Source organism: Bifidobacterium [indicum] DSM 20214 = LMG 11587 (genome assembly GCF_000706765.1).
Taxonomy (GTDB): Bacteria; Actinomycetota; Actinomycetes; order Actinomycetales; family Bifidobacteriaceae; genus Bombiscardovia; species Bombiscardovia coryneformis.
This window is the reverse complement of record NZ_CP006018.1, coordinates 173,015-230,685: the sequence shown is the minus strand read 5'-3', so window position 1 is coordinate 230,685 and position 57,671 is coordinate 173,015. Positions and strand designations below refer to the sequence as shown.

Genomic DNA, 57,671 nt, shown 5'->3' with positions numbered 1-57,671 from the left:
ATATCGAGAACGCCACCATCTACTTCGCTCCCAACAAGCCCAGCATCACTTTTAGTGAGCTCTTCGGCGAAACCGATGTCGCCGGACAGAAGCTGGACCATATCGATATCAATCCCAACAACGTGTGGTCTTCCACCGGGGTCTCATACTCCCCGACGGACGGGAAGTTCACCGTTCCACATGGCACAAGCAGCTTCCGCTTCGCCTGGGACATGGAGATGAACGGGCGGTCCGTCTTCAATGGCTACTACCAGGTATATCTGAACGCGGACAGAATCAGGGTCCGTGACTCCTACAGCTCCTATGGAGCCAGGTGGACGCCCTATGAGAACCTCATGTCGGCCACGGATGGGAACGGAAACCACCTGACCCTCGACGACCTCGACATCATCCTGACCAACCCCCAAGGCGTGGTGCAGTCCAATAGCAGCCCGGATCACAGCAACATGTCGCAGACGCTGAACGGGGAGGGTGCCTGGCACGTCCAGTTCAGATACCCCAGGGGGAGCACCAGTGCTCTTCTAATCGGCGATGCCAATATCAACGTCACGCACCATCTCACGGCGAAGCTCACCGGAAGCTCGTCCGTAGCAAGGACCGGGGAGATGCTGAAACCCGAAACCGGGAAGTACTCCGTGACCATCTACGATACCGATGGGACCACCGTTTACCCGGCCAACCTCTCCCTGACCTCAGGCGATCTGCAGGTACAGAAGGATGACGGTACCGTTCTGGGCGAGGGGGCCACCGCGGTGGGGACCTACCAGGTCAGACTGAGTGCACGGGGAAAGGCCCACATCGTCAGCCAGCTGGATGTGAACCACGTGGGCACCAAGTGGTTCGATGTCGATTACAGCATGAACGACGCCACCTTCACCATCGTAGCGTCCTCCTACCAACTGCCGCTGGCAGGAGGAGATCCAACCAAGGCCATCATCGGATCGCTGCTGGCGGGAGCCTCCCTTCTTGGAACCTCCATCTTCCTGACGAATCTCTTCCTGAAGCGCCATGGAGGGTGGAGGAATTACCTGGCCGGATAGGAACCCGTCAGAGGTCACGGAGTTCCTCCGTTCGGCGGCGATGTGATTCAGCGCCCTGCCCACGCGTTCTCAGGAAAAGCCCGGGGCTTCAATAGACATGCCGACTTACGAAAAGTCGTTTCACTCCCTAATATGACAACCTGTTTGCTTTGAGAAGGAGAGGAACATTGGAAGAACCGTCCAAGCCTGCAGCCCCGACACAATCGAGGGTCCAGGTCGACCACCCCTGGCCCGCCATCGCCGCCTTGATGATAGGCGCATTCGTGGGCATGTTGAGTGAGACCTCGCTCAACATCGCCCTGCCCAACCTGATGGAGAGCCTGCACATACCCGGTGCCACGGTCCAGTGGCTGGTCACCGGCTACATGCTGGTGATCGGCATCGTCCTGCCCTTCTCCAGCCTGATTTCCAAGTGGTTCACGACCCGGCAGACCGTAATCTTCGGGCTGGCCGCCTTCCTGGTGGGCTCTGTTATCTCCGCTTTGGCACCCAACTTCGGCATCCTCCTTGCCGGCAGGCTGATTCAGGGTATCGGCACGGGTCTGATATTGCCGCTCATGTTCACGGTGGCCATGCTGATCTTCCCCCCGGCCAAGCTGGGCACGGTCATGGGCATGTGCGCCCTGGTCATCATGTTCGCTCCGGCCATTGGCCCCACCCTGACCGGCCTGGTCCTGGGCAGCTTCTCCTGGCGCTGGGTCTTCTGGCTCTTCACCCCCTTCCTGGTCGTTGCCCTGATCTTCGCCATCTTCTTCCTGAAGAATGTGGGAACCATCACCAGGCAGAAGCCCGACTTCCTCTCCATTCTGGAATCGATCATCGGCTTCGGCGGCCTCGTGGCGGGTGTCAGCCTGGCCAGCAAGTACGGCTGGGACTCCCTTGTCACCCTGACTGTGCTGGTTGTGGCCATCATCGCCCTGGTGCTCTATGTGCGCCGCCAGCTGGGCATGGAGAACCCCGTGCTGAACCTGCGCATCTTCTCCATCCCGGCCTTCCGCTATGGCGCAACCCTGGTCATGCTGGACTTCGCGGTCATCCTCTCGTCCATGTACATCCTGCCCCAGTTCCTCCAGCGCGGACTCCTCCTGCCGGTGGCCATGACCGGTATCCTGATGCTCCCCGGAGGGGTCATCAACGCCCTGGTCTCGGCGTTCGCAGGCAGGCTCTATGACGGATTCGGCGCCCGTATCCCCGTCAGGGTCGGTTTCATCGTGGCTCTGATCGGCGGCGTCATGCTGCTCTTCGCCACCCCGAACAGCCCGGCCCTCTTCGTGGTGGCGGCCCACGTCATCCTGATGATCGGCTGCCCCCTGGCCATGTCACCGGCTCAGACCTATGCCTTGAATTCCCTGACCGGTGCCCAGTCCGGCGACGGCAGCACCATCATCAACACCATGCAGCAGATCGTCGGTGCAGTGGCGACGGCTGTGGCGACTTCGCTCCTGGCCATTGGCGAATCCCACGCAAGTACCACCGACAAGGCCGCGGCCTTCACCAACGGGACCCACTATGGCATCTGGTTCACCATCGTCCTGATTGTCATCGCCCTGGTCATCTCGCTGAAGGTGCGTAGATTCTCTCACGCGGACGATCAGGAGGCCTGACCCAGGTCCGGCCTTCGTCCATCTTCCGGGCGTCCGGCCCCTGCGGGAAGCGATTCCCAGCCAGGGGCGGGCGCCCGACTTTGTTCAGCAGACATTCAGCTTTCTCCATGATTGACTCCCTACTCTTGGCACCGTCTTTCGCTAGACTGGAATTCGGCGAATCGGTACCCCTGGCCGCCCTGACCTGAGGGACCGACCCGAACCCCGGGCGGTCGGCCCCGACCGCATCCGGGTGCTAATCAGGAAGGGTGCAATGTTCGTTCTCAAGAACGCCTGGCTCACCATCAGGCGGCATCTGGCCCGCAGCCTCGTCTTTTTCCTGGCCTGCTTGGCTGTGGCCGCCCTGACCCTGGTCGGAGCCACCGTGGTCAAGATCGACCGCACGGCCAGGACCAGCGGCTATGAGGCCCAGACGGCCGATGCGGTCATCACCCCCAAAAAAGGTTCCAAGGCCAAGCCCCTGGGCTGGGAGGAGTACTCCAAGTACGCACAGCAACTCCAGCCCACCCTGCAGTACAAGGCCTACTTCACCGAAACCTCGCGGGTGGACGTCGAGGGACTCACCACCAAGGGGACCTTCTCGGTCCTGGGAATTTCGAGCAAGGATGCCGAACCCAGCCTGCCCTACGGGACCTTCCGGATAATCGAAGGCAAGGGAATCGACTACACCTCCCAGGACAACTCCGGTGTGCAATCAATCCTGATATCCGAAAAGACCGCCAGGGCCAACAAGGCCAAGGTGGGCGACAAGGTGTCGCTGACCAACCCCTTCAAGACCGACCTGACCACCCAGGTGAAGGTGGGTGGAATCTACACCTACGGCAAGCGGTCCGTACCCGAGTCCGCATACGACACCATCTACACCGGTTACCCGGTCTTCGCCAATCTTGAGCTGGATACGGCCAGCGAACCCGGATCCGAAGGGCATGACCTGCATGTGGCCTTTGTGCTCTCCTCCCCCTCGGACTACCGAGAGTTCATCAAGGCCATGCGTAAAAACGGGCTCAAGGAGTCCAAATACGACATATCCTCACCCAGCCTGGACCGGTACGAGAAGCAGCTCCAGCCCGTGCACCAGGCCGCCGACCAGGCCAGGACCGGCATCATCCTTGTCTCGATACTGGGCGGGCTGATTCTTCTGGTCTCGCTGTTCCTGATGCTGAAATCACGTAGGAACGAAATCGGAATGGCCGTGACCATCGGCATCCACAAGGCACGCCTGGGATGGCAGTTCGCCCTGGAGACCCTCCTCCTCTCCATCCCCGGTCTGGGACTGGGCCTGGGGCTGGGAGCACTGGTCAGCAAGCCGCTGATCCAGGCAAGGTTCGACCTGGGCAAGCTGGCCGTCGCGGCCGACATCAGCCTGGTCTGGCGGGTGGCACTGATCGGCATGGCCGTCTGTGCGGTCATGGCCCTGGTGGCCTCCCTACGGGTGGCTGCATTCAAGACCTCACAGCTGTACACCAACGACCTGGAGGAGCGCGCATGAGCGACCAGAAGCAGGACCGTGACGACCAGGACGAGATGGACGAGGACATGCTCCGCGAAGAGTCGGATGCCGCTGAGGCTGCTGGGGCGCCCGAAGAGGACGTGGAGGAGATGACCTTTGATGTGGTCATCGAGCAGAAGGCCCCTGACGGGGACGAGGATACGGACACGGCCGAAGACCCCCTCCTCGGGCAGATGGACGGGACCGTCCTGGTACCCGGCGGATACCCCGTACTCTCCCTGAGGCATGTGGAGTTCACCAGAAAGGTCAAGGGGCAGACCGAGCTGATCCTTGATGACGTGAACCTCGACTTCCAGATGCGCCGCCTCTACTCGGTCGTGACCAGGTCACCCGCCAAGCAGGCCGCCCTGATGGCCCTGATGACCGGGCTCCGCGCACCCACCGAGGGCAACGTGCTCTTCCGAGGCACCGACCTGCGGCAGCTGGAGGCCTCGGACTACCGCGGACACCAGATCGGGGTCATATTCGGCACCGACGCCCTAAGGGACGACCTGACCGCTGTGGAGAACCTGGTCTACACCATGGACGCCAGCGGAAGGACCTTCCTGGGCCCCAAGGACAACCTGGCCCGGCACATGCTCGACAGGGTCGGGTTCCCCGACAACCTTCAATCCAAGCCCGCCAAGGACCTCGACGGCCTGAACTACCGTCTGGCCTCCGTGGCCCGCGCCCTGTGCTGCGAGTGCGATGTGCTGATTGCCGACGAACCTACCGAAGGCCTGGAACCCGGAGACTGGGACACCATCCTGGCAACTTTGAAGAAGGTCTCGCGCCGAAACGACTGCTCTGTGGTCATCGTCACCTCCGACAGCACCGATACGGCCGAGGAGTGGACCTACGACGATCGCTTCATCGTCGACTGAGCCGAACAGGCTCCCACCCGGGCCCGGTACCGCCGTGCGGTCAACCTGCCACGTCGTTTCGCATGACGGGTGGATTGCCCGGACCATCCGCCAGGCCCTCCCCTCGGATACCGCCTGGGACCTGGTCCGGCATGATGGCCTGGCGCCGACGCGGGACCTGGGCGACAATGACGCCCTTTGGATAGACCCCGGGCTGCTGATTGCGCAAAACGCCTGGTTGGAATCCCTGGGGCGGCCTCCCATGACCCTGATGGCCCCGCCAGCCGACTGTCTGGGCGGACTGGGCGAGGGTCTGCTGGGGCGCAGGGTCATGGTGGCCTGCGCCGGAGAGGTTCGGCAGTGGCGGCACCCTCCCGCAGGCTTGGGGGACCGACCCTGGTCCCAGATTGCCGGCGGCAGGGTACCGGCATTCCGTGCCGCACGCCGGACTCTGTCTCAACTGCGCCAGGACCTGGCCGAGGCTCCCGATGATGCACGGATTCAAATCAGCCGGCATATTGATGACATCGACCAGGAGTGGCGGGTGGTGGTCCTGGGTGGTCGCGCCGTGGCCTCCAGTGGATATTGCCGCCATATCGGATCGGATGACCACGACATCATCACGGTCTTCGATGAGGCCTCCTTCGATCCGAACCTGCGTGCGCCGGCCGAGGAGACAGCCGTTCACGCGGCAGCACTCGGGGGCATGGACGCGGTCTGCATCGACCTGGCCTTCCCTGCGAGTTCCTCTCCGAACCGGGCGCCCGAGCTGATGCACCCGTTCGTGCTGGAGGTCAATCCCGCCTGGTGCTGCTCCCCCTATGACTACGGACAGGCGGGCATGGCCGGATTTCTGGCCGCCATCGCAGCCGGACGCAGACCCGAAGGCACGCACCTTGCGGGCGCAGTCCCCTACAATCCGGATCCCTGGATGGCCGACCAATTCCGCAATCGGTATCGGTCCTACTGGGGCAAGGCCTAAGTCTCAGACAATCTCCATGCCGTAGTGATCGGCGAGGGGTTTCAGGTCCGGCACCCCGTACTTGGCGACCAGGTCCTGCCAACGCTTCAGGTTGTCCGGTCCGTACTTGGCGGTGCGCCTGGCGGCCGTGGCCTCCGAGACGAATATGGGAGGCTGGCGTTTGCTGTGGAACTTGTCCGCGTACATGACCACCTCCTGCTCCAGGTTGACGGGTACGTAATCGTCAGGAGGAAGGTTCAGATGTTCCTCCTCGACCTGCCGACGGGTCAGCCCGACCCCGGTATGGTTCCGGGCGAACTGGGCCACGGACTCGTCGACCCCCTCGTCGATGAGGAGCCTGTATCCCTCCAGGCCGTGCTGGATGTAGCGCTCACCCTGGAAGGTCAGGGGGCGGCCCTCGGCACCATCATCCTTGAGTATCAGGTAGGTGCCGATGTCATGCAGCAGGGCACCGACCTGCACCAGGTCGCGGTTGAGGAGACGGGGCGGGATGCTTCCCCCGCCATGTGCCGGGTCACGCTCGGGCGCATCCTGTGGCAGGGTGCACTGTTTGAGGAAAAGGGCATTGACCCGATCGGTGATTCCCACGGCGATGGTGGAGATTATCGAGCAGTGGGTGTGTATCAGATCGTAGGCGGCCTGCGAGGGGGCCACCTTGCGGTGCAGCGCCTCGGCCATTTCAACATTCGGAACCATAAGGACCATTCTAGGGAGGTCGGCCGGGAAATGTGACTTTACCGACTGTTGCCCTACATTCACGAACATATCCTTTCCCTTGGGGGAGCAAATACTAGACTGGTGAGCACATATTCATGAGGAGCACTATGGCCACTACACCCAACCGGCGCCCCATGGAGGATTCCGCCCACAGCGGCGGCAGTCCATCCATGCAGGAACCCTGGCATAATCCACTGCTGGATCCGCGCGATCTGCGCATGCCCCGTATCGCCGGTCCCAGCTCGCTGGTCATCTTCGGTGTTACGGGCGACCTGGCCAAGAAGAAGCTGCTACCGGCCGTCTACGACCTGGCCAACAGGGGCCTCCTGCCCGCCAGTTTCGGGCTGATCGGATTCGGTCGACGCGACTGGGACGATCAGGCCTTTGCCTCCTTCGCCGAGGAGAACGTACGAGCATACTGCCGGACCCCCTTCAATGAGTCCACATGGCGGCACCTGAGCCAGGGCATGCGGTTCGTCAAGGGGACCTTCGACGATTCGGAGGCCTTCCGGCACCTCTCGGCCACGGTTTCCGAACTCGACAGGGTGCGCGGTACACGCGGCAACCACGCCTTCTACATGTCGGTACCACCCAAGGCTTTCCCCATCGTGGCCCGCCAGCTGGCCGAATCCGGCCTCTCCCACTCCAAGGAGGGCGCCTGGCGCAGGGTCATCATAGAGAAACCCTTCGGCCGCGACCTGGCCTCGGCCAAGGAACTCGACCGGGTGGTCTCCGAGGTGTTCGAGCCCGATTCCGTATTCAGGATCGACCATTACCTGGGCAAGGAGACCGTGCAGAACCTGCTCGCCCTACGCTTCGCCAACATGATGTTCGAGCCGGTCTGGAACTCCAACTACGTATCCCATGTACAGATCACCATGGCCGAAGACATGGGCATCGGCGGCAGGGCCGGTTACTACGACGGTATCGGCGCCGCCCGTGACGTGATCCAGAACCACCTCCTGCAGCTCATGGCCCTGACCGCCATGGAGGAGCCGGTGTCATTCGCGGCAGAAGACCTGACCGCCGAGAAGACCAAGGTGCTTTCGGCCATCCGCCTGCCCAAGGATCTGGCCGCCCATACCGCCCGAGGGCAGTACGCCGCCGGCTGGCAGGGGTCACAGCATGTGGCCGGCTACCTGGATGAGGAGGGAATCAGCCCCGATTCCACCACCGAGACCTATGCCGCCATCCGCCTGGATGTTGACACCCGACGCTGGGCGGGGGTCCCCTTCTACCTGCGTACGGGCAAGCGGCTGGGCAAGCGGGTGAGCGAAATCGCGGTGGTCTTCAAACGCGCCCCCCACCTCCCCTTCGAGGCCACGGCGACCAGGGAGCTCGGCGCCAACGCCGTGGTGATACGCGTCCAGCCCGACGAGGGCGTCACCATGCGGTTCGGTGCCAAGACCCCCGGATCGGCCATGGAGGTCAGGGATGTGAACATGGACTTTTCCTACGGTCGGTCCTTCACCGAGGCCTCCCCGGAGGCATACGAGCGACTGATTCTGGATGTACTCCTGGGAGACCCGCCCCTCTTCCCCACCACAGAGGAGGTCAACCTCTCCTGGAAGATCCTCGATCCGATTGAGGAATTCTGGTCCGGGCAGGGTCAACCGCAGCCATACCGGGCCGGTACCTGGGGTCCTGAAGAGGCCGACCGGATGCTCGCCCGAGATGGATACCATTGGAGGATGCCATGATTGTCAGGCTGAACAACACCACAACCTCCGCAATAGCGCGCGAGATTGATGAACTCCATGTGGAACGAGGCGAGGCCGCCCAAGGCAGAGTGCTGACCCTGGTCATCATCACCGATGGCCCCCATCTGGAAACCGCCCTGGAGACCATCAACTCAGCCAGTCGGGAACACCCCTGCCGGGTGATTGCCATGGTGACCGATGCCGAGGGGCACACGACCGCAGAGCCGGGCCCCGAGGAATCCGCGCCTGCCCGTCAGATCGACCCGGATGACGAGTGCATCTCCTACAAGGCCACCGAGCACGGGGGTGAGCACACCCTGGATGCCGAAATACGGTTCGGCTCGGACGCCGGGGCGGGCGAAGTGGTGGTGCTGAAGCCGGTCACAGCGCTCCTGGACCACTCCGATGCCCTGGTCATCCCCCTCCTGGTTCCTGATGCACCCCTGGTGGTCTGGTGGCCCGGAAACCCGCCACAGGACCCATCCAAGGACCCCATCGGGGCCATGGCAACCAGCCGCATCACCGATGTGATGGGATCCGATGACCGCCAGGCCGCCTTCGCCTCGCTTCTGGAGCACTCCGGCGCGGAGGACGTGGACCTTTCCTGGACAAGAACCACCATCTGGCGGGCTCTGCTCGCCTCCATGGTCGACCAGCCGCCCCACCTGCCCATCACCTCCGCACGGGTGACCGGCCAGTCCCACTACCTGCCCTTGGAGCTCCTGGCCTCATGGCTGGCCCTGAAACTCCATGTGCCGGTAAGCGTGGAACGGGACCCTGAAGCCCGTGCCATCACAGGCGTGTACTTCGAGCGCAGCGACGGGACCATGAGCATGGAACGACACAAGACGGACCAGGCCAGGATCAACCAGCCAGGCCAGGCCAGCCAGGCCATCTCCATGCCTCTGCGCACGGCCGTGGACTGCATGAGCGAGGAACTTGGCCGTCTCGACCCCGACGAGGTCTATCAGGACGTGATTCGGCAGGGCTGGCCCATGGTCGACCACAACAGCCAGGACCAACCCTGATTCATTCAGGCAGCCGGAACCCGCGCACGGTCGGTAATGACCATAAGGAGAATCGTATGAACGAGCGTCAAGTCATCGTCTATAAGGACACCTATGCGATGAACAGTGCCGTGGCCTACCGGGCGGTGCTGGAAATGGGCGATGTCATCGCCAGGAGGGGACGGGTCGACGTGGCCCTGACCGGCGGGCGAGACTCCGTGGACATATACCTCAAGATGGCCTCATTCCCCCAGAAGGACCTGCTGGATTGGAGCAAGGTCCACTTATGGTGGAGCGATGAGCGGTTCATCAGCGCAGAGGATGGCGAACGCAATTCCCTGCAGGCCCGACAGTGCTTCGACAAGGACGTCTTCAGTGAGGGCAATGCACTGGCCGAGGGGCATATTCACGAGATGCCCGCCGACCCCCGCACCCCCGAGCAGGTTGCCTCCGCGACCGACGAGGAAAACGAGGAGTACCTGATTCGGGCCGCCCAGTCCTACCAGGACGAGATCATCAAGGAAATCGGCCCTGACGGACACATGGACCTTGCCGTCTTCGGGGTAGGCCCCGATGGACACTACGCTTCGCTCTTCCCTGACCGACCCGAGGTCCTGATTACCGACGAGAGCAAGCTGGTGGTCGGAGTGAGCCACTCCCCCAAGCTCCCCCCGCTCCGGCTGACCATGACCAACCCGTTCATCCGCCGGACACCCAAGGTCTGGCTCTTCACTTCCACCAAGGAAAAAGCCCGGGCGGTGAGCCAGGCCCTGGCAGGCGTGGATAATCCGCACGTCCCCTCTTCCTTCGCACGGGGCACCGAACAAACGCTCTGGCTTCTGGATAAGGACGCCGCTGGCGAACTGCAGCACGTGTAGGCCTACCGATTCCAGCCGATACGGGTATACCGGCCAGACCGGGGCCATCCGCCCCTCATTCGGCATTACGACTTGGCTCCGGCTACAACCACTCGTTCTGGCGGCATCACTCAGCCCTACTCACCGTCGACAGGGCTGGTGCACCTACAATTCACTACCAGCGTGAAACAATTTGTTTCATCCTGCGGGTCGACTGCAGGGTGCAATGGTACGGTATACCTCTAATCTGATGTTGGGATAGCCCTTGATCCGGTCCTGATTCGCCACGGGGGAGGCGAATCTGTCACCGTTGATCGGACGAGGGTGTGAGTTGATGAGGAATCAACGCGTATGCGTATGTGGAACGTGTTCCAGAGCCGTCGTCGTTTGGCTCGCCCGGTGGTTGCCGTCGTGTCGGTGATGGCGGTCTTGGGTGCCGGCCTGGTGTCCATTGCGCAGGCGGTCGATTCCCCGGTGTCCGCTGGGGCGGCACCCGGGGTCCTGGCCCCTGCCGACAGCGGCCAGGCTCGCCCCGTCCCGGTGGATGGTCCGGATCGGGTCCCTTCCCCGTCGTCCGACGCCTCGTCGTCCTCTTCTTCCGATGCCTCGTCGTCTTCGTCCGGTGGCTCCCTGTCTTCCGGCGTGTCCTCGTCGGGTGGCCCCACTGTTTCGGGTGTGTCCTCTTTGTCGGCTGCCGGCCGGTCCCGTGTGGTGTTGCCTTCGGGTCCGGCAGGGTTGGCGACGTCGAGCCCCTTGTCGTCCCACGCCGCGGACGCCCCTTCCGTGCAGACGGCGGTGGGTGTGCGCGCGGGTGTGGTGCATACGGTGTCGTTCTCGTCGGAGGCGGACAGCACGGGCGTGCCGGGGGCGCAGTCGGTGCCGGACGGGGGCACGGCGTCCTGGCCGCGTGAGGATCCGTCCCGGCCGGGGTGGACGTTCAACGGGTGGTTCCTGGACGACGCCGCGTACGACTTCTCCGCGCCCGTGACCGGCGACGTGACGCTGACCGCCCGGTGGGGCCGCCGGTCCGTGACCCCCGACCGGGGCCCCTGGCAGGGCGGCACCGACGTCAGGATCTCCGACGCGGCCGACGGGGTGAGGTTCACCCAGGTCGCCGCCGGGGCCGGGTTCTCCGTCGCGCTCGGCAGCGACGGCAACGCCTACACCTGGGGCGACAACACCACCGGCCAGCTTGGCGCCGGCGAGGGCGCGCCCTCCCACCGCGCCGCCCCCGCCATGGCCGCCATGCCCGACAGGGTCGGGTTCACCGCCATCGCTGCCGGCGACTCCCACGCCATCGCCCTCGACCGCGACGGCAGGGCATGGACCTGGGGCGACGACACCGACGGCTCCCTCGGCCGCGGCACCACCGGAGGCCAGGCCTCCAGGCCCGGACCCGCCGCCACGCCCGCGGGTGTAAGGTTCACCGCCGTCAGCGCCGCCCCCCACCACTCCATGGCCCTCGACACCGACGGCGGGGTATGGACCTGGGGCCGCAACAGCCTCGGCCGCACCGGCAACGGCGCCACCCCCGCCAGGGTCCCCATGCCCACAGGCACCGCCTTCACCGCCGTCAGCTCCTCCGCCGGCTCCGCCATGGCCCTCGACACCGACGGCAGGATCTGGTCCTGGGCCGACACCGACACCGGCGCCGTCGGCCACGACGGCCCCCGGGACACCCCCGCCCCCGTCGACACCACCCAACGCTTCACCGCCGTCAGCAGCGGCGACGACCACGCCATCGCCATCGCCCGCGACGGCACCGTCTGGACCTGGGGCCGCAACAGCCACGGCCAGCTCGGCCGCACCCCCGACAGCGCCAACCCCGCCGACCGGCCCGGACAGGCTCCCGGACCCACCGAAGCCACCCGCGTCAACGCCGGCACTGGTGTCAGCACCGCCATCACCCCCGACACCGCATGGGCATGGGGCCTCAACGACCACGGCCAGCTCGGCGGCAGCACCGACGACGTCACCACGCCCGCACCCATCCCCGCACCCGACAGGGCAGCACCCGGCTTCCACTACACCGCCGCCGCACCCGCCACCACCGGCACCGGCACCCCGGCCCACACCCTCCTCCTCGGTAACGACGGCCACACCTACGCCACCGGCAACAACACCACCGGCCAGCTCGGCGACAACACTCAAAACCCCACCACACGGCCCACCACCACCTGGCAGCCCACCCACTGGCAACCCACTGACATCCTCTTCGGCCAGTCACACAACCTTGCCACACCCCACCGCGAACCCGACGGATGGCACACCACCTCGCCCAGACACCCCATCGGCACCGTCACCCTCACCATCACACACACCGACCACGGCACACCCCAACCCGACGACACCAGCTGCCGGTTCACCTACACCGGCGACACCGCCACCATCACCTACCACACCGACCACGGCACACCCCCACCACCCCAGACCATCCCCAAAGGCGACACCGCCCCACGACCCGACGACCCACCCACCCACGACGGATGGACCTTCAACGGCTGGTTCCAAGGAGACACTCCATACGACTTCTCCCAACCCGTCACCCACGACCTCACCCTCACCGCCAAATGGGCACAATGGACCACCACACCCACACAAGGACCATGGCAAGGCGGCACCGAAGTGCACCTTAGCCGAAGCACCTCCGAGGTACGATACGCCCAAATAACTGCAGGCAGGAACTGCTCTCTGGCCGTCGGCAGCGACGGCAACGTATACGGATGGGGTTACAACCACTACTCGCAAGTAGCCGAATATGAAAAAAACGACCTGCCTGCCCCGATACCGGTCTTCACGCCCGAGGGTGCGAAAATCATTCAGGTATCCGCCGGTTTTTATCACGTCATGGCTCTCGACAGCGAAGGCAGAATCTGGACTTGGGGATTCGACTCGGACGGACAGCTGGGCCGCACTCCCACCGCGGCAACCCCTGCAAGACGACCAGGCCTGGTCGCCGCACCCAAGGACGTAGGTTTCATCGCCGTCAGCGCCGGGCGGACACACTCTGCAGCCTTGGACCAGGATGGCAACATCTGGACCTGGGGAAATAACACCTACAAACAGCTGGGGCGCGACACCAGCGGTACCAACGATGCAACACCTGAGAAAATAAGGCCATCGAGGGGAACCGCATTCACTATGGTCAGTGCCGGCCTCACGCACTCCATAGGCCTATCTGCCGACGGAACCGCATGGTCCTGGGGTGGCGGCATCGACAACAGCCACATCCGCACCGAAACCGTACTCGGTCACGCCGGCGGCACCGATCTTGCCCCGGTAGATACCGACCTACGATTCACAGCCGTCAGCGCCGGCTACTACCACTCCCTGGCAATCGCTCAGGACGGCACCGTCCAGTCTTGGGGAAACTGGTCGACCAGGCAGCTGGGCCGATCCCCAACCACCACCGCACCCGCCAACCGGCCCGGACGGGTCCCCGGCCTCACCGGAGCAACCGGCATCAGCGCCGGCCGCAGGTACTCTATCGCCATCACCGGCACCGACGTTTGGGGATGGGGCCTCAACGCCCAGGGCCAGCTGGGCACCGGTACCAACAACGGATCCAGCAGCGGTGTCGACACCCCCGAACGCATACCGGCACCAGAGGGGACACCCGCGGGGTTCGTGTATACCAACGCCGTCGCCAGCATGTCGGGCGAGCACACACTGACCATCGGTTCCAACGGCGAAGCATATGCGTTCGGAAGTAACGCCAGCGGGCAGCTCGGAGACAACACCATCAATGAAGCGACTGTTGGCCTGGCAGGGGCAAATAAACCGACGATGGTCTGGCATCCAGTGGGCGCCTCAATCACGAGTGTTCTGTTCGGCACCAAACCGAATATTGGCAAAGTGCAGCGCACAGCGGGCGGGTGGCTTACCGTCTCGCCCCGGCACAGGCCTGAGACCGTCTCCCTGACCGTCAAGTCCTCCACCGGCATTCGCTCAGCCCCAGTCAGAACCGAGGACACTGGTCTGACGTTCACTTTCACGGGCAACATCGTTACTCTGAGCTTCGTGTCCGATCACGGCGCCCCCACACCCGCGCAGCAGGTTGCCGCGGGAGAGCCCACCCAGCGCCCCGCGGACCCGTCCGAGGAGGGGTGGACCTTCGACGGGTGGTTCGACGGGGACGTGGCCTACGATTTCGCCGCGCCCCTGGAGCACGACCTGACCGTGACCGGACGCTGGCACCGCACCGGCCGATGGGTCCTGAGCCCGGACCACGGCAGTGAACACGGTGGTGACACGCTTACCCTGACCGCACCCGCAGCACCCGGCCTCCGTCTGGCATCCGTGGATACGGGCGGATCGTCCTCCCTGGGCGTCGGTTCGGACGGCAACCTGTACGCATGGGGAGACAACACCGACGGCCAACTCGGAGACGGCACCACAAGCCAGCACACCACTCCCACCCTGATTCCCCGCCCAGACGGCACCGACACCGGGTTCTTCTGGGTGCAGGCCGCGGCCGGACGCACCCACAGCGCCGCCGTCGGATCCGACGGCAACCTGTACGCATGGGGAGACAACACCTGCGGGCAACTCGGAGACGGCACCAACACCCAACGCACCACACCCGTCAAGGTCATCCTCCCTGGCGGGAAGGGGCTCACCTGGATTCGGGTCGCAGCCGGTGACGGATACACCTTGGCGATCGGGTCAGACGACAACCTGTATATCTGGGGCAGTCTGCCCGGTGGACTCGGTGACATCAACGGCACCACCGCCAGCACCCGACCCGTCATGGTCGCCCTGCCTCAAGGCGTGCCACCCACGTTCCGCTTCGAGAAAATCGCTGCCGGTGACAGGCATGCCACGGCGATCGGGTCGGATGAGAACCTGTATACCTGGGGATCGAACACACATGGGCAGCTCGGCCACGCCGACACCGGAGTACCTGCCGCCGCAGCCACACCCACCGTGGCCGCCTGGGACGACCCGCAGCAGCCCGTAGGCTATGTTCAGGCCAGCGCCGCAGGCGACCACACTATGGCCATCGACCTGCAGGGACGTCTCTGGGTCTGGGGCACCCTCGCCGACGGCACCGATACCGCAACCCCCGCACGTATCCAGCCCGCAGGCACGACCGATACATACCGGTTCACCCACACGTCCACCGGGCGCGCCCACTACACCGCCACCGGAGAAGACCACCGCACCTGGACCTGGGGCGACAACACCAATGGACAGCTCGGGCACGCCACCAGCACCCCAAAGCGGCCCACGGTCATACCCGGTCTGAACACCACCGTCACCGCCAGCATGGCCGACACCACCATCGCCATCGACACTAGCGGCAACACCCAGGCATGGGGAAACAACTCCAACGGACAGGGCGGACACGGGGACACCGGCGAAACCCCCACGCCATGCACCTCCGCCATTCCCCCTCACCCAACACCCACCGACCTGACCATCGACTCCACCACGCTCCCCCTGCGCCGGACAGGACCGAACACCTGGGAGGCGACCACCACGGCCCACGACCCCGGGGCTGTGCCCGTGCGCGTCAGATGGACCCTCGCCGGACAGGCCCAGCCCGATGACACCTCCAACACGTACACCTATCTGCACATCTTCACCCTGCCCAATGCCGGAGGCACAGGCATCGTCCTCCTGATCATCGCAGGCACCCTTATCCTTGCCGCCGCCACAGCCAACCGGCAGCGGCGCATCCCCAAACACCATTAACACTTCACATGAGTAAGAGGCCACACCAAAAGGGGTCCCAACCCCCTGGCCACCGGAGGCGGTCCGCCCCCACACCCCAACAACGGACCGCCTCCACCCCCCTCCACATCAAACCGACCCACGCCTCGCAGCTGAGCGTGTATACCATTGGCCGGGCCGGCCCGCGTCGCGAGCGCCCACGTTCGCTTGTTTTGACTTGCCTGGTTGCGTCCGTGCATGGTCCATGTTGCGCGTGGGGACTAGGGGATGGTAGGGTCAAGTAAGTTTACTTTTGAAGGGGTGATCCTCGGTCCGGGCTGTTCCGGTTTCGTCATGGGGGCGATTCGGCGGCTGTCATCCGGGCGGGGATATGAGTTGGTGAGGTTTGTCGTATGCACACTTGGAACACGTTCCATGGTCGTCGTTTCGCGCGCCCTGCCGTCGCGGTCCTGGCGGCCCTGTCCATCATGGGCGGCGGCCTGGCCGCGGGCGCTCAGGCCGCCGACACCCTCCAGACGACCGCCGCCCCCTACTCCCAAATCAACGGGGGGGGGGGTCAACCCGCAGCCGCGGATGACGGCCTGACCGCACCCACAGGAACCACCACACCGGCCGCGACACCGTCACCCACCACGACACCGCAGTCCCCGGCAGCAGCGACGCAGCCAACGACAACCTCCGCGACACCCACCACCCTGGCCACACCAAACCCACTCACCACCAGACAGGCCACCACACCAGCACCCGACGGCGCGCAGGCCCCCGGGCCGCAGGCCAGGACCGGCAGCCACACGGTCACCTTCACCTCCCAGCCAGACACCCAGGGCATGCCGGCCAGCCAGACCATCACCGACGGCAAGACCGCCACATGGCCCCACGACGACCCCACCAGGCCAGGATGGACCTTCAACGGATGGTTCCAAGGCGACCTCGCCTACGACTTCACCAGGCCCGTCACCACCGACCTGACCCTCACCGCCAAATGGGGCAAATGGGCCACCAGCCCAGACAAAGGACCCTGGCACGGCGGCACCAACGTCAAAATCGACACCCCCGGCAGCCAGGTACGCTTCAGCCATATATCCGCAGGCGGTGGATTCTCCATTGCCTTGGGCAGCGACGGCAACGCATACGGATGGGGATTCAACTATTCCGGACAGCTGGGGACAGGCGACCGGAGCCTGTACTGTGATGCACCACGGATGGCCGCCATGCCGGATGGCGTGAAGTTCACCCAGGTGTCCGCCGGATATAACTACGCCATGGCCCTGGACCGGGACGGCAGAATCTGGACCTGGGGGTTCGACTTCGGCGGCAATCTCGGCCGCCCCGGCCGCATATTTCAAGTCTCTCCCGGTCTGGCCGAGGTGCCGGAGGGGGTGACGTTCACCGCCGTCTCCGCAGGCAATAACAGTTCCATGGCCCTCGACAGCAATGGACAGGCATGGACCTGGGGATACTTCGACGAAAAGACGCCCCACAAGGTTGACCAGGACGAGGGGACCGTCTTCACCGCCATCAGAGCAGGAAGCAATCCCAGCAAAAACGCATATACGGCCCTCGACACGGACGGCAGAATCTGGACCTGGCAGTGGACCGAATTCAAACCTGTCCCCGTCGAGACCGATGTCAGGTTCAAGGCCTACAGCATCGACTACGACAACGACCATTTCATCGCCATCGCGCGGGACGGGACCGTCTGGACCTGGAACGTCGAGAACAACGGAAACGAGTCCGGACAGCTGGGACGCATCCCCGACAGCGCCAACCCCGCCGACAAGCCCGGCCGGGTCCCCGGCCTGACCGGAGCCACCCAAGTCGACACCAGCAACAGTAAAGCAATCGCAGACACCGGCGTCTCCCTCGCCATCACCGACACAGGCGTATGGGCGTGGGGATCGAACGATTTCGGCCAGCTCGGAACCGGAACAGGCAAGATCACGGACACCCCAGCCCGGGTGGTAACCCCCGCCGGGGCCCCCACGGGCTTCCGCTACACCAGCATCGCAGCCGGTGCCGAGAATTACACCGTGCTCCTCGGCTCGGACGGCGAAACATACACGTACGGACAGAACCACTTCCGCCAGCTCGGCAACGGCACCTCCACCGACAGCGACCCTGCCAACCCGCAGCCCGCCAGGACCTGGCGTCCTGTCGACCGGGATCTCACGAAGGTGCTGTTCGGTGAGGCCCGCAACATCGGCGGCCCATACCGCGCGTTCGACGGGTGGCACGCCACCTCCCCCAGGCACAGCCTCGGCACCGTCACCCTCACCATCCAGTCCGCCGTCACCAACCGCGCACCCCAGCCCGACGAGACCAGCCGGCGGTTCACCTACACCGGCGACACCGCCACCGTCACCTTCAAAACGGAACACGGCTCACCCACGCCCCCGCAGCAGGTCATCGTCGGCGACACCGTCCGACGGCCCGACGACCCCGCCACGGACGACGGGTGGACCTTCAACGGCTGGTTCCAGGGCGACAAGCCCTACGACTTCTCCAAGCCCGTAAGCGGGGACACGATTCTGACCGCGCGCTGGGGCCGGTGGAAGGCTGACCCGGCCCAGGGGCCCTGGCGGGGCGGCACCGACGTCCGCATCGACACCCCCACCGTACAGGTCAGACTCGCCCAGATGTCCGCCGGACAGTCCCACTCGCTTGCCGTCGGCAGCGACGGCAACCTGTACGCATGGGGCAACAACCAGAACGGCCAGCTCGGCAACGGCACCACCACAAACCAGACCACCGCCACCAAAGCCACCACACCCACAGGCACAGGATTCATCCAGACGGCCGCCGGAGGCAGCCACTCCATGGCCCTGGACCGGGACGGCAGAATCTGGACCTGGGGCAGCAACGAAAAAGGACAACTCGGCCGCACCCCAGACGACAACAACCCCGCCGACAGGCCCGGCAAGGCCGCCACCCCCGCCGGCATGACGTTCATCGCCGTCAGCGCCGGAACCGACCACAGCACGGCCCTGGACCGGGACGGCAACATCTGGACCTGGGGAGACAACCAATACAGTCAGCTGGGCTTCAGCACAGGCACCGAAACAACAACCACAACGCCCACGGGCGTAGGCGTGCCCGAGGCGGCCTTCGCCTCCGTCAGCGCCGGCGCCAGGCACTCCATCGGCCTGGACACGAACGGGACCGCCTGGACCTGGGGCGGCCGCGACACCACCAGCAACACAAACGACGACGACCTGACCGGCCACACCGACTTCACTCCATCGCCTGTCGATACCGGCCTGCGGCTCACGGCCGTCAGCGCCGGAGCAGACCACAGCGTGGGCGTCGCCCGGAACGGGACCGTCTACACGTGGGGACACAACGAGAACGGACAGCTCGGCCGCACCCCCACCGGCGCCGAGCCCGCGGGCAGGCCGGGCCCGGTCCCCGGCCCGTCCGGAGCCACCGGCGTCAGCGCCGGACGCACCCACTCCGTCGTCCTCACCGGATCGGGGGCCTGGGCGTGGGGCGGCAACCAGTACGGCCAGCTGGGCACCACCACCGGCAACGGCACCAGCGACGGCGTGACACCTGCCCGCGTGCCCAACCCCAGGGGAACACCCTCGGGGTTCGCATACACGAGCCTCAGCACGTCACCCGTCGGCTCCCATACCCTGGCCGTCGGCTCCGACGGAGACACGTACGCGTCCGGCGCCAACGGCACCGGCCAGCTCGGCACCGGCACCAGCGATGCAGACGCGGCCCACCCGGACCCGGCCATGGTGTCGCGCCCTGCCGGCTCCCCCGTCACCGGGGTCCTGTTCGGCGCCAAGCCGAGCGCGGGAGAGGTGCGGCGCCGGACGGACGGGTGGCACGCGGCCTCCCCCAGGCACCGGCCCGAGACCGTGCCCCTGACCATCCGGTCCGGCACCGGGCAGGCACGCGACGAGGACACCAGCCTGCAATTCATGTACACGGGCGACATGGCCACCCTCACCTTCACCACCCAACACGGACGCACCCCCGACACGCAGCAGGTCCCCACAGGCGAACCCACCAGACGGCCCGAAGACCCGTCCGAAAACGGGTGGACCTTCGACGGATGGTTCAACGGGGACATCGCCTACGACTTCACCGCCCCCCTGGAGCACGACCTGACCGTGACCGCACGCTGGCACCGGACCGGACGGTGGGTCCTGAGCCCGGACCACGGCAGCGAATACGGCGACGACACCGTCACCCTCACCGCACCCGCCGCGCCCGACATCCGCCTCGCCTCCATAGACACCGGCGGCACCACCAGCCTCGGCATCGGATCCGACGGACAACTCTACGCATGGGGAGACAACACCAACGGACAACTCGGCGACGGCACCACCACCCGACGCACCACCCCGGTCCGGGTCGCCAAACCCGACGGCACCGGTGACGGATTCACCTGGACGCAGGCCGCGGCCGGCCGCACCCACAGCGCCGCGGTTGGAAGCGACGGGAACCTGTACGCATGGGGAGACAACACCCAGGGCCAGCTCGGCGACGGCACCACCAGCCGGCACGCCAGGCCCGTCAAGGTCTCCCGTCCCGCCGGCACCGACAGCACGTTCACCTGGATACGGGCCGCGGCGGGCGACGGCTACACCATGGCCCTCGGCTCCGACGACAACCTCTACGCGTGGGGCAGCCTGCCCGGAGGGCTCGGCGACACGGCACACACCACCGGCAGCTCCCGGCCCGTCAGGGTCGCCCTGCCCCAGGACGCTCCCCCCGCGTTCCGGTACGAGCAGATCGCGGCGGGCGACACGCACGCCGCGGCAATCGGATCCGACGGGCAGCTCTACACGTGGGGATCGAACACCCACGGCCAGCTCGGACACGACGACACCGGAACACCCGCAGCCGCAGCAGCCACCGCCGGCACGGCCGACCCACAGCAGCCCGCGGGCTACGTCCAGGCCAGCGCCGGAGGCGACCACACGCTCGCCATCGACCGGCAGGGACGACTCTGGGCCTGGGGCAGGCTCGCCGACGGCACCGACACCACCACACCCACACGCATCCAGCCCGCGGGCACGGCCGAAACGTACCGGTTCACCCACACCTCCACCGGACGCAACCACAGCGCCGCCACCGGACAGGACCACCGCACCTGGACCTGGGGAGACAACACCCAAGGCCAGCTCGGCCACACCACCGACACCCCCGGCACACCCACCGTCATAACCGGCCTGAACACCACCCTCACCGCCACAGGCGGCGACACCACCATCGCCATCGACACCAACGGCAGCACCCAGGCCTGGGGAGACAACACCAACGGACAGACAGGCCACGGCGACACCAACCCCACACCCGCACCACGCAAGGCCTCCATCCCCCCGCAACCCACACCCACCGGCCTCGCCATCGACAACGACACCCTCCCCCTCAGGCAGACCGGCGCGGGCACCTGGCAGGCCACCACCACCGCCCACGACCCCGGAACCGCGCCCGCACGCGTCCGGTGGACCCTCGCCGGGCAACCCCAGCCCGACGACACCAGCAACACCTACACCTACCGGCACACCGGCAGCCTGCCCAACGCCGGAGGCGCAGGCATCATCCTCCTCATCACCGCCGGCATGCTCGGCATCGCAACATCCGACGCCAACCGACAACGACGCGTACCACCCACAACCACCAATACTTCACACGAGTAAGAGGCCACATAAGGGGTCCCCAACCCCTGGCCACCCGGAGGCGGCCCACCCAACATCCCAATATCGGGCCGCCTCCACCCAACACCATAAACCGGCACTACAACAATCCGGCTGTTTCTGAACCGTTCAGTCCCGGCTCCCTGACGAGCGCGAGCGCAGACGCCGCGTCATGGCCCGATCCGATTCATCGACGATTCGTGTCATGGCCTGGCGGGCAGCCTCACCGTCACCCTGGCGTATCAAGGCCGCCACGTCGCCATGAAGTCTCAGAGCCTGTTCATTGGCCTCATGGGGCATGAGTTCGTGCCGGGTGCGACCGGCCAGTACGGATGCAACCACGTCGCCCAGAGCGGCGAACATGGCGTTCCCTGAAGCCTCCAGGAGTGCCCGACGGAAACGCTCGTCGGCCTGCAGATAATCCGCCTGGTCGGCATGGTTGGCGTGGGCCACCATGTCGATGGCGGCCTGGGTCAGGGCCGCCCACTGCCCGGGCCTGGCCCTGGTGGCGGCCAGGCGTGCGGCCATGGGTTCCACGCTGGCCCTTAATTCCGAGAGCTCATGGAGGACCCGGTCCCTGTCGGGGCCACGCAGCCGCCACTCAATCACCCTGGGGTCATAGATGTTCCAGGCGGTCATCGGGTTCACGGTGGCCCCAGCCTTCCGCCTCACGGTCACCATTCCCATGGATTCCAATACCCGTGTCACCTCGCGGGTTACCGTACGCGATGGCACTTCATGATCCAGGGGCGGGACCGACAGACGCTCCCCCTCGCTGATTTCCCCTGTGACGATGCCCATACCCCATTGTTCCAGGAGCCTATCGTGCAGCGAAGGTTCTGTACTCATAAATCCCACTCTAGCAATGCACAAGGGCGGGAATTGTCTGTAACCTCACTGCCCACACGGCAGGGGAACCCCAATCGGAAGGTCATCCCGTGTACACTTGTATACGTATAAGACATACGTAATATCACACTGCCGATATTATGCCATGCAAAATAGGAGCCATGGGCGTACGTCCTGACTTCGTTCCTATCCTCAGAGAAGAGGCAGCCATGTATACAGCACTGCTCGCGGCAGGAGAGGCCGTACAGCTCAACAGCACCCGACTGGGCATCAGTCTTGTTCTCAGCCTGGTGGTGCTCATATTCCTGGTCACCGTCGTTAAACTCCACCCCTTCGTGTCCCTACTGGCAGCCGGCATGGTGGTCGGCATCGGGTCGGGTTACGGACCAGTGGCCACACTGACCAGCTTCACCGGTGAATTCGGCTCCACCATGGGGTCGGTCGGCATTCTGATTGGTCTCGGAGCCATGATTGGCAAGGTTCTGATGGACACCGGGGCCACCGATCAGGTGGTCAACACCCTGGTATCCAAATCGTCACCGGCCACCATTCCATGGATCATGGCCCTGATAGGAGCCCTGATAGGCCTGCCCATGTTCTTTGAGGTGGGGCTGGTCATTCTGGTTCCGGTCATCATCCTGGTAGCGCGCAAGACCGAGCTCCCCCTGATGAGGGTGGCCATTCCCACCCTGGCAGGCCTCTCCATCATGCATGCCTGCGTACCGCCACATCCCGGCCCCCTCGCCGCCCTGAGCCAGTTCAAGGAAACCGGCAACGTGGGCCTTACCATGATGTTCGGCATACCCGTAGCCCTGATCACCCTGGTCATTGTGGGCCCTCTCTTCTCCAAGGTGGCGGCTCGCTGGGTTCCCATCGAGGCCCCGGCGGACTTCGTGTCCAAAAGCGATGAAGCCGCCAAGGAGGAGGCCAGGCTCCCCTCCTTCGGACTCTCAGTCTTCTGCATCATCCTCCCGGCGATCCTCATGCTCCTCACCTCCGTTTTCGAGATAACCTCACCCGACTTCCGTACCCGGACCGACGGGTTCGCCCAGACCATCAACTTCATCGGCAACCCGGTCATGGCCCTGGCCATAGCCCTGATTGTCTCCATGCTGCTCCTCAAGGCCGCCTCCGGCATCTCCTGGAAGACGGTCAACGACTCCCTGGGCGCCTCACTCCCTGCCGTGGCGGGCATCCTCCTGATCGTCGGCGCAGGTGGAGGTTTCAAAGGCGTCCTGGTCTCCACCGGCATCGGCAAGATCATCGGCACCTTCGTCGAGACCTCCAACGTCTCCATCTTCCTGCTGGGCTGGCTCATCGCCGTCTTCGTCCGCGTAGCCACCGGTTCGGCCACGGTCTCCATCCTGACCACGGCCGGCATTCTCAGCAACGCCATGACCATGATGCATGCCACCCCCATGGCCACCACACTGCTGGTCATCGCCATCGGGGCTGGGTCCATCTTCCTCTCCCACCTCAACGATGCCGGCTTCTGGCTGATCAAGGAGTACTTCGGCATGAGCGTGGGCGACACCCTGAAGACCTGGTCCGTACTGGAGTGCCTCCTCTCGGTGGTGGTGCTGATTCTGGTCATGATCGCCAGCATCTTCGTCCCCATCGCAGGCTGAGCCCCAACACGGCGCACTCATTCAGAAAGGAAACGCATGGTAGACACACTGTCAACGAACGCCAAGGGGTTCGATGAACACTCCATTCCCTCGGCGGTGGAGAATACGGTTCCCGCGGATTACCTCAAGGACCACACGCCAATCCTGGTCATCATGGGCGTCTCCGGCTGCGGCAAGACCACGATGAACACCCACTTGAGCGAAAAGCTGGGCTGGGACATGGCCGAGGCCGATGACTTCCACCCCCAGGCCAACATCGACAAGATGGCCCACGGAATTCCCCTGAATGATGAGGATCGCTGGCCCTGGCTCGACAAGATTCACGACTGGATTCAGGACCACATGGACAGGAAGGTACCCGGCACCGTTACCTGCTCGGCCCTGAAGCGGGCCTACCGGGACAGGATTCGAATGCCCGGGGTGGTGTTCATCCACCTGAGCGGTGACTACGACTCCATCATGGAACGGCTCTCGCACCGCCAGGGGCACTTCATGAAGCCCCGGATGCTCAAGTCGCAGTTCGAGACCCTGGAACCTCTGGGCAAGGACGAGATTCACATGACCATCGACGTGGGCCTGCGCATGGCCCCCGAAATCGAGGCCGAGGAGGTCATCGACACCCTGGGATTGCAGTGCGACGTCAAGACCCACACCACGCAGGTCAAGGCCGAGCGGGCCCGTCAGGCCGCCAGAAAAACCGAACAAGACTGAACGAAGCAGGAAGGAACCAACATCATGAAGATTGGAATGATAGGCCTGGGCCGCATGGGCAAGAACATGGCCGACCGCCTGCGCACAGGTGGTCACCAGGTCGTCGGATACGACATATCACCCGAGTCGGGCAGGGACGTGGACAGCCTCCAAGCCCTGGTCGACTCCCTGGAGGCACCCCGGGCCATCTGGGTCATGGTGCCCGCAGGCAAACCCATCGAGTCCACCCTTGACCAGCTGGGCGACCTGCTGGACCGCGGCGACCTGGTCATCGACGGGGGCAACACCCGCTTCACCCAGGACCAGGCACATGCCAAGGCCCTGGGAGCGAAGGGCATCGGCCTGGTCGACGTGGGCACCTCCAATGGCATCTGGGGCAGGGAGAACGGCTACGCCCTGATGGTCGGTGGATCGGACGAGGATGTTGCCCGGATTCAGCCCATACTCGACACCCTGAAGCCCGAGGGCGAGTTCGGCCTGGTTCACGCAGGAGGCACCGGCGCCGGACACTACGCCAAGATGGTCCATAACGGCATCGAGTACGGAATGATGCAGTCTCTGGCCGAGGGCTATGCCGTCCTGGAGGCCTCCGATCTGATTCAGGAACCAGACGAGGTCGTCCAGTCCTGGCGAAAGGGGTCGGTCATCCAATCCTGGCTCCTGGACCTCCTGGCCAAGTCCCTCCAGGAGGACCCCCACCTGGCACACATCGCCGGTAAGGCCGAGGAGACCGGTGAGACCAAGTGGATGATTGGCGATGCCCTGGAGCTGGGCGTCCCCACCCCGGCCATCACCTCGGCCCTGTACGCCCGCCAGTCCTCGCAGATTCAGGACCCCATGACCATGAAGGCGGTCTCGGCCCTGCGCAACGCCTTTGGCGGTCACCCCATCGTCAAGGAGTGACCTCCCCTAACGTTGCGTCGATGGTGCCGGGCACCAATACGACCCAACCTGCGGATGGATCTGCTTCATGCCCCCCTCGTCGTCGAAGGCCAGCGGGGCACAGACGATCTCGCGATGGCAGCCGTCACCGTGCCCATCCATGGCGAACCGATGGTAGGCGATGATCCACTGGTCCGTGCCGGGCACCTGCAGGATGCAATGATGACCGGTACCCAGGATTCCCTTGCCCTCCTCCTTCTCGACCAGCACCTGCGGCTGCCCCCATGGTCCGTCCAGGGAGTGGGAGACCGCATACCGGACCCTGTATTCAGGATCCCTGGTGTCGTTTTCGGACCAGGAGGCGTAGTACCTTCCCCCGTGCCTGCTGATGGTTATGGCCTCGCGGAAGTTGTCGGGAACCCAGGTTTTCAAGGTTGCATCCACTATGGCCGTACCGTCGTCGCTCAGGGCCGCCATGTAGACCCTGCCGTTCCCCCACAGTAGGTAGGTGGTACCGTCCTCGTCCACGAATATCGAGGGATCGATTGTCTGGCAGTCGTATGCATCCGCACGGATCAGGGGGGTCGCGGCCGGTGTGAAGGGACCGGTGGGGGTCGGGGAGGTCGCCAGACCTATCTGCCCGTCCGCCACGAAGTAGAGCACGAACCCGTTCGCGGTCTCCAGCATGCACGGCGCCCAGGCGCCCTGTTTGCCCTCCCACCAGGGAACGTCGTGCAGGTCAAGAATCCTGTGCTCCTGCCAGGTGCAAAGGTCAGTGGATTCGTAGACGCTCATCACCGTGGACGACCAGCCGGGCAGACCGTCCTGGGTGCAGTACATATACCACCGTCCGTCCACCATCTTGAGATCGGGATCGGCACAGTACCCATGAAGGGGGTTGGTGGGAACCTGAATCCTCTGCCCCTCCGACTCTCCCCTACATCCCTTATCCATACAATCGACTCCAGTTCTCTTGTCAAGGGCGTTGCGAGGCCGCACCCGGCGGTCGCGCAACGCCGTATTCCTTCAAAGCCGGCAAGGCCCGACGCGTATCGGTCATCCCTTCACGGCACCGGCAACCAGGCCGGAGACGATCCACTTCTGGCAGAAGATGAAGAAGACGAAGACCGGTATGAGCGCCAGAACCGTGATGGTCATGAAGCTCGGCCAATCCGTGGTGAACTGACCGACCGCGTTGTAGACCTGGAGCACGATGGTCCGCAGGTCCGAACTGCTGATGAAGACGTTGGCCGTCATGAAGTCATTCCATGTGGTCATGGTCTGGAAGACGATCACCGTGGTCAGGATGGGCCTGATCAGGGGCAAAACGATGTTCCAGAATATCCTCAAGGGCCCTGCCCCATCGATGCGGGCGGCCTCTATCACCTCGAAGGGGAGGGACTGCATGTACCCGACGATGAGGAAGTAGCAGAACACCGCACCGCCCAGGTACATGACAATCAGGCCCAGCAGGGTATTGACCAGACCGACCGCCGACTCCATTCGATACAGGGGAATCAGCGTCGACTGGGCCGGGATGACGAAGGCGATCATCAGAACGACCCCGACGGTCGAGGTGAACAGGGACTTGCGCAGAATCATGCCATAGGCGGCCAGGGCTCCGATCAGCACCTGGAAGAGCACCCCGAAGAAGGTGACGATCAGGGTGTTGACCAGGCTGCGCACAATGGGCACGGTCGCAAAGGCATGGCTGTAGTTCTTCAGGGTCCACTCCTTCGGCAGACCCAGTGGATTGGTGGCCATGTCCGGCACGGTCTTAAAGGTATTGATCAGGATGTACCAGAGGGGCACGGCGCAGATGAGCGCTATGACCAGCACCACGATGCTTCTGACGATGGAACGACGCCGCTCGCGCTGCTCCAGGGTCGGGCCGTTCCCCGCACCCGATACCACTTGCTGACTGCTGGCACTCATTGGAACCTCCTGGAAATCAGACCGGCCACACCCATCTGGGTGAAGACCACCAGGGCCGTCGCCAGGGTGAAGAGGACGGCCAGGGCCGAACCCAACCCGTACTGGGACTGCCCTATGCCCTGCTGGATAATCGACTGGGTCACCGTATAGGTCGAGTAACCGGGCCCTCCCTTGGTCATCGTGTATGGCAGGTCGTACACCTTCAGCCCTCCCGACATGAGTAGGAAGCTGGATGTGACGATGCCAGGAATCAGCTGGGGCAGGGTGATGTGGATGAACTGCTGCCGCCTGGTGGCACCGTCCACGGTGGCCTGCTCGTAAAGGTCACCGGGAATGGACTGCAGGAAGGCCAGGTAAAGGGTGGCGTGCCATCCGATCTGGGCCCAGACCGCTATGAAGATCACACAGCACCGGGCCAGAATCGAGTTGGAGAGCCAGGGCAGCGGGCCGAGCCCGAAGGCACCCAGGACCGTATTGACCACGCCCGACTTCATGGGCGAGAAGATGTACTTCCAGACCATGCCCATGATGGCCAGCGAGGGCACGCTGAAGAAGAAGAACAGGGAGCGCGCGAAGTTCCTCCCCCAGAACTTCCTGTTCAGGGTCACCGCCAGGGGTATGGCGAAGACGGTGACCAGTATGGTCTGGGCGAGCGCGTACACGATGGTGAACACAAGACCCTGCATGGTTGAGGGGTCCGTGAACACGCTACGGTAGTTGCTCCATCCCACATAGTGCATGTCCATGCTGTACCCGTTGAAGTCCGTCACCGAGTAGATGGCGGTCTGCACCAACGGCACCGCGAAAAGGATGACGAAGACGGCCAGAATCGGCAGGAGGAACCAGAACGAGGTCAGATCCTCCCTCAGCCCCCGAAGGCGCTTGCGGCGGGCGTATTCTCGCTCCCCCGATTCATCTGCCTTCGACCTATCGGCCACGGTAGGCACCCCTTGCACTCCACTGTCAACAGCCATATGTCACCCCTTCCGACCAGTCAGGTCCGACGTTCCCTGTCTGACCCTCATTTCACCGAAGCCATCTTGTCGTCGATGGCCTTGGCCCACTGGTCCACGGATACAGCGCCCTGCACCAGTTGCTGTGTCTCCGACTGCCGGACCGTGGTCAGCACATCGGGCTTGGCGTAGAAGTTCATGACCAGGAAGTAATGGCCCGTCCTGACGTTCTCCTCGTAGACGGTCTTGTATTCATCCTTGACCTTGGATTTGAATCCATCGACGGTGATGGCGTCACCGTTCTCCGTGCTCTTCTGGAGTGCCCACTCGCCATCCATGAAGGTCAGGAACTTCTGGGCCGCCTTGAGCTTGTCACCCTTGAGCTTGGAGTAGATGGCGTAGGCGGGCGAGGGGGATCCCTGGGCGTAGTTGACCTGCCCCTTGCTGAGCACGGGCATGGGGGCCATGCCCCATTCGAGGGAGGACTCGGAGAAGGAGGGAAGATCCCACGGACCGGTGCAGATCATCGCCACCTGCCCGTTGATGAACTGGGTCTTCATGTCATCCCCGCTGATGCCCACCGTGTCTCTGGTGACCAGGTCCTCGTCGTAGAGCCGCATCCAGGCCTTGACGGCCTCTTTCTGATCGGTGCCCGGGGTCTGGGGGCGCTTGTCCACCAGGGTGGTGACATCGACCTTGTCCTGCTCGAACTGCGAGCCCAGGAAGGCATCGGGGATTCGGCTGGGGCCATCGGCCACGGTCTCCAGGAATGGGGTCACACCGGCTTTCTTGAGCTTCGCGCAGAGTTTGAGGAAGTCGTCCCAGTTGTCCGGAACGCCCTTGGCACCGACCTTGGCCAGGAGGTCCTTGTTGTAGATGATGCCCGAGGCCCAGGAGGAGACGGACATGCCGTAGACCTTCCCGTCACGGCTGACGAAGTCCTTGTTGGCCTGCGAGATGTTCTTCATGAAGGGTTCATCGGTCAGGTCACGCACGTACTGGTTTGTGATCAGGTCCGCCTTGTTCTCGGAGGTGATGATGAACACATCGGGGGCCTGGTTGCCCACCAGCCTGGTCTGTAGGGTCTGGATGTACTCGGGGGTCGGCGGCGAATAGCTGAAGTCGACCTCGATGTCGGGATTCTCCTTCTCGAACTCGTCCAGATAGGGCTTCATGGTCTGCTCGTTGTTCCATGAAAGGAAGGTCAGCTTGGTCTTGTCGGCATTGGTGCCATTTCCCCCGCCACAGGCCCCCATGGCCACGACCATGGCTCCGGCCATGGCCGCAACCGCCGCCTTCTTCAGTGTTTTGTTCAGCTTCATGACTCCTCCTTGTAATCAATCCTCTGAATTCCTTGCGGTATTCGACATCGAAACCGACTCAGTTGACACGATTCAATTCAACCGTATTCAGATATAGCACCCTATTTGAATCGTGTCAAACCGAGCGATGTACTACCATCGAGTTGTGACCTGACACGATTCACTTTTCTTCACGGCCACAGAATCCATGGGCAGGAAGATTGGAGCGAGGCACGATATGGTGACAATGAGCGACGTGGCCAAGGAGGCCGATGTTTCACGGGCCACCGCCTCGTATGCCCTCAGGGGGGATACCCGCATCGCCGAAAAAACCAGGACGAAGGTCTTGGCAGCTGCGAAGAGGCTCAACTACTCCGCCAACCTTTCGGCCAGGAGCCTCAGGTCCGGGCGGAACGGGGTCATAGGGGTGGCGATCTTCGAATTGGACAAACCCTACCCCTCCCAGATGAGCGCGGCAATCTCCAGGGAGATCAACGCCCACGGCATGCAGGCCATCATCCAGCAGACCATGAACTCCCGAGAGGACGAGGTCTCGATTCTGCGGCGGGTCACCAGCCAGCTCTGCGACGGGACCATTTTCAGCCCGGGCAATGTCTCCAACGAGGAGATGAAGGCCCTCACCCACGGCAAGCCGATCGTCCTGCTTGATGACCCCTCGGTCCGGCCGGTCTTCGACAGCGTCATGACCGCAAGTCGGGAGGGGGCCAGAACGGCCGTTGCCCATCTGCTCGCCCAAGGGTGCCACCGCATCGGGGTTGTCGGATCCGACCTGGCCATCCTCGACGAACCTTCCATGAAGAACTCCGTCGCAGCCAGGAGATTGAGCGGATGCCTGGAGGCCCTTGAAGAGGGCAAGAGAACCCTGTCTCCGGACTCCTTCATAGGGCTCGAACCCTGGGATGAGGATTCCGCCCGGTCCCTGGCCCACTCCCTGGCCGCCCAGGGGGACTTCCCCTTCGACGGGGTGTTCTGCATCACGGATTCCATGGCCCTGGGCATGATTCGCGGGTTGCATGAGTGCGGAATCTCCGTCCCCAGGGACGTGGCCGTCATCGGCTTCGACGGCATCAACGAGAGCGCCTCGTACATCCCCTCACTGACGACCATCAGCACCGATCGCGAAGATCTGGCCCACAAGGCCGTCTCCATCCTGCTGGATGATCTCAACCAACCCGACGGGCGCACAAAGCCCAGGCGGCAGACAGCCAGGTTCAGACTGGACGTGCGGGAATCCACCATGCTTGGCCGATAGGCCGCAGGAGGGCGGACGACCCTGCACATATGACCTTGCCCCGGTCTCCAGAAGAGGACCGGGGCAAGACACGACCGCATTATCACGTAAACCGTGACGACACCCTACGGCCAGGGCCGGCCGGAAACACCCGGCCGTCAGGGGTTCCGGGACTGGCTGCTCAGTCCTGCTTGATCTCGGACTTGTCTCCGGCCCAGAGGGTGTGGAAGACGCCGGGCTGGTCCACACGCCCATAGGTGTGGGCACCGAAGAGGTCGCGCTGGCCCTGGATCAGGGCCGCGGGCAGCCGCTTGGAGCGCAGGCCGTCGTAGTAGGAGAGGGAGCTGGCGAAGACCGGAATCGGAATGCCGGCCTGGGTGGCCCGGACCACCACGCGACGCCAGGCATCCTGGGCGTCCTCCACGGCCTTCTTGAAGAAGGGGTCGAAGAGGAGGGACCCGAACTCATCACCGGAGGCGTAGGCATCCGAGATCCTGTTCAGGAACTTGGCCCTGATGATGCAACCGCCGCGCCAGATGCGGGCGATGGCACCCATGTCGAGCTTCCATCCGTAGACATCGGCCCCCTCCTGCATCTCGTTGAAGCCCTGGGCATAGGCCACGATCTTGGAGGCGTAGAGGGCCTGGCGCACGTCCTCGATGAAGGCCTTGCGCTGGTCGGGATCGGCCGCCAGATCACTCAGGATGGCCTGGGGCTCGGGGCCGGACAGCCCCTTCTGCTCGGCTTCCTTGCGCAGCTCGGGCGAGGAGGAGAGCCCGCGGGCGAAGACGGCCTCACCTATGCCGGTAACAGGCACGGCCAGGTCCAGGGCGGTCTGGACGGTCCAGGTGCCGGTCCCCTTCATGCCGGCCTGGTCGGTCACGATATCGATGAAGGGCTTGCCGGTGGCGGCATCGGTGTGGTGGAGCACCTCGGCGGTGATTTGCACCAGGTAGGAGTTCAGGTCGCCCTGGTTCCACTCGTCGAACACGTCGGCTATCTGCTGGGGTTCCATGCCCAGGCCGCGGCGCATAAGGTCGTAGGACTCGGCAATGACCTGCATATCCGAGTACTCGATGCCGTTGTGGACCATCTTGACGAAGTGGCCCGCCCCATCGCTGCCGATATGGGTCACGCAGGGTTCGCCCTCCGCCTGGGCGGCAATGGTCTTGAGAATGGGCCCCAGGGTCTGCCAGGACTCATCGGTGCCACCGGGCATCATGGAGGGCCCCAGGAGGGCCCCCTCCTCGCCACCGGAAACGCCGCAGCCCACAAAGTGCAGACCACGGGCGCGAATCGCCTTCTCGCGGCGGATGGTGTCCTTGAAGTAGGCGTTGCCGGCATCGACGATGATGTCGCCGGGCTCCATCAGGTCGGCCAGGTCGTTGATCATCTGGTCGGTCGGCTCGCCCGCCTTGACCATGATGATGGCAGTGCGGGGCCTGGTCAGGGAACCGACGAACTCCTGAAGGGTCTTGGCGGGAACGAACTTCCCCTCGTCGCCATGCTCCCCGATCAGGGTCTCGGTGCGTGAGTAGTGCCGGTTGTATACGGCCACGGTGTTGCCGTGCCGGGCCAGGTTCCTGGAGAGGCTGGCGCCCATGGCGGCCAGGCCCACAACACCGATATTGGCTTGAGCTTCTGTCATCACTTCACCTTTCGAACGACCTCCCGGACATGGCCGGGTCTGGGTTCTTCACCAGGCCAATTCTATGGCTCAACCCCGATATGGGTGGGCTTGTTTCCATACCGGGGAGGCCGTGTCGGAAGGTCAGGCAGTGATTTTGCTCACTCCTCGGACTGCTGGGCCTGGGTTTGCTCCGTATGCCCGGCGTGGTCGGAGGCCTTGGTTTTGCGGGGATGCAGCCTGACCCTGGTCAGCTTGGGCACCGATCGGGTGGAGACGAAGAGGGGCTGGACCTCGACAATCGGATTGTAGGGGGCCAGACCGAACCACTTGATGGGCGAACCGGCCAGCTTCCTAATTGCGTACTTGACCTTCAGCGACAGGGCTCCACGGGAGTCGATCTTGGACTCGGGCATCAGGGCCTTGTGAACCAGGACGTAGGTGATGGTCCCAATCTGGGGATCCTCGTCCACCTTGGGGTAGATCGAAGGCTGCTTGGGCAGCTCGCCACTGTCAATCAGCTCATGCATGATCTGGTGGAGATAGGTGGCCACGTTCTGATCCACCTTGAAGCCCAACTTCATCCGGACCCTGAACAGGTAGTTGGTACCGAAGTTCTCAACCGAGTACTTGCGGGTGTAAGGCGCATCGGTGGTCTGTACCGACACGGCCCACCAGGCCCGGGCACGCTTGGGGTGATTGGCGAAGATCGAGAAGAAGATGTCCGTATCCAAGCGCCGCATCTCCGCATCCGAGGTCAGGTAGACCAGGTTGTCGGCGAAGTAGGGGATGCGGAAGTCGTTGTGGAGCATGTCCAGGGCGGGTAGGCACTCCTTGGCGGTCATATGCCGACGCTGCGAGCGCTCCACCTTGGTGCCCTGGTCCCAGGTGTACATGATGTACAGGATGGCCGCGGTCAGGAGCATGGTGAACCAGCCGCCGTGCATGAACTTGGCCATGGAGGCCATGAAGAAGAGAATCTGGATGGCCAGGAAGACCACCGCGAAGACAACCGCCCCCACCCGCTTCTTGTCGTGCCAGAGATAGTCGGCCAGGAGCACCGTGGTGGTGATCATGGTCACCGTCAGGGCCAGACCGTAGGCGGCCGAGATGTGCTCGGAGTCCTTGAAGAGGACCAGGACGGTCAGGGTGGCCACGCAGAGCACCCAGTTAATGGTCGGAATGTAGAGCTGACCCCTGGTCCTGGCCGGGTAGCGCACCTGGAGGTGGGGCATCCAGTTCAGACCGGTCGCCTCGGAGACCATGGTGAAGGCACCGGTAATCAGGGCCTGGGAGGCGATGACACCGGCCGTTACCGAAAGGATGACCGCCACGTACCGCACGGTGGTGGGCATCATCTGGAAGAAGGGGTTGAGCCCGTCCACACCCTGCAATGCCGGGTTGTCCTTGTTGCGCAGGAGCCAGGCGCCCTGCCCGAAGTAGTTGCAGACCAGGGCGATGTTGATGAAGGGCCAGGTCGCGTAGATGTTGCCACGGCCCACATGCCCCATATCGGAATAGAGGGCCTCGGCTCCGGTGGTCGAAAGGAAGACCGTGCCCATGATGGTCAGTCCGACCGGATTCTGGGGGCTGAAGAGGAAGCGGATGCCGTAGACCGGGTTCAGGGCCTCGAAGATGGACCAGTCATTGCCGATGCAGTACAGGCCCATCACCGCCAGGAAGGCGAACCAGACCATGACCACACTGCCGAAGACCTTGCCGATTCGCTCGGTTCCACGCGACTGGACGGCGAAGAGGACCAGGATGATCACGAAGGTGATGACCATGGTCAGGTTCCCGTTTTCACGGAAGACCGGCTCCAGTACGGGTATGGTCTTCAGACCCTCCACTGCGGAGGATATGGAGACCGCCGGGGTCAGCACCGAATCGGCCAGGAAGGCGGCCCCACCCAGCATGGCGGGGATGGCCAGCCACTTTCCGTAGCGACGGACCAGGGTGTAGAGAGCGAAGATGCCGCCCTCCCCCTTGTTGTCGATCCGTAGGGCCACCAGAACGTACTTGACCGTGGTGATCAGGGTGATGGACCAGAAGACCAGGGAGAGCATGCCCAGAACCGCAGCCCGGTCCACGCGCTGGATGCCGCCCTGCCCGGCCACGAAGGTCTGGAAGGTGTAGAGGGGGGAGGTACCGATATCGCCGTATACCACTCCCAGGGCCACGATGCACATGCCCAGGCTGATCCGGTCGGGCGATGCCTGGACCTTGCGCCACCAGCGCCCCAGGGGACCACGCGGCGGGGTGTGCTGACGGGCGGCCTCACGCTGTGCCTCACGCCGGGCACGCTTGAGCTCGTCCTCCTCCTCGCGGGTGCGGGCCTTGGCCGAAATTCTGGGGGCCTTGGTGAAGCTCTCCTGGGGAAGGATGGAATCCTGCTCGAAAGCCAGCCGGGCGCCACCGGCCCTGTCGGACTCCGTCTCGTGGTCCGTGCCGGTCTCATTCCTCTTATCGGACCTGGAAGGTGTCCGGGACGTCATATCCCCGGTTTCCTCCCTCTCCAACATCCGATCCGACCGGCCGTCACGCTCGGGCGATCCGGATAAGCCAGAGGTTTCTTCGGCCCCCTCGGCCCCATCCTCGGTCGACATCTCATGCCGCTCACTAGCCATACAGCCCTCCATAGGCCAAAGCCTTCTTCTCGAACGCACGCGGGCAACACTGGGCTCCCGCGCATACCGCGACGACTACCGTAGCACCTTTTGCCTCGCTTGGTGCAACTTCCACGACGGTTTCAGCTCAGGTGTCAGCGAGCGCCCGCAGAAAGGACCCGACCTCCACCCCTGGATGCCGTTTCACCGTCCGCCTGCCGGTCAGATCCCGTAAACCCGCCTGGTGGTTTCCCTCGTGGCCCGGGCGACCTCCTCCACGGGCAGGTCCAGGGCATCGGCCATGGCACGGAGGGTATAGGGAACCATATAGGGGGCATTGGTCCGGCCCCTGTACGGCATCGGGGTCAGGTAGGGGGCGTCGGTTTCGACCATGATGTGGTCAAGCCCCACGACGGACAGTGCCCGGCGGATGCCCTCATTCCCCTTGTAGGAGACCGTTCCCGAGAAGCTCAAGTACCAGCCCTGCTCGGCCGCCACCCGGGCCATGGCCTCATCGCCGGAATAGGAGTGGAAGACGGTCCGCTCGGGTGCCCCGTCAGCCAGGAGGGTGTCGATGACCTCCTGATGGGCATCCCGGTCATGAATCTGCATGGGCAGTCCGAGCTCCTTGGCCAGGGCCATATGGTCACGCAGGGCCTGGCGTTGGATATCCATGGCATCCCGCCCGGTGCGGAAAAGGTCCATACCGGTCTCGCCGATGGCCACCACCTGGTCCGGGTTGCCCTTGGCCAGGCGGCGCACCTCCTCCATGGCCTCCTCGAAGGAGGTATCGTGCCAGGGCCTGTAGGTCACGGGCAACCCGTCCGGCCCCGGCACCCCACGATGACCGTGGAGCACGGCCTCGTTGGGGTGGATGGCCAGGGCGGCATGGACCACACCCGGATGGGCCTTGGCCAGGTCGACCGCCGCCTGTAGGTTGGGCAGCTCGCAGCCCACTTCGATCGCCCCGACCACACCCACGGCCCGAGCCTGCTCCAGCTGCTCATCCACGCCATAGACCGGGACCGGATCCTGTCCCCGCTCCCGGGCCTGCCGGTCCATCCTCCTGGCGAAGGGAATCACCGCAGACATGTGCGTATGGTCATCGATGACGCCGACTCCCTGGGGAAGTGCCTCGGGTGCCGGTGCCCAGCTGCGATTACGATGATGCTTGCTCATGGTTCACAGTCTAGGAACCGCCCCGGCCAGTCGGGCGAACCACAAGTCGTGGTTTAGAATCATGACGTGCAGCGATGCACGGATACATGCGCAGCCAACAAGTCGGAGAGACAGTGATGGTCACAGGAAATCCCGATTGCCGAACCGAGGCCTACCTATTCGTTCATTTCACAGGAGATGAAGAGGCGGCCACGGATGAACAGCTGTATTTCGCCCTCAGCCGTGACGGCATCCATTGGACCGATCTTCGCCGCCGTGGGGACCCCATCCTGACCTGGACCCAGGGCGAGCGGGGAGTTCGAGACCCCTTCATCACCTGGGGGCCCGACGGGGTCTTCCACATTCTGGCCACCGACCTGTCCATATACCATCGCGGCGGGTGGAGTGAGCAGGCCTCCGTGGACGGGTCCACAGGACTGGTCATATGGGAGTCACGTGATCTGATCCACTGGGGGGAGCCCCGCCTGGTGGACGTTGCCTCAGCCATTCCCGGCGCAGGCATGGCCTGGGCACCGGAGGCCAGCTGGGACAGCCTGCAACAACAGTGGATTGTCTATTGGGCCACCCGCGCGGCCTCGGACCCGCCGGACCACCCCCTCGCCAACAGCCTGGGTGAAGCGGTCAACATGTACTATGCGGTCTCAAAGGATCTGCGGACCTTCAGCGCCCCGGTCAAGTGGATCGACCGCAGGGCCGACATCATCGACACCACCATGATCCAGACCGAGGACGGCTGGTGGTACAGGGCCTCGAAGGACGATCAGATCAGCATCGAAAGGACACGGAACCCCTATGCCGTCAGCGGCGAGGTAATCCGCACGGATGATTCGGAACAGTGGTCGTACGTGGGTTCGCTGACTGACATACTCGGTCGCGGCAGATATTCCTCCCGCTACCTGGAGGGTCCGGAACTCTTCCTGTACAACGAACGGGACGCGGCCGACCCCGATCGGGGCCCCATGCCCTTCGGTCTCATGTGCGACCAGTTCGAGGAGGCGCGCGGGTATCTGACTTTCAGGTCGGCGAACCTGGCCTCAACCGATTCCCGAGACTGGCAGGTGCTGGATGGAATCGACTACGGCAACCTGAAGAAACGCCACGGGGCCATCATGCCCATCACCACCGCCGAATACCAGGCCCTGGAGGCGGCGTTCAGGCGCTGATACGCGAGGGAAGTCCGGTAAGGCAAGGCGAGTTCACCGCCCTGCACCGACTTCCCTTCCCCGAATCTCACACCGCCCGCGGGTGGCCCTGCACCTTGACGACGATTTCAGGTCCGGAGAGCCTTTCCAGGTCCACGCCCTGCCTGGTTATGGAGACCCTGAACCGGGTATCGCCCACGGCCAGTTGGTAGGACAGGGAATCCCAGTCCTCGGGCAGGTGGGGATCGATGCTCAGGCTGGTTCCACCGGTGTCGCGCAGGCCGCCGAAGCCGCAGACCAGGCTGGACCATACCCCACCGCAGGCAGCCAGGTGAATCCCGTCGGCGGTATTGGCGTGGAGGTTGGACACGTCGGTGAACAGGGACTCACGGAAGTAGCGCATGGCCAGGTCATCCCTGCCCACCTCGGCGGCCACTATGGACTGCGAGGCGGCGGAAAGGGTGGAGTCCCCGGTGGTCAGCGGATCGTAGTAGTCAAAATCGGCCCGTTTCTGTTCCGGTGTAAACCAGGAGCTGAGCAGGTAGAGGGCCATGACCACGTCGGTCTGCTTGAGCACCTTGTGCCGGTATATGACCAACGGGTGATAGTAGAGCAGGAGAGGGCGGGCCGTGAACCGGTCGAAGTGCCAGATGGGGCGCTCCATGAACTGGGCGTCCTGGGCGTGCACCCCCTCGTTGTTGTCGTAGGGAACGAACATGGCCTCAGCCGCACGGAGCCACTCCTGGGCGTCCTCGTCGGTGAAGTGCAGACGGGCGCGGATGGAACCGATCATCTCCACCCGGCTCCTGCGCAGGTACTCGTAGGCCCGGTAGGCGGCCATGAGATTGAATTTGGCCATCGCATTGGTGTACAGATTGTCATCCACCAGGACGGTGTACTCATCCGGTCCGGTAACACAGTGGATATGGAAGCGCCCATCGGCCTTGTAGCGCCCCAGGCTCATCCAGAGACGGGCGGTCTCAACCAGGATGTCGATTCCCTCGGTCTCCAGGAAGTCCTGGTCATCGCACACCTGCACATACTGGGCCACTGCATAAGCCACGTCGGCATCGATATGGTACTGGGCCGTACCGGTCGGGAAGTAGGCCGAGGATTCCTCCCCGTTTATGGTCCTCCACGGGAAGAGCCCACCGCCCAGGTTCAGCGCGGCGGCCCTGCGACGTGCCGCCGGCAGCATCAGGTAGCGGTAGTGGAGCACCTCCCTGGCCTTTTGGGGGTCCGAGTAAATCAGGAAGGGAAGAATGTAGATCTCGGTATCCCAGAAGTAGTGGCCGCTGTATCCGGATCCGCTCAGCCCCTTGGCCCCGACACCATTGGTTATATGGGCGGTGGACTGGGCGAGCTGGAAAAGTTCCCAGTGCACCAGCTGCTGGGTGCGGCCCTGGTCCCCGGCACCCACGCGGATGTCCTCACGTTCCCAGAACCTGTCGAGCCACTCGCGCTGGCGGTCCTTCATCTCCTGAAGGTCCAGGACTGCAACCCTGTCGAGGATGTCGCGGCACTCCTCGACCAGATTCCGGGTGCCCTCCCCGCGCGTCTGAACAACCAGACCGTTGCCGATGGTGCCCTGGGGCAGGATGGGATGGCTCTGGTAGACGGCGTATCGGACCAGACTGGCCGAGCCGCCCCTGCCTATGTCCAGCCGCCAGGACTGGCCATCGACCGGCTGCCCGTTCTGGGTCTGCCGGACACCCAGGGCCACACTCAGGCGGGAGTTGTTGCAGCGGTAAACCCGGCAGTCCCCGTCCGCTTCCGGGTACACCTCATTGTCGAGGACCTCATGCACACCGCACCCGTCGACGATTTGGGACTTGCGGGGGTCGTCGGTCACCGAACGCCGGGGCATGTCGGCATTGATGGCTCCGTCCACCACCACGGTCATGTCACGATCGGGGGAATCCACCTTGACCGTGTACACGGCCAGGTTCCTGTCGAAGAGACAGGCCATCCGGTCCAGATCGACCTTGAGACGGGTGCCGTCGTCCAACCGGTAAAGGTGGGTGGTGGTGCAGATGCCGGCGCGGAAGTCCAGGCGCTGCCTGGTCTCCTCGGGGTGGGTCAGGGGAATCCCGTCGACCTTCAGGGTGAAGTCGGAGGCATCCGGCACACCCTGGATCAGCTGACCCACCTTGGCATACCCGTATCCTCCCTCGGGATGGTTGATGTCGAAGGTGTCGTGGAAGCCGCTCAGAAAGGTGCCGCTGCCCAGACAACGGGTGTCGTCGCCCTGCCCGCGTACGCCGATGTTGCCGTTGGTCACCGAAAAGTTGGTGGCGCTGACCGCATCAGGGTCGCCCACCTCGGTGAAGCTCCACTCGTCAATGGGGTACCGGTCCGGGTCCAGGTCGGGGTTTTCCTTGAGCCTGCGCTCACCCCCGTCATCCTCAACCAGCTCGATCAGGTTGTCGATAACGGTATCGGCCCCCGCTTCCAGCAGGTCCTGATGACCAGCCCCCCGGTCAACACCCACCACCAGACCGAACCTGCCGGCATGGCCCGCGGCCACTCCTGACAGGGCATCCTCCACGACAATGGCATCCTGGTTACGCAGGCCGAGTAGCTTGGCCGCATAGGCATAGGTATCGGGGGCGGGCTTGCCCTTGAGTCCCAACTCGGCCTTGGTGTTCCCATCCACCACGGTGCTGAAGAACCCGGCAATGCCCGCGGCCTCCAGAACGGTGGCCGTGTTTTTGGAACTGGAGACCACGGCCAGGCGCTTTCCCCCGGTGGTCAGGTGGCGCAGGACATCCACCGTGTCAGGGTAGGGTTGGATGCCTTCTTCATTGAGAAGGCGCTCAAAAGTGGTGTTCTTCCGGTTGCCGTACCCGCAGACCGTCTTGGCGTCAGGGCCGTCATCCGGGCTGCCCCATTCCAGGTTCACACCCCGGCTTTTCAGAAGGGCATCAACGCCGTCATAGCGGGGCTTTCCATCAACGTAGGTGTAGTAGTCCTGCTCGGTGTAGGGCTCGGATTCAGCAGGCAGGACCGCATCGAAGAGCTGCTTCCACGCTTCTTTGTGGAGCTTCGTGGTGGGAACGAGCACCCCATCCAGGTCGAAGAGGACACAGGCGAATCGGGTGGTTTTCATAAAGCTCAATCCTATTGCTCGCATGTGACGAGCAATAGCCCACAAAACAGGATCTGGACCTCGCCGGGCAAAAAAAGAACCTGGCGACCGGGGAAGACCGCCAGGTGAGAAGAGAGAAGAAGGGATTCAATTATGGGGCCTGCAGTAACCCCATCGGCCAGTAATTCAACCGACAGTTCTTATAATAAGCAGCCCTACCTTAAGGGAAGACCCCTAAAACCTAAAAGTTACCTGTGAATCTGCGGTTGAGCCTTGACTGCAAGACCAAATGGCGTGCAGAGCCAGTACAGGCCTCAGCCGAATGCCCTCGTCCGAGGCCCGAAACAGGGATGCCCGATCAGCCTTCGGACCGCTCCTTGAGCTTGGCCTGCTCGGCTTCGAATCTGGCCTGTTCCTTCGCCTTGCGCTCATCCAGCTGGTTTTGGAAGCGGTCCAACTCCTCCTGAACGGCCTCCTTGGGAATCTTGGCGAAAATCGGGGTGGGCTTGGCAATTGGAGTACCGTCCTTGATGTCCTCGCGGGACCAGGGATGCACATTCTCGCCCAATATATAGGTACCGGTGATGATCGGGTAGGTGAAGCCCGGCTTATCCAGGTCCTCCACCTCTTCCAACCGGGGCAGGGGCGAAAAGGTACCGGTGCCGCCCATGGCCTCGTAGACCTTCTGGGAGGCATGGGGCAGGAAGGGGGCCAGCATGGTGTTGGCATCGCAGACGACCTGGGCGGCGGTATGCAACACCGTAGCCAGACGGTCGGGGTCGTCCTTGATCTTCCAGGGTTCCTGGGCCGAAATGTACTTGTTGATGTCGCCCACCAGGCCCATGGCCTCACCCAGAGCCGCCTTCTGGCGGTGGCGTTCAATCAGCCCGCCGACCGTATCGAAGGCTTGCAGACCCTTGTCAAGGAGGGCCCGGTCCTCCTCCGTCAGCCAGGAATCCTGAATCTCGGGGATGCAGCCGAAGTCCTTGTTGAGCAGGTTGGCAACACGGTTGACCAGGTTCCCCCAGGAAGCCGCCAGCTCCTCGTTGTTGTGGCGCACGAATTCCGACCAGGTGAAGTCGGAGTCCGAGGTTTCAGGCCCTGCCACCGAGATGTAGTAGCGGACCGCATCCACCGGATAGCGGTCCAGGATGTCCTTGACGTAAATCACGATGCCGCGGGAGGAGCTGAACTTCTTGCCCTCCATGGTCATGAACTCGCTGGCCACCACCTGCTCCGGCAGGTTGAGGTCGCCGTACCCGCCGGCCTCGCCTCCCTTCGACCCCTTGCCGTTGTACGCCAGAAGCTCGGAGGGCCAGATCTGGGAATGGAAGGTGATGTTGTCCTTGCCCATGAAGTAGTACCCGGGGGCTTCCGGGTCGTTCCACCACTTGCGCCAGGCCTCGGGATCACCCTGGCGGCGGGCCCACTCGATGGAGGCCGACAGGTAGCCGATGACCGCATCGAACCAGACGTAGAGCTTCTTGTTGGGGTTGTCGATCCAGCCATCCACGGGTACCGGTATGCCCCAGTCGATGTCACGGGTGATGGCTCTGGGCTTGACCTCCTTGAAGAGCCCCAGGGAGAAGTTGAGGACGTTGCTCCTCCAGCCCTCCCGGGTCTTCAGCCAGGCAAGGTTGGCCTCGGCCAAAGCAGGAAGGTCCAGGAAGAAGTGCCGGCTCTCCTCGAAGCGGGGGGTCTCACCGTTGATCTTGGAAACAGGGTTGAGCAGCTCGTCCGGGTCCAGCTCGTTGCCGCAGTTGTCGCACTGGTCGCCACGGGCCCCATCGGCACCGCAGATGGGGCAGGTTCCCTCGATATAACGGTCGGGCAGGGTACGACCGGTCGATGGCGAAATGGCGACCTTCTGGGTGCCCTCGTAGATGTATCCGTTCTCCAGGCACTGCTTGAAGAGCTCCTGGACCACATGCTCATGGTTGCCCGTGGTCGTGCGGGTGAAGAGGTCATAACTCAGACCCAGGTTGCAGAGGTCCTTGGCGATGACCCGGTTGTAACGGTCCGCGATTTCCTGGGGGCCCACACCCTCGGCATCGGCCTCGACCAGGATGGGGGTGCCGTGTTCATCGGTCCCGGAGACCATGAGGACGTCGTTGCCCTTCATGCGCTCATATCGGGCATATACATCGGAAGGTACGCCGAATCCGGCCACGTGACCGATATGACGGGGCCCGTTTGCGTAGGGCCAGGCGACGGAAACAAGAATATGACTCATAGTTGCAAGGGTATCGTTTTCGGCCTACAACCGGGCGGTCCCGACGTGCGTTTCAGCCTTTCATCCACACGGTTTCTTCCCTGCCTCGTTCCGTACACCGCAGCCACTTTTGCCGCCGGACTTATCCACAACCGCCCTTCCCTCAAGCAACCTTCGAACCGCCCTGTAATCCTCCGTAGGGTCGTGGCCATGACTCGCGAACACGTTTTCGGGGGAAACCGGACCTTGTCACCAGTCGGGGCGAATCTTGCCTCCAACCAATCAACCGGAACGGCAACCAGGTCAGGTAGGGGGACAGGAGCACACCAGGGAACCGCAACCGGCCCTGCCGACGCGCCCCCTGATACGCCGGCTCTCCCCGCACAGCCAGGGCTGATACACATTGACGACCTGCCTGGGCGACTGAGCCTTGCCCTGCTTGTCCGGCTTGGCATCGTCACCGTCCTCGACAGGTCAACCTGCTATCTGAACGAGGCGGCAGGTGGCATCTTCGGTCGGGCCTCAATCGTCAACCCCCTACTCCCCTTCGGGGCGGCCGCCTGCGGGTCCCTGGCCCTCTGGGTCTGGATGAGCGGAGAGTTCCCTGAGGCACTCGACATCATCTCCAACTCCCACTTCCGCGCACCAGTCCTGGGACGCCCCCTCCGGCCCCACAACCGTAAGCTCAACCCCCAATACCTGATGCGGGTGGGCGAACTCTGGGTGACCTCCCCCTTATGGACCGCCTGTGACCTGGCCTGTGAGGAGGCCGACCCCCTTAACGGGTTCTCCCGCAAGGAGCGGATTCTTGAACTCATGGACCGTTACCGGATCAGCTGCCCGGAATGCCTGGACCTGTTGTCCGCCAACCCCCGATGGCCCGGCCACGCCACTGGAGTGCGAATCTTCACGGACCTGAAGGACCTCCTCTGATGTCCGGCCGCCACCATCGGCAGGGGTCCGGTCGCCGGGCCACCCCGCTCTCAACCCTCTTGGGCCGAGGCCACCTGAATAACCGTCGCGGGAGGAATCATCAGAACAGGGCCGGGAGGATTTCAGCGGTCGGCAGGGCCACCTACGCCCAACCCGACAGGAGTCCCGGACCCGGGCCTCCGGAACCGCCTCTGGTACCCACTCCCGCCATGGCCACCGACCCGGATACCCCACCGGAGGTCCTCTGGTCCATAGCCCGGAATCACCCCGAACTACGCCGTTGGCTGGCCGCCAATCCGGCCGCCACCCCGGCACTGCTGGAAACCGTTTCCCAGCTCGGAGGCCCTGGGGTCAAACGGTCCCTTGATATCCTCCTCGGGAACTCATAAGGATGCGGTCGTACCAGGCGCCGACCGCATCACTTTCGACCGCAAGCCACGGTCGCCGCTCCCTAATTTTCCTGGCGGTCATCCAGGGTAGCCGCGTAGACCTTCTTGCGGTTGGGAAGGGAACCGTCCGGCAGTGGATGCTCGGCCACCACCCGAGCGATGGCATCCTTGATCCTGATCCCCTCCTCGTCGGCCCGCCGCTTGGCCAAGACAGCCAGGGCCTGATCCGAGAGGACTTCAGGACTCTCCGCCCTGACCTGGTCGGGGTCGGCACCAGCCACCACCAGGACCATCTCGCCCCGGGGCGGGTCCTGGGTCAGGGATTCGACAATCTGGGCAAGGGTCCCCCGCCGAACCTGCTCATGGTCCTTGGTCAACTCCCGGCAGAGGGCCACGGGTCGATCCGCACCGAAGACCTCCTCCAAATCCTCCATGGCCTGGTCAATCCTGTGGGTGGTCTCGTAGAAGACCATGGTCCGCGGTTCATTCCGCAGCGAGCGCAGATGGCGGAGACGTTCACTGTGGCGTCTGGGCAGGAATCCCTCATAACAGAATCGGTCCGTGGGCAGTCCGGAAAGGGCCAGGGCATCAAGGACGGCGCTGGGCCCCGGTGCGCAGGTAACGGGAATCCCCCGTTTGATGGCCTGCCGGACAATGGACATACCCGGGTCGTTGATGGTGGGCATACCAGCATCCGAGACGACCAGGGCGCAGGCCCCATCGGACACCTGGTCAAGAATCGGGTCGGCCATGTGGTCCTCGTTGTGGTCATGGTAGGCCACCACCCGCCCCGATACCCGTACACCCAACCTGTTGGCCAGGTCGTAGAGCCGGCGAGTATCCTCGGCAGCCACCAGGTCGGCCGACTCCAGAAGGGCGGCCAACCGGGTGGAGGCGTCGCCGACATTGCCTATGGGAGTGGCCGCGAGGACCAGGGTTCCGCCGGGGACATAGGCGGATTTGCCCTCCGCTTCCGTACCCGCCGCCACGCCCTTTTCCGGCAAGGATTTGTTGGTCCGGGAAAGAGATTGTTCTTCATGCCTCATCATGCTTCCAGTATGCCTACTCTTGGTGATGATGACAGCCACCGTCAGTTATTCTTCGCAGCATCACTCCGCCAGACATGGCCGGCGTGCCGCCCGTCGCATGGGTTCTCTACCCATACCCGGACGGCGGTTCCGACAGCTGCGCGGAGTCCGGAGCCTGCAGAACCTGACGGTACGGCAGCGAGAATGGCTGGGATGTGCCCTCATGGCCCTCTTCGGCGGCCTTCTTCGCTTCATCAGACTCGGCACCCCACACGCCATCGTCTTCGACGAGACCTATTACGTCAAGGACTCCTGGGCGATGTTGCAGACCGGAGAACCCCGGAACTGGCCCAAAACCCTATCTCCCGGCAACATCCCCATCGACCAGGCCTTTGCCCAGGGCAATGTGAACCAGTGGTTGAATTCCGCCGAATATGTGGTCCACCCACCTGTCGGCAAGTGGTGCATCGCCCTGGGGCTGAAACTCTTCGGAGGGGCCGAAAATCCCTTTGCCTGGAGGGCCGCCACCGCCCTTGCCGGCACCATCGCCATTCTTCTTCTCTGCAGGGTGGCTCTCAGGCTCTTCCGCAACCTGCCCATCGCCATGATGGCGGGCTTCCTCATGTCCATCGATGGCCTGGGCATCGTCATGAGCCGCACCAGTCTCCTGGACAACTTCCTCATGATCTTCGCCCTGGCCGCCTTCCTCTGCCTCCTGGGGCACCGCGACTGGGCCCGGGCCCGACTTCGCGCCTCCTGGCGGGTGGACTGGCGAATCGAGAAGATTCACTACCGGGTCCGCACCGCCATCCCCTGGCTCACGGAGGAGATGGACGAGGACAACAAGGCCCTGTACACCGACACCACCGGTCCCTTCATCGCCTGGTCCTGGTGGAGAACCTGGGCCGCCATCTTCCTTGGCTTGGCAACCGGCACCAAGTGGTCCGGCGCCTACCTCTTCGCGGCCTTTGCCCTGATATCCGTAATCTGGGACGCCTGGGAGCGGCATAAGGTCGGTTATGGAGGCTGGTTCAAGGCCGGCATCTTCAAGGACGGGATTCCCGCAGCCCTGGTCATGATCCCCATCTGGGCCGGCACCTATCTGGCATCCTGGACCGGATGGTTCAGGCACGACGATTCCTACATGCATGGGTGGGCGGCCAGCCACCCCGGACAGGGCCTGACCTGGCTGCCCGAGGGGTTGCGATCCCTGGTCGAGTACCACCGCGAAATGTGGCGGTTCCACACCACCCTGGATGCGGCGCACCCCTACATGTCGAGCCCGCTGACCTGGCCCCTGCAGACACGGCCGACCAGTTTCTACTGGCAGAAGCTCACCGACCACCCCGGCCTGTGCGCCATCAGCCCGGACTCCCCGTGCGTCGTGGCGGTCACCTCCCTGGGCAACCCCCTGATCTGGTGGCTGGGTTCCATCTGCATCGTTCTCGGCATCGGTCTCTGCCTGCGCGCCGACAGGAGCGACTGGCGACTCTGGGCTACCATGGCCGGCCTCATAGGAGGGTGGCTCCCCTGGTACCAGTACCTGAACCGGACCACCTTCACCTTCTACTCCATCATCATCCTGCCCTGGATGGTGCTGGGAATCTGCTACATGGCCAACTGGGCCCGCCACAACATCAGCCGCACGCTCTATCGGCAGATGATGTGGACGACACTGATCATCATTGGATTGACCTCGCTCTTCTTCTACCCCCTCTGGACCGCGATGCCGGTTCCCTACTGGTTCTGGCGCATCCATATGTGGCTGCCCAGCTGGATATAGTCCATCAACAAGGCCCGCTACGTTCTCCGACCCGAGAACCTGCCATCGGGTCGGAGAACGTAGCGGGCCTGACCGGAAATCCACAGTCTAGATGGCGTTATCCCTGACGATTTGCGCGTACCTGAGACCGGAGTCCTTCCAGATTCGTTCCTGGGTCGGGTACTCCACACGGATCAGCCCAAACCGCCTGGTGTAACCAAGGGCCCATTCGAAGTTGTCAAGCAGGGACCAGGCGAAGTAACCGGTTACCCTGGCCCCGTCCCGAATGGCATCGGCCACGGCTCCGATATGCTGCTCCAGATAGACCACCCGCTTCGGGTCATGCACTATCTTCCCTTTGGCCTGCGAGGAATCGGGGCTGACCTCATCCTCCCAGGCGGAACCGTTCTCGGTCACCATCAAGTCCAGGTCCGGGAATCGGCGGGAGACCTCCAGCAGGAGGTCCGTCAGACCTTGGGGTTCCTGATTCCAACCCATGGCCGTCAGTTCACCTCGGGGCGGCAGGGTCTCCACCGACTCCTGGGCCGGCATGGCATTGGCCTCCTGGTCGGGCAGGCTTCCCTGGGGACCGACCGCCGCCCTGGCCGGGCTGTCTTCACCATGGCTGGCCTGCACGTACGTGGTTGAGTAGTAGTTGATACCGAGCACGTCGAGTGGCTGGTGGATGGTCTCCAGATCGCCCTCCTGGACGAATCTCCAGTCGGTGACCCCCTGGGCCGCCTCCCTGATGCGCGGGTCATAGGTCCCGGCAAGCATGGGGCCGAGCCAGACCTCATTGGCAAAGAGGTCCGCCCTGATCTTGGCCGCACGGTCCTCTTCGCTCTGCGACTGGGCCCGAGTCACCTGCAGGTTCAAGGTGACCGAAACACGGGCCTTGTCGCCCAGCTCGGCTCGGATGGCCTGGGCCCCCAGCCCATGGGCCAGGTTCAGGTGATGAACGGCTGCCAGGGTCTGGTCATAGTCCCGTATCCCCGGTGCATGAACACCGTTCCCGTACCCCAGATAGGCCGTGCACCAGGGCTCGTTCAGGGTGGTCCAGGTATCGACGGAGTCGCCGAAGGCCCCGGCAAGGACTCCGGCATATTCCGCATACCGCTTGGCCGTGTCCCGGTTGGCCCAACCTCCTGCATCCTGAAGGTACTGGGGCAGATCCCAGTGGTAGAGGGTCACCACCGGCTTGATGCCCTCCTCACGGAGCATGTCGAGGACCCGGCGGTAATGGTCCAACCCGGCCTGATTCACCCCACCTCGGGCGCTGGGGAAGATCCTGGGCCAAGCAACGGAGAGACGGTAGGCACCCACCCCCATCTCCTTCATCAGGGCGATGTCTTCGGGGTAGCGATGATACTCGTCACAGGCCTGATCCCCGTTCGACCCGTCGAGGATTCTCCCCGGTTCCCGGCAGAAGGTATCCCAGATGGAATCCGCCCGGCCCTCCTCCCTGGTGGCCCCCTCCACCTGGAAGGAGGCTGTGGCCGTCCCCCAGGTGAAATCCGACGGGAATGCAAACCTACTCGTCTCGCTCATGCACACACCTCTTCCTTGACAGTGCCAGCCCTTTTATCGTCCTTGTACCTGGAACCGGAGGGCCGATCGGTTTCAACCATGGAATCGATGCGACGTCTTCATCAGCGCAGCATCGACCTCGCGGCCCATTGTCCCACCGAGCAGGCCTCCGAGTCTCAAATTTCGATTCCTTTCGCCCGGAGAAGCGGCCGGTTGTGTTGTCCCGGCAAGGATATGCACCGAAATCAGCGGACATGGAGGACGCCTTGTTAGAGTATGAGTCGGTTTTGCATTTCGAGGACTTCGACTGACAGGACGGTGTCTTATACATGGGTGTCATCAACTGGCTCTTGAACCTACTCAGGGACCCCCGCAGTGCCATTGCCGGGTGGATCGCCATGGGACTGGGGCCGACCTACACCTTCATCTTTCTGATCATCTTCATAGAGACCGGCGTGGTCTTTATGCCCTTCCTGCCCGGCGACTCACTCCTTTTCGCGGCAGGGGTCTTCGCGCACGATCCCTCCAGCGGGCTCAGGCTGGACATCCTCCTGCCCATCGTATGGCTGGCCCCCCTCATCGGCGACCAGAGCAACTACTTCATCGGGCACTTCTTCGGGCGGGCCATCGTCCGCTCCGGCAAGGTCAAATCGCTGACACCGGAGCGTATCGCCAAGACCGAAAATCTGATTGACAAGTGGGGACCCCTGGCTGTTGTGCTGGGCCGATTCCTCCCCTTCATCAGGACCTTCATGCCCTTCATCTCCGGTATTTCAGGCATGAAGTGGCGGCGGTTTACCCCCTTCAGCATCCTTGGTGGCCTGATCTGGTCGACCATCTTCACCCTTCTTGGCTACTTCTTCGGCGGAATTCCGGCCGTTCAGGAGCACTTCGAACTGGTCATCATCCTTATCCTGGTTATCTCCGTCCTCCCCACCGTCATCGGGCTCCTCAAGGCAAGATTCGGCAGGAAACGCGAGGATGTCGGAACAGCAGAACCGGAATCGGCAGAAGAAGCGGCCGACCAGATCCGGTAGGAACAGCACAATCAAGTAAGGCCCCGCATAAGCGGGGCCTTACTGTACCTGGCTGGACCATCTGGGGCCGCGGCCACCTCTCGGTGCCTTCCGGCCCCGAATTGCGTTTGGGCGGAGCCCGCGCTAAAGTAGCCTCTGTTGTTCGGCTAGGGTCGGGCAACGATTGGGGCTGTAGCTCAGTTGGTAGAGCGCTTCGTTCGCATCGAAGAGGTCGGGGTTTCGACTACCCTCAGCTCCACAGGGCCTTTGGCCAATCAGCCGATTCCGGCACCTTCCTGATCAGCACGGCCGGCAACATAAGTACCGACCGCGCCAACCATGCCTGGCCGACTGCCTCTAGGCAGCAAACTCCAACCCATTGCTCAGGTCACAGATGGGTTCTACTTCAGTATGCTCGGAATACTGGAGTCCGCTCTCCCAGTCGTCGTCAGAAGTCAACTCGCTACTACTATCGTCGTAGACGCTCTGGGAATTGCTCTCACTGGTCTTTTCCGATATCTGCTTCCTATGCTCTTTGTCCATAGTAACCAGCCCCCATACGACGAAGATAAGGATGAGCAGCCAGACAAGGCAGAGCGCCGAGGCGACCTGTGAAAGTCTTTTGCTGGCCTTGTTCTTCGCGGTGAAGAAACTGATAGGCGCGACAAATAAGGCAATTGGCCAACAAGTCAGGGACAGCACCAGTGACGTGATGGCGAGACCACTGGCCCCCTTGCTCTCCTGGTCGTCAGGCGGCGCAACCTGCTGGGGCTGACCCATATAAGGGTTCTGAGCCATGTATGGAGCCTGGGCCGGGTAAGGACCCGGTGCAGGATAGGCAGGCCTTGCCGCATTGGGTACGAAAGGAGCAGGACCCGCTCCATTCTGCGGCCCTTGGAAGCGCTGACCGCCAGGCTGGGCAACCTGTGGATACCCAGGTTGAGGTTGCGCACCTACCGGAGCAGTATGCGGCATGGCGGCGGGCCGTCCCTGGCCCTGAGGAACAGCAGGACGGGAAGCGGCATGGGGGCCGCTGACATTCGAGCCTGCCTGCGGGGCGTTGGCCTGAGGAGCCCCGACCCGTGGCTCACCCTGAGGGGCAGCCGGTCGCGAATTGACCGGAGGGGGCGTAGGCATTGAACCAGCCTGCACAGCTGCGGGCCGCGAATCAGCCGCCACTGCATCAAGTCGGGCACCCTCCCCTTCCGAGGCAGGCAGGCAATCCCACGTATAGGCATCATCGGACACTTGCCCACCCGATTCGACAGAAGAGGCATGCTGCTGCTCTGCCCCCAGGTTGGAAGTGGTCGCCGGGACACTGCCGGAATCAGTCAATCCTTGGGCATCATTCGCCCCGGCATTGATGTTCTGCGGGTCCATGGTCGAATCGTTGTTCATCTGCTTCTCTTTCCGCCAGTGCCACGATGTGAATCACAATCGGAGCAACAAGCTGTTTCCATCACAGGTACTGCCACAGGCATCAGGTTGCCCGTACTGCGTATACAGAGCGAACAGCAGGATGCCCAAACCGGCCCAGTCAGGAGCGGCGGACATCGACGGATTTATTCCCCTACCGTCAAGACGGCGCAAACCAGCTTCCTTGGTTTCCCCTCTCCTGCACACCATTCGATGCACAACCCCGGAAGCACCTGAGCACCGGATACGCCGATGCACGCGGCCATATGGCAATACTACCATCGGTAATATGAAAGAGGCCGGGACAACCAGTGTGGTATGCCCGGCCTCTCAGAAATTCAATCAGGACACTTTGCCATTCTCATCGTTGACCTGGCTGGCGCTGAAGGAGTTGTCTGCCGTGTGTACGACAACCTCGACAGTGGGGTGCTTGAAGCCCTCCTTCTTGAGTTCCTTGGCCAGCTGTGTCATGTTCGTATTCAGAGCCGGCTGGTCCAGGATCTGATCGGCGGCATCGCTGTCAATCTCCTGCCCTTCAGGCAGTTCCATGCTCAGGTCGATGACGAGTTTCTCGTCCCCATCGGCCTTCAGAGTGGCGGTGACGTTCTGCTGCTTGAGCTGTCCGCCCATAGTGGAGTAGAACTCCTGCACATCAGGAGACCTGTCGATCCAGTCCTGCATGTTCTTGTACTTACCAGTACTGCTTCCCCCGACTGACTGGCTGATTGAATGGGAGACCTGATCCATCGTCTTGTTCATGACGTTGTAGACGAGGATGTTGGAGCCGATCATCATGATAATGGAGATGACCAGGGCCGCGATCGACATGCCCTTGCCCTTGCCCTTGCGACGATCCCCCTTGTTGAACTTGACCAGGCTGACAATCGCCAGGATCAGGCCAACCAGAGGCAGGAGGAAGGCCAGAACGAGGGCGGTGATGGCCATGCCGCTGTAGGAGTCGTCCTTCGGAGCAGCCTGGGGCTGACCGTTGAACTGAGGGTCGCCCTGAGGCGGATACTGGACGGGATCAGCGCCATAGGCGGGCTGCCCGTAGGCCTCTCCGGCCATAGGAGCCGAAGACTCCTGCCCATACCCATATTGACCCGCACCTGTTGCCGGGTAGGTGGGTGCGTCGGAATCGGCTGGATTCTGGCTGCCATATCCCTGGTTATCAAAATTGTGCGAATCTTCGCCCATTATTCTCTCTCCCCAGCGCGTCTCTCTTGACACGCTCATCGGTTTTTGTTCCGGTGACCGAATCCGGTCACGAGTTGCAATGCTACCAGGTCCCTATACGCAGAGGAACCGGGGCCAATGGGCAGGCCCCGGTTCCTCTGGTACAATCAGCGGCTACGTGAGGAGCGGAAGGGGTTGGAGTCCCTGCGATGCCTATGGGGTCCATGCTGGAAGCCACCCGACCTGCTGGAGGCCCTGTCACTGCCAGCGCCCCGGCCACCCCTGCGGCCACCTTGGCCACGTCCGGAACCGTCGGACCAGGCCGCCCCGTCTCCCCGGCGGTTCCCTCCACGACCCCTACGGGTGCGGGCATCGATGGGGCCTTCCTGGTTTGCAAAGTCATCTTCCCTGCGCGAACGTCCGGAACGGTCACCCCTTCGACGGGAACCACCATCGCGGAATTTCCTGTCCTGACCACGATCGCGCCCACGGTCACGATTACGGTCACGGTCACGCGAGCGACCCCGACCTCCCGACGAGCGGCCGCGGGAGCCTTCCTTGCGACCCCCTTCGGAGCGACTTGGGGTTGAGGACTCCAGGGACCATCCCTGAATGGGATCCGCCACAGCGCCTACGAGTTCCCCGACCTCGGGAGAGGAGGCCGTGACGTGAACGGGTTTGGCATCGATATGGGCCATCCGGAGCAACCGCTTGGTGTCGCGACGTTGGTTGGGCAGGACCACGGTGACCACATCACCGGCTTTTCCGGCACGGGCCGTACGGCCGGAACGATGCAGGAAGGACTTGGGGTCCGCGGGCGGATCCACCTGGACCACCAGATCCACATCGCTGATGTCAACACCCCTTGCGGCCACATCAGTGGCCACCAGTACGCGGACGTCACCCCTGGAGAAGGCTTCAAGATTGCGGTCACGCTGGTTCTGGGAGAGGTTGCCGTGCAGCTGGGCGGCCGGGATGCCATTGGTGATGAGGTTCTTGGCCAGCTTCTTGGCCTGGAACTTGGTGCGGGTGAAAAGGATGCGCTTGCCCTTGCCCGAGGCCAGACGGCGGACCAGGTCGTGCTTGGCGTCCTGAGTGGTCTCGAAGATGTGATGCGTCATCTGGTCCACTTGCTGGGTGGCCGAATCAACCTCGTGGACCTTGGCGTTCTTGAGGAAGCGCTTGACCACGGCATCCACCCCATGGTCCAGGGTTGCGGAGAAGAGCATACGCTGACCACCGGGCCTCACCTGGGTGAGTATGCGCTCGACCGCAGGCAGGAAGCCCATGTCGGCCATCTCGTCGGCCTCGTCCAGAACGGCGATGCTGACGGATTCCAGGGAGAGCACCCTCTGCTGGAGGAGGTCCTCCAGGCGGCCCGGGCAGGCCACGACGATCTGGGCTCCGCGCTTCAGGGCATCGACCTGCCGGCCCTGCTTAACCCCGCCGTATACGGTGCAGGTCCTCATGTGGTAGGCATTGGCCAGGGGCGTCAGGACCTCATCGATCTGGTTGGCCAATTCACGGGTGGGAGCCAGGACCAGACCCCTCGGATGCGGAACGTTCTTCCGGCCCCGGCCACGGTCGGAGTCGTTGGACTCCTGCGGCAGGGTGGTCTCGTCGAGAGCCAGGCGTGCCACCAGGGGAATCGTGAATGCCAGGGTCTTGCCGGATCCGGTCCGGCCACGCCCCAGAATGTCGCGTCCGTCCAGGGAATCAGGCAGGGTGTCCTCCTGGATGGGGAAGGCCTCGGTCTTCCCATCGGCTGCGAGCACCCTGACCAGGGCATCGGGAACGCCCAGGTCGGCAAAGGTCGTGCCGGCCTTGGACCCTGCGGTAGTTGAAGTTTCAGTTTCAGGCATGACGTGAGATGTCAAGGATGGCCTTTCGAGTGGGAAATACGACGGGCACATCGGTTGATAGCCCGCGAGCCGCGAGCAAAGCAGAGGATTTCGCGGAAGCAATCAGCATTTCCCGGCAATCACAGCATTCAGGCGACGATCAACCGCATTCCTGAGTGGAAGCGGCTAACCTGTCAACAATACCACAGAGCAGGGAACCGACTCGGCGGGTCAGGAGTGCATCCCCCAGATAATCAGCGACTTGGAGGTGGTCATCTGCGGCTTGTCGCCATGGGTGGAATCACCGGTCGAGTATTGCCCGTATTCGTGCGTTATCTCCTGTCGCCACAAGCGGGCGCTATCGGAACGTTTGATTTCGACCACCCGGCCATCCGCCGCGGCAGCGAATATGCTGGGGCCTTCGGCCTGCCTGGAACGTCTGAGTTGCCGCCGCAACTGGCGGTTCTCCTCGGCCAGAGCCAGGATCCTGGTCACCCCTGCCAGGTTGATGGATTCATCCTGACTCAGATGCTGGGCCTGGGTCAGCCGGTCCAAGTCACGCAGTGAGTAACGCCGCGCTCCCCCCTCGGTCCGTTCGGGCACAACCAGGCCCAGGCGGTCATACTGGCGGAGGGTCTGCGGGTGAATGTCGGCTAGGGTCGCCACCTGACCCACACTGAAGACCGGAAGCTCGATGTCCATGCCGGCGTCATCAGCCGCATCCAGGTTCACCTGGTCCCGGACCAGGGCCTGGGCACAGGCAAGGTACATCTGCCTGGTCTCCCTGTCTATCCGTGTCATGATCTTCATCCCCTTTCCGTTCCCCCACACCACAATCGGATCCTCTCCGCACAACCTGTGCCAGGCCCTCTCCCGGAGGGGACCGGGAGGGGCTGGTACAAGTTGCCGATGAATCGGCCTTCAGATCTTCATGCGGTCATCAGCCACCTGGGCATCAAAGTCCTGGCTGGCCTTGGCGAATTCACGCATGGCCTTTTTCTGGGCCAACCCGAGTCTGTCGGGCATCCGTATCCTGATTCTGCCAACCAGATCGCCGTTGCCTCGCCTGTCCTGAACCCCATGGCCGGACACCCTGACCTGATCGCCGCTGGACGATCCGGCAGGCACCTTGAAGGCGACCACCTGGTCGTCCACATCACGTACCTGGACCTTGGCCCCCAAAGCAGCCTCGGAGACGGTGACGGGGAGGTCCATGACCAGATCCTTGCCATCCATCCCGAAGCGGGTGCTGGGCTCGACCTTGATCTGCAGGTAGAGATCACCGTTGGCGCCCCCGTTGCTACCGGGCCGACCCTTGCCGGGAAGACGAATCCTCTGCCCGTCATGCACCCCTGCCGGGATGTGGGTCTTGAACTTGGACCCGCCCACGCTCAACGAGACCGTGGCACCTTTGACGGCCTGCCGGAAGGAGAGACTGATTGAGGAGTTACGGTCCTGCCCCTTGACGGGCCTGGCCTCCTGCCGGGTCTCGTACCCGCTGAATCCCGTCGGGTTGCCGCCCGCGGCCCCTCCGCCACCGAAGGTGGAGAAGATATCGGAGAAGCCGGGCTGACCCCCTCCTGTACCGAAGTGGATTCCACCACTACCCGGTGCTCCACCGGCCCCGAACATGGAGCCGAAGATGTCGGAGAAGGCATCGGTACTGAATCCGCTCTGGCCTGATCCTCCGGAAAAGCGAGCGCCTCCCATGCCGAACTGGCGAATGGCATCATACTTCTGACGCTGCTCCTTGTTGCTGAGCACGTCATAGGCTTCGGAGATTTCCTTGAACCTCTCCTCGGCCTCCTTGGTCTTATTGAGATCGGGATGGTATTTGCGGGCAAGCTTGCGGTATGCCTTGGTGATTTCCGCATCGCTGGCGTCCTTGGAGACACCAAGGACCTTGTAATAGTCCTTGCTCAGCCACTCATTCTCAGCCATCCATGTCTCCTTTCCTCATAAGTAACGAATATCGGATTGAGAACCGTCATCTGTGCGCGCGGCGGCGGGCGGAGATTCCCGCCTCGCCGCCGCACACTCCGGACGTCGGTTCGCCATGTGGATCGTCCACAATCACCGGTCGCCTATTGCTCTGGCGATACCACCACTACCCTGGCAGCCCGAATCACCCTGTCTCCAATTCGATAGCCGGCCTCGACGACCGTGTCAACGGTCTCCTTGCTGGCCTCGGAATCCGGCTTGTGCAGGATGGCCTCGTGCCTGGTGGGGTCGAAGTCCTCGCCCTTCTCGCCGAACTTCTCGACCCCGAACTTCTCGAAGGTCTTGTCGATCTTGGCGGCGACGGCCTGGAAGGAATCGTCCATCTGGCCGTGCTCCCTGATCCGATCGATGTCGTCCAGGGCAGGCAGGAGGGCGGTCAGGACATCGATGATGCCATGCTGGCGGAAGAGGTCCTGTTCCTTCTTGGTCCTGTTGCGGAAGTTGACGAACTCAGCACGCTCACGCTGCAGGGCATCCAGGTAGTCGGCCGCTTCCTTCTTGGCCTTACCCAGTGGGGTCAGGTCGTCTTCACCTGCGGATTCACCGGCCTGACCTTCATGGCCCTGTCCGGAATCCCGGCCTGCGCCATCACCATCCGATGCTCCGGCATCCGCCGCGGGAGCCTGATGCCTGCCCCTTGCCTGGGCAGACGAGGCCTGGCCTTCGGAAGTCTGGGCATCGGACTCCTGACCCTCTGCCGGCCTGGCGGCATGACGCCCCCTGCCGGCCTGGTCATCCGAGGACTGCCCGGATCCGTTGCCAGGCGCACCCCCGGCCCGGCCGGATGATGCCGTGTCGCCCTTGAGCGACTCGGCATCATCCATGCCACTCAGATAGTCATCCTTATCGAAGGCTGACATATCACTCGCCGTCCTTCTTCTTGTCGTCATCCACGACCTCGGCATCAACCACGTCGTCATCGGACGAATCGGAGGCCTGGGCGGACCCGTCCCCGGCGGTTCCTGCGGCCTGCTCAGCCGCCTGCTGGGAGTAGAGGGCCTCACCGATCTTCTGGGCAGAGGTCATCAGTTCGCTCTGAGCGTTCTTGACCTTGTCCATGTCGTCACCCTTGAGGGCCTCCTTCAGGGCGTTGACCTTGTCGGTGACCTCCTTGGCGACCTCATCGGAGATCTTGTCCTTGTTGTCGTTGACCAGCTTCTCGGTCTGGTAGGCGGCGGACTCGGCGGCGTTGCGGGTGTCGGCATCCTCACGGCGCTGCTTGTCTTCAGCCTCGTGCGACTCGGCCTCCTTGACCATGCGGTCGATCTCGTCCTTGGGCAGGGCAGATCCGCCGGTGATGGTCATGGACTGTTCCTTGCCGGTGCCCTTGTCCTTGGCGGAGACGTGCACGATGCCGTTGGCGTCGATATCGAAGGTGACCTCGATCTGAGGAACACCACGGGGTGCCGGGGCGATACCGGTCAGCTCGAAGGTGCCCAGGGGCTTGTTGTCACGGGCGAATTCACGCTCACCCTGGTAGACCTGAATCAGCACGGAGGGCTGGTTGTCCTCAGCGGTCGAGAACACCTCGGAGCGCTTGGTCGGGATGGCCGTGTTGCGGTCGATCAGCTTGGTCATGATTCCGCCCTTGGTCTCGATACCCAGGGAAAGCGGGGTCACGTCAATCAGGA

The 57,671-nt window shown here is 63.4% G+C and carries 39 protein-coding genes and 1 tRNA gene (2 of these 40 running past the window's edge); 20 read left to right on the top strand and 20 right to left on the bottom strand.

The features are described 5' to 3' along the window. The 5 genes from BINDI_RS00795 to BINDI_RS00775 all read left to right on the top strand — a co-directional run. Nucleotides 1–1,040: the 3' end of a leucine-rich repeat protein gene (locus BINDI_RS00795; protein WP_033491322.1), read on the top strand. The gene continues 1,480 nt to the left of window position 1, outside the view; the window shows 1,040 of its 2,520 coding nt (coding positions 1,481–2,520); its start codon lies off the left edge, out of view; it ends in the stop codon at nt 1,038–1,040. A gap of 167 nt (nt 1,041–1,207) precedes the next feature. Next, entirely contained in the window at nt 1,208–2,644 is a 1,437-nt protein-coding gene (locus BINDI_RS00790) for a DHA2 family efflux MFS transporter permease subunit (RefSeq protein ID WP_033491321.1), read from the top strand. Between the two features lie 253 nt (nt 2,645–2,897). Next, nucleotides 2,898–4,133: an FtsX-like permease family protein gene (locus BINDI_RS00785; RefSeq protein WP_033491319.1), complete on the top strand. Its 1,236-nt coding sequence runs from the start codon at nt 2,898–2,900 to the stop codon at nt 4,131–4,133. After that, on the top strand, nt 4,130–5,017 hold the full coding sequence (locus tag BINDI_RS07040; protein ID WP_051875570.1) for an ATP-binding cassette domain-containing protein: 888 nt from the start codon (nt 4,130–4,132) through the stop codon (nt 5,015–5,017). Before BINDI_RS00785 ends, BINDI_RS07040 begins: the two co-directional genes overlap by 4 nt. Before the next feature lie 34 nt (nt 5,018–5,051). Then, nucleotides 5,052–5,978 carry an ATP-grasp domain-containing protein gene (locus tag BINDI_RS00775; protein WP_033491317.1) on the top strand — a complete coding sequence of 309 codons (927 nt, stop codon included), beginning with the start codon at nt 5,052–5,054 and terminating at the stop codon, nt 5,976–5,978. Between the two features lie 3 nt (nt 5,979–5,981). On the opposite strand, the gene BINDI_RS00770 is transcribed toward BINDI_RS00775, so the two are convergent. Further along, nucleotides 5,982–6,683, bottom strand: a complete 702-nt coding sequence (locus tag BINDI_RS00770) for an HD domain-containing protein (RefSeq protein WP_033491338.1) — start codon at nt 6,681–6,683, stop codon at nt 5,982–5,984. Nucleotides 6,684–6,829: 146 nt separating this feature from the next. On the opposite strand from BINDI_RS00770, the gene zwf reads away from it, so the two are divergent. From zwf to BINDI_RS00740, 5 genes are all read left to right on the top strand, one after another. Further along, nucleotides 6,830–8,395 (top strand): glucose-6-phosphate dehydrogenase, encoded by a 1,566-nt coding sequence (zwf, locus tag BINDI_RS00765; RefSeq protein ID WP_169742263.1) that lies wholly within the window; start codon nt 6,830–6,832, stop codon nt 8,393–8,395. Then, nucleotides 8,392–9,423: a glucose-6-phosphate dehydrogenase assembly protein OpcA gene (locus BINDI_RS00760; protein WP_033491336.1), complete on the top strand. Its 1,032-nt coding sequence runs from the start codon at nt 8,392–8,394 to the stop codon at nt 9,421–9,423. The genes zwf and BINDI_RS00760 overlap by 4 nt, the downstream gene beginning before the upstream one ends. Nucleotides 9,424–9,479: 56 nt before the next feature. Beyond that, nucleotides 9,480–10,280 carry a 6-phosphogluconolactonase gene (gene pgl, locus BINDI_RS00755; protein ID WP_033491313.1) on the top strand — a complete coding sequence of 267 codons (801 nt, stop codon included), beginning with the start codon at nt 9,480–9,482 and terminating at the stop codon, nt 10,278–10,280. A gap of 330 nt (nt 10,281–10,610) precedes the next feature. Continuing rightward, complete coding sequence (locus BINDI_RS00745) at nt 10,611–15,956, top strand: RCC1 domain-containing protein (protein ID WP_081830730.1); 5,346 nt, start codon at nt 10,611–10,613, stop codon at nt 15,954–15,956. A 371-nt stretch (nt 15,957–16,327) separates the two neighbouring features. After that, complete coding sequence (locus BINDI_RS00740; RefSeq protein ID WP_041031328.1) at nt 16,328–21,589, top strand: RCC1 domain-containing protein; 5,262 nt, start codon at nt 16,328–16,330, stop codon at nt 21,587–21,589. A gap of 126 nt (nt 21,590–21,715) precedes the next feature. On the opposite strand, the gene BINDI_RS00735 is transcribed toward BINDI_RS00740, so the two are convergent. After that, complete coding sequence (locus BINDI_RS00735) at nt 21,716–22,435, bottom strand: FadR/GntR family transcriptional regulator (RefSeq protein WP_033491709.1); 720 nt, start codon at nt 22,433–22,435, stop codon at nt 21,716–21,718. 161 nt (nt 22,436–22,596) lie between these two features. On the opposite strand from BINDI_RS00735, the gene BINDI_RS00730 reads away from it, so the two are divergent. Genes BINDI_RS00730 through gnd (BINDI_RS00720) form a run of 3 tightly spaced genes read left to right on the top strand, consistent with a single transcriptional unit; the run spans nt 22,597 to nt 25,677 of the window. Beyond that, complete coding sequence (locus tag BINDI_RS00730; protein WP_237742952.1) at nt 22,597–24,063, top strand: GntP family permease; 1,467 nt, start codon at nt 22,597–22,599, stop codon at nt 24,061–24,063. 36 nt (nt 24,064–24,099) lie between these two features. Next, entirely contained in the window at nt 24,100–24,774 is a 675-nt protein-coding gene (locus BINDI_RS00725) for a gluconokinase (RefSeq protein ID WP_081830729.1), read from the top strand. A gap of 24 nt (nt 24,775–24,798) precedes the next feature. Beyond that, nucleotides 24,799–25,677, top strand: coding sequence for a phosphogluconate dehydrogenase (NAD(+)-dependent, decarboxylating) (gnd, locus tag BINDI_RS00720; RefSeq protein ID WP_033491712.1), 879 nt, complete (start codon nt 24,799–24,801; stop codon nt 25,675–25,677). A 6-nt stretch (nt 25,678–25,683) separates the two neighbouring features. On the opposite strand, the gene BINDI_RS00715 is transcribed toward gnd (BINDI_RS00720), so the two are convergent. From BINDI_RS00715 to BINDI_RS00700, 4 genes are all read right to left on the bottom strand, one after another. Next, nucleotides 25,684–26,610, bottom strand: a complete 927-nt coding sequence (locus BINDI_RS00715; protein WP_052109104.1) for a family 43 glycosylhydrolase — start codon at nt 26,608–26,610, stop codon at nt 25,684–25,686. Between the two features lie 102 nt (nt 26,611–26,712). After that, on the bottom strand, nt 26,713–27,591 hold the full coding sequence (locus BINDI_RS00710; protein ID WP_045920986.1) for a carbohydrate ABC transporter permease: 879 nt from the start codon (nt 27,589–27,591) through the stop codon (nt 26,713–26,715). Beyond that, nucleotides 27,588–28,565: a carbohydrate ABC transporter permease gene (locus BINDI_RS00705; RefSeq protein WP_237742951.1), complete on the bottom strand. Its 978-nt coding sequence runs from the start codon at nt 28,563–28,565 to the stop codon at nt 27,588–27,590. The genes BINDI_RS00710 and BINDI_RS00705 overlap by 4 nt, the downstream gene beginning before the upstream one ends. A gap of 47 nt (nt 28,566–28,612) precedes the next feature. Beyond that, nucleotides 28,613–29,866 (bottom strand): ABC transporter substrate-binding protein, encoded by a 1,254-nt coding sequence (locus BINDI_RS00700; protein ID WP_033491714.1) that lies wholly within the window; start codon nt 29,864–29,866, stop codon nt 28,613–28,615. A 217-nt stretch (nt 29,867–30,083) separates the two neighbouring features. Here BINDI_RS00700 and BINDI_RS00695 point away from each other — a divergent pair, with 217 nt between their 5' ends. After that, the gene (locus tag BINDI_RS00695; RefSeq protein ID WP_033491715.1) at nt 30,084–31,118 is read left to right on the top strand and encodes a LacI family DNA-binding transcriptional regulator; all 1,035 of its coding nucleotides are present in this window, start codon (nt 30,084–30,086) and stop codon (nt 31,116–31,118) included. A gap of 160 nt (nt 31,119–31,278) precedes the next feature. Here the strand turns inward: BINDI_RS00695 and gnd (BINDI_RS00690) are convergent, their stop codons facing one another. The 3 genes from gnd (BINDI_RS00690) to BINDI_RS00680 all read right to left on the bottom strand — a co-directional run bounded on the left by gnd (BINDI_RS00690) (nt 31,279) and on the right by BINDI_RS00680 (nt 36,509). Next, complete coding sequence (gene gnd, locus BINDI_RS00690; protein ID WP_033491716.1) at nt 31,279–32,745, bottom strand: NADP-dependent phosphogluconate dehydrogenase; 1,467 nt, start codon at nt 32,743–32,745, stop codon at nt 31,279–31,281. A gap of 140 nt (nt 32,746–32,885) precedes the next feature. Then, nucleotides 32,886–35,219: a KUP/HAK/KT family potassium transporter gene (locus tag BINDI_RS00685; RefSeq protein WP_237742975.1), complete on the bottom strand. Its 2,334-nt coding sequence runs from the start codon at nt 35,217–35,219 to the stop codon at nt 32,886–32,888. Nucleotides 35,220–35,552: 333 nt separating this feature from the next. Continuing rightward, nucleotides 35,553–36,509 (bottom strand): TatD family hydrolase, encoded by a 957-nt coding sequence (locus BINDI_RS00680; protein WP_033491717.1) that lies wholly within the window; start codon nt 36,507–36,509, stop codon nt 35,553–35,555. 116 nt (nt 36,510–36,625) lie between these two features. On the opposite strand from BINDI_RS00680, the gene BINDI_RS00675 reads away from it, so the two are divergent. Beyond that, nucleotides 36,626–37,672, top strand: a complete 1,047-nt coding sequence (locus tag BINDI_RS00675; protein ID WP_033491741.1) for an alpha-arabinofuranosidase — start codon at nt 36,626–36,628, stop codon at nt 37,670–37,672. A 67-nt stretch (nt 37,673–37,739) separates the two neighbouring features. On the opposite strand, the gene BINDI_RS00670 is transcribed toward BINDI_RS00675, so the two are convergent. Further along, nucleotides 37,740–40,760: an HAD-IA family hydrolase gene (locus BINDI_RS00670; RefSeq protein WP_052109105.1), complete on the bottom strand. Its 3,021-nt coding sequence runs from the start codon at nt 40,758–40,760 to the stop codon at nt 37,740–37,742. A 337-nt stretch (nt 40,761–41,097) separates the two neighbouring features. Continuing rightward, the gene (gene metG / locus BINDI_RS00665) at nt 41,098–42,972 is read right to left on the bottom strand and encodes a methionine--tRNA ligase (protein ID WP_033491719.1); all 1,875 of its coding nucleotides are present in this window, start codon (nt 42,970–42,972) and stop codon (nt 41,098–41,100) included. Between the two features lie 189 nt (nt 42,973–43,161). Here metG and BINDI_RS00660 point away from each other — a divergent pair, with 189 nt between their 5' ends. After that, entirely contained in the window at nt 43,162–43,884 is a 723-nt protein-coding gene (locus BINDI_RS00660) for a hypothetical protein (protein ID WP_052109106.1), read from the top strand. Beyond that, nucleotides 43,884–44,273 carry a variant leucine-rich repeat-containing protein gene (locus BINDI_RS07610; protein WP_237742950.1) on the top strand — a complete coding sequence of 130 codons (390 nt, stop codon included), beginning with the start codon at nt 43,884–43,886 and terminating at the stop codon, nt 44,271–44,273. The genes BINDI_RS00660 and BINDI_RS07610 overlap by 1 nt, the downstream gene beginning before the upstream one ends. 62 nt (nt 44,274–44,335) lie before the next feature. On the opposite strand, the gene rsmI is transcribed toward BINDI_RS07610, so the two are convergent. Further along, nucleotides 44,336–45,322 carry a 16S rRNA (cytidine(1402)-2'-O)-methyltransferase gene (rsmI, locus tag BINDI_RS00650; RefSeq protein WP_052109107.1) on the bottom strand — a complete coding sequence of 329 codons (987 nt, stop codon included), beginning with the start codon at nt 45,320–45,322 and terminating at the stop codon, nt 44,336–44,338. Between the two features lie 202 nt (nt 45,323–45,524). Here rsmI and BINDI_RS00645 point away from each other — a divergent pair, with 202 nt between their 5' ends. After that, the gene (locus tag BINDI_RS00645; protein ID WP_033491722.1) at nt 45,525–47,084 is read left to right on the top strand and encodes a dolichyl-phosphate-mannose--protein mannosyltransferase; all 1,560 of its coding nucleotides are present in this window, start codon (nt 45,525–45,527) and stop codon (nt 47,082–47,084) included. Between the two features lie 87 nt (nt 47,085–47,171). On the opposite strand, the gene BINDI_RS00640 is transcribed toward BINDI_RS00645, so the two are convergent. Continuing rightward, nucleotides 47,172–48,611, bottom strand: a complete 1,440-nt coding sequence (locus BINDI_RS00640; RefSeq protein ID WP_033491723.1) for a GH1 family beta-glucosidase — start codon at nt 48,609–48,611, stop codon at nt 47,172–47,174. A gap of 308 nt (nt 48,612–48,919) precedes the next feature. Here BINDI_RS00640 and BINDI_RS00635 point away from each other — a divergent pair, with 308 nt between their 5' ends. Both BINDI_RS00635 and BINDI_RS00630 read left to right on the top strand, forming a co-directional pair. Next, nucleotides 48,920–49,627, top strand: coding sequence for a DedA family protein (locus BINDI_RS00635; RefSeq protein ID WP_033491724.1), 708 nt, complete (start codon nt 48,920–48,922; stop codon nt 49,625–49,627). 165 nt (nt 49,628–49,792) lie between these two features. Continuing rightward, nucleotides 49,793–49,865 (top strand) — tRNA-Ala (locus BINDI_RS00630). A 98-nt stretch (nt 49,866–49,963) separates the two neighbouring features. On the opposite strand, the gene BINDI_RS07405 is transcribed toward BINDI_RS00630, so the two are convergent. The 7 genes from BINDI_RS07405 to dnaK form a co-directional block, all read right to left on the bottom strand. Continuing rightward, nucleotides 49,964–51,004 (bottom strand): hypothetical protein, encoded by a 1,041-nt coding sequence (locus tag BINDI_RS07405; protein WP_148301944.1) that lies wholly within the window; start codon nt 51,002–51,004, stop codon nt 49,964–49,966. A 360-nt stretch (nt 51,005–51,364) separates the two neighbouring features. Beyond that, the gene (locus tag BINDI_RS07035; RefSeq protein ID WP_148301943.1) at nt 51,365–52,219 is read right to left on the bottom strand and encodes a DUF4190 domain-containing protein; all 855 of its coding nucleotides are present in this window, start codon (nt 52,217–52,219) and stop codon (nt 51,365–51,367) included. Nucleotides 52,220–52,365: 146 nt separating this feature from the next. After that, nucleotides 52,366–54,060, bottom strand: a complete 1,695-nt coding sequence (locus BINDI_RS00610; RefSeq protein ID WP_033491729.1) for a DEAD/DEAH box helicase — start codon at nt 54,058–54,060, stop codon at nt 52,366–52,368. 210 nt (nt 54,061–54,270) lie between these two features. Further along, nucleotides 54,271–54,840, bottom strand: a complete 570-nt coding sequence (locus BINDI_RS00605) for a heat shock protein transcriptional repressor HspR (RefSeq protein WP_033491748.1) — start codon at nt 54,838–54,840, stop codon at nt 54,271–54,273. A 120-nt stretch (nt 54,841–54,960) separates the two neighbouring features. Next, the gene (locus BINDI_RS00600; RefSeq protein WP_033491730.1) at nt 54,961–55,980 is read right to left on the bottom strand and encodes a DnaJ C-terminal domain-containing protein; all 1,020 of its coding nucleotides are present in this window, start codon (nt 55,978–55,980) and stop codon (nt 54,961–54,963) included. Between the two features lie 143 nt (nt 55,981–56,123). After that, nucleotides 56,124–56,900, bottom strand: coding sequence for a nucleotide exchange factor GrpE (grpE, locus tag BINDI_RS00595; RefSeq protein ID WP_033491731.1), 777 nt, complete (start codon nt 56,898–56,900; stop codon nt 56,124–56,126). 1 nt (nt 56,901) lies between these two features. Continuing rightward, nucleotides 56,902–57,671, bottom strand: partial view of a molecular chaperone DnaK gene (gene dnaK / locus BINDI_RS00590; RefSeq protein ID WP_033491733.1) — the 3' portion only. Its footprint extends 1,105 nt past the window's final position; 770 of the gene's 1,875 nt are visible here — the last part of the coding sequence; its start codon lies off the right edge, out of view; it ends in the stop codon at nt 56,902–56,904.

Coding starts and splice junctions, on each gene's coding strand:
- zwf (WP_169742263.1), top strand. CDS start 6,830: ATGGAGGATTCCGCCCACAGCGGCGGCAGTCCATCCATGCAGGAACCC.
- BINDI_RS00760 (WP_033491336.1), top strand. CDS start 8,392: ATGATTGTCAGGCTGAACAACACCACAACCTCCGCAATAGCGCGCGAG.
- grpE (WP_033491731.1), bottom strand. CDS start 56,900: ATGTCAGCCTTCGATAAGGATGACTATCTGAGTGGCATGGATGATGCC.
- BINDI_RS07610 (WP_237742950.1), top strand. CDS start 43,884: ATGTCCGGCCGCCACCATCGGCAGGGGTCCGGTCGCCGGGCCACCCCG.
- BINDI_RS00730 (WP_237742952.1), top strand. CDS start 22,597: ATGGGCGTACGTCCTGACTTCGTTCCTATCCTCAGAGAAGAGGCAGCC.
- BINDI_RS07040 (WP_051875570.1), top strand. CDS start 4,130: ATGAGCGACCAGAAGCAGGACCGTGACGACCAGGACGAGATGGACGAG.
- BINDI_RS07405 (WP_148301944.1), bottom strand. CDS start 51,004: ATGAACAACGATTCGACCATGGACCCGCAGAACATCAATGCCGGGGCG.
- rsmI (WP_052109107.1), bottom strand. CDS start 45,322: ATGATGAGGCATGAAGAACAATCTCTTTCCCGGACCAACAAATCCTTG.
- BINDI_RS00675 (WP_033491741.1), top strand. CDS start 36,626: ATGGTCACAGGAAATCCCGATTGCCGAACCGAGGCCTACCTATTCGTT.
- BINDI_RS00660 (WP_052109106.1), top strand. CDS start 43,162: ATGACTCGCGAACACGTTTTCGGGGGAAACCGGACCTTGTCACCAGTC.
- BINDI_RS00770 (WP_033491338.1), bottom strand. CDS start 6,683: ATGGTCCTTATGGTTCCGAATGTTGAAATGGCCGAGGCGCTGCACCGC.
- BINDI_RS00640 (WP_033491723.1), bottom strand. CDS start 48,611: ATGAGCGAGACGAGTAGGTTTGCATTCCCGTCGGATTTCACCTGGGGG.
- BINDI_RS00785 (WP_033491319.1), top strand. CDS start 2,898: ATGTTCGTTCTCAAGAACGCCTGGCTCACCATCAGGCGGCATCTGGCC.
- BINDI_RS00695 (WP_033491715.1), top strand. CDS start 30,084: ATGGTGACAATGAGCGACGTGGCCAAGGAGGCCGATGTTTCACGGGCC.
- gnd (WP_033491712.1), top strand. CDS start 24,799: ATGAAGATTGGAATGATAGGCCTGGGCCGCATGGGCAAGAACATGGCC.
- BINDI_RS00605 (WP_033491748.1), bottom strand. CDS start 54,840: ATGACACGGATAGACAGGGAGACCAGGCAGATGTACCTTGCCTGTGCC.
- BINDI_RS00685 (WP_237742975.1), bottom strand. CDS start 35,219: ATGACGTCCCGGACACCTTCCAGGTCCGATAAGAGGAATGAGACCGGC.
- BINDI_RS00670 (WP_052109105.1), bottom strand. CDS start 40,760: ATGAAAACCACCCGATTCGCCTGTGTCCTCTTCGACCTGGATGGGGTG.
- pgl (WP_033491313.1), top strand. CDS start 9,480: ATGAACGAGCGTCAAGTCATCGTCTATAAGGACACCTATGCGATGAAC.
- BINDI_RS00745 (WP_081830730.1), top strand. CDS start 10,611: ATGCGTATGTGGAACGTGTTCCAGAGCCGTCGTCGTTTGGCTCGCCCG.
- gnd (WP_033491716.1), bottom strand. CDS start 32,745: ATGACAGAAGCTCAAGCCAATATCGGTGTTGTGGGCCTGGCCGCCATG.
- BINDI_RS00725 (WP_081830729.1), top strand. CDS start 24,100: ATGGTAGACACACTGTCAACGAACGCCAAGGGGTTCGATGAACACTCC.
- BINDI_RS00735 (WP_033491709.1), bottom strand. CDS start 22,435: ATGAGTACAGAACCTTCGCTGCACGATAGGCTCCTGGAACAATGGGGT.
- BINDI_RS00610 (WP_033491729.1), bottom strand. CDS start 54,060: ATGCCTGAAACTGAAACTTCAACTACCGCAGGGTCCAAGGCCGGCACG.
- BINDI_RS00705 (WP_237742951.1), bottom strand. CDS start 28,565: ATGGCTGTTGACAGTGGAGTGCAAGGGGTGCCTACCGTGGCCGATAGG.
- metG (WP_033491719.1), bottom strand. CDS start 42,972: ATGAGTCATATTCTTGTTTCCGTCGCCTGGCCCTACGCAAACGGGCCC.
- BINDI_RS00700 (WP_033491714.1), bottom strand. CDS start 29,866: ATGAAGCTGAACAAAACACTGAAGAAGGCGGCGGTTGCGGCCATGGCC.
- BINDI_RS00710 (WP_045920986.1), bottom strand. CDS start 27,591: ATGAGTGCCAGCAGTCAGCAAGTGGTATCGGGTGCGGGGAACGGCCCG.
- BINDI_RS00680 (WP_033491717.1), bottom strand. CDS start 36,509: ATGAGCAAGCATCATCGTAATCGCAGCTGGGCACCGGCACCCGAGGCA.
- BINDI_RS00715 (WP_052109104.1), bottom strand. CDS start 26,610: ATGGATAAGGGATGTAGGGGAGAGTCGGAGGGGCAGAGGATTCAGGTT.
- BINDI_RS00645 (WP_033491722.1), top strand. CDS start 45,525: ATGGCCCTCTTCGGCGGCCTTCTTCGCTTCATCAGACTCGGCACCCCA.
- BINDI_RS00635 (WP_033491724.1), top strand. CDS start 48,920: ATGGGTGTCATCAACTGGCTCTTGAACCTACTCAGGGACCCCCGCAGT.
- BINDI_RS00600 (WP_033491730.1), bottom strand. CDS start 55,980: ATGGCTGAGAATGAGTGGCTGAGCAAGGACTATTACAAGGTCCTTGGT.
- BINDI_RS07035 (WP_148301943.1), bottom strand. CDS start 52,219: ATGGGCGAAGATTCGCACAATTTTGATAACCAGGGATATGGCAGCCAG.
- BINDI_RS00740 (WP_041031328.1), top strand. CDS start 16,328: ATGCACACTTGGAACACGTTCCATGGTCGTCGTTTCGCGCGCCCTGCC.